This is a genomic window from Vibrio sp. L85 (assembly GCF_963871815.1).
Taxonomy (GTDB): Bacteria; Pseudomonadota; Gammaproteobacteria; order Enterobacterales; family Vibrionaceae; genus Vibrio; species Vibrio harveyi.
The window spans coordinates 346,029-396,834 of the sequence record NZ_CAWMYL010000022.1 but is presented as its reverse complement, the minus strand read 5'-3'; the positions used below and the strand labels follow the sequence as shown (position 1 = coordinate 396,834).

Below are 50,806 nucleotides of genomic sequence, written 5' to 3'. Positions count from 1 at the left end.
TTCATCGGTAGAGACCGCATCATTCACTGCTACCGGCGCGTCATTCACAGGATTAACCGTTACCGCAACTGTTGCATCGTTTGTGAGCTGACCGTCTGAGATGGTGTAGCTGATGGTTGCGTCGCCATTGAAGTTTTCAGCAGGTGTGAAGACCAACTTACCATCTATTCTCTAGATCGCTGTCATTCGCCAAAACATCGATAGTAACCGCAGTATCTTCATCTGTTGCAACAGTGTCGTTTACTGCCACTGGTGCGTCATTCACTGGATTAACCGTCACCGCAACCGTTGCATCGTCTGTTAGCTCACCATCAGATACGGTATAGCTAATCGTCGCGTCGCCATTGAAGTTTTCAGCAGGCGTGAAGACCAACTTACCATCCACGATGGTAACGGTGCCTTGTTCTGCAGGTACTGACGCATTGGTAATGGTTAATTGGTCATTCTCTGGATCGCTGTCGTTCGCCAATACATCGATAGTAACCGCAGTGTCTTCATCTGTTGTTGGTGCGTCGTTGACTGGGTTAACCGTCACCGCAACCGTTGCATCGTCAGTTAGCTGACCATCTGAGATGGTGTAGCTGATGGTTGCGTCGCCATTGAAGTTTTCAGCAGGCGTGAAGACCAACTTACCATCCACGATGGTAACGGTGCCTTGCTCTGCTGGTACTGACGCATTGGTAATAGTTAATTGGTCATTCTCTGGATCGCTGTCATTCGCCAACACATCGATAGTAACCGCAGTGTCTTCATCGGTAGAGACCGCATCATTTACTGCTACCGGCGCGTCATTCACAGGATTAACCGTCACCGCAACTGTTGCATCGTCTGTTAGCTGACCATCTGAGATGGTATAGCTGATGGTTGCATCACCATTGAAGTTTTCAGCAGGTGTGAAGACCAACTTACCATCCACGATGGTAACGGTGCCTTGCTCTGCTGGTACCGATGCCGCTGTGATAGTCAGCGTATCGTTTTCTGGATCGCTGTCGTTTGCCAAAACATCGATAGTAACCGCAGTGTCTTCATCGGTAGAGACCGCATCATTCACTGCTACCGGCGCATCATTCGCAGGATTAACCGTCACCGCAACTGTTGCATCATCGCTTAACTCACCATCTGAAATGGTGTAGCTAATCGTTGCGTCGCCATTGAAGTTTTCAGCAGGTGTGAAGACCAACTTGCCGTCAACAATCGCCACTGTACCCTGCTCTGCAGGTACTGACGCATTGGTAATGGTTAATTGGTCATTCTCTAGATCGCTGTCATTCGTCAATACATCGATAGTAACCGCGGTGTCTTCATCGGTAGAGACCGCATCGTTCACCGCTACTGGCGCATCGTTAACTGGGTTAACCGTCACCGCAACTGTTGCATCGTCTGTTAGCTGACCATCTGAGATGGTGTAGCTAATTGTTGCGTCGCCATTGAAGTTTTCAGCAGGTGTAAAGACCAACTTGCCGTCAACAATCGCCACCGTACCTTGCTCTGTTGGTACTGACGCCGCTGTGATAGTCAGCGTATCGTTTTCTGGATCGCTGTCGTTCGCAAGTACATCAATAGTAACGGCGGTATCTTCATCTGTTGTAACAGTGTCGTTTACTGCCACTGGTGCGTCGTTGATCGGGTTTACCGTTACAGTAACCGTGGCTTCATCAGTTAGTGTGCCATCTGTTACTACATAAGTAACCGTCGCTTCACCGTTAAAGTCTTCTGCAGGTGTGAATATCAACTTACCATCAATAATCTCTACTGTGCCTTGTTCTGCCGGAACAGTTGCCGATTCAATACTTAGTGAATCACTATCTGCGTCTTGGTCGTTAGCCAATACATCGATAGAAACCGAAGCGTCTTCATCGGTCAAAACGCTGTCATCTTCAGCAACCGGAGGACGAGGGTTGATTGCTGGCGATGTATTATCTGAATTTGCTGCGTTCAAAATAAGATCCGCGAGCGATAGGTTTTGAGTTTCAGACAAACCTAGTGCTGCGATACCCGTCGTTTCAAACAAAGTGCTAGCAAGTATTTCTGCTCCTGTACGCTCAACAGTCCCACTTTCTTGCAAACTGGAGCCGGCATTCTCACCCGCAGCTGGGGCAAACTCTTCATTCAGTAATGTCGGGTCTTGCCCGTCTCTAAGAGCGTCAATAATTTGAGCAACATCTTGAGTGATGTCTTGCTCGTCTTCTTCTGTTGCAACTTTAACTTGAAGTTTTTGTGGTTCATCTTCGATGACTGCAACAATCAGTTCGCCCGGTAATGGTCGCTCATTCTCGGCAAGAACCTTCAATTGCCCATTCAAATCTATTACGACTAACTGCTCACCAACTGGAACTAAGGAAGTACGATCCATATAAACCTCTGACATAAAAATACTGTCAACATTTTGACCAATGATACTTATTAGCTATATATTGCCCGAATACATTCCACAATAACAGCGCATTAACACTTAATTTCAACTTTTGAGTCACATATTACCTATAAAAGTGTATCTAAGACCTTATTGGGACTAGATCACAAAGATACGGTCATTAATTCTGTTTAAATCATTGAAAATATGATCTTTGTCCAGAAAATAATTAGAACAACAGCTCATAAAGTGTAAAACTAAATATTCAATATTAATTATAGCAACTAGTCACATAGTTGATTGTTAATAGCATTGTGCGTTAGATTATTGACGCCTATAGAGTTGTCCCTATTTATAAGAACAATTTCTCGCCTTCAGACATGACTAAATCTAGGAGAAACAAAGTGAAGTGGACTCGTGCCAACGCCATATGCTTTGGTGTGCTTGCCGTTAGCCCTGCTTTCGGACAAACACTTGAGCAAGCGGTTGAAAATACACTTATTAGCAACCCAGACATCAAAAGTGCGTTTAATGAATTCGTAAGTAAGCGGTATGTGAATGAAGCCTCGAGCGGTGCTTATCTTCCTTCTGTCGACCTAGATGCAGGCGTCGGATATGAAGGGATAAACCCAGCAGAGAGTAATCGTAAGTCTACTGATTTAACGCGAAAAGAAGCGACAATTACGCTAACCCAGCTTATTTGGGATGGTTCAGCGACGCTTAACGACATTGACCGTACTGCTGCGGATGCTGAATCCGTTCGTTACCAATTATTAGCAGATGCTCAAGATAAAGCATTAGAGGTAGCTAAAGTCTACCTGGATGCCGTTAAAGCCTATGAAGTACTGACGCTTTCTGAAAATAACCTGAAAGTGCATAAGAAAATCTATCAAGATATCAAGAAACGTGTAGATTCAGGTATTGGTTCGACAGCGGACTTAACGCAAGTAGAAGCTCGTTTAGCTAAAGCACACGGTAACTTGGTAGCTGCTCAGAACAACTTGTTTGATACGCACACGATCTTCACACGTCTTGTAGGTCAAGCTCCGCAAGGGCTTATCTTCCCTCGCGCAGATCAAAACTTCATTCCTTACACAGTAGATGATGCGATTGATTTGGCATTTAATTCTCACCCAGTGATTAAGATTTCAAAAGCGGATGTTGATTCGGCTAAGTTCCAGTACAAACAGTCTAAAGGTAACTACTACCCAACAGTTTCTGTAGAAGCTTCGCAAACATGGCGTGATGACGCAGCTGGTGTCGAAGGAAACAGTGATGAAACAACAGCGATGCTGCGTATGCGTTACAACCTATACAATGGTGGCAGTGACTCTGCAAATGCCGAAAGTTTCGCCTACCAGTTGAACAAAGCAAAAGACTTACGTGAACGCGCATATCGAAATGTAGAAGAAGGTTTACGCCTTTCTTGGAGTGCACTGGATCTGACACAACAACAGAAACAATTTTTGTCCGATCACGTAGATTCAGCTTCTGAGACAGTTATTGCGTACGAAAAACAATACCGTATTGGTAAACGTACCCTACTTGACTTATTGAACACAGAAAACGAATTGTTTGAAGCTCGCAAAGACTACTTGGACGCGAAGTACGCAGAACAATACGCCAAATACCGTGTGATGAATGCGACTGGTCAACTATTGAATGCGCTTCGCGTTGATGTTCCAACTGAGTGGAATCAGAAGGTGGAGTACTAATTATGCAAGCAGTAAAGATTCTTTTCTCGTTGGGTCTTATCGTCGCAGCAAACCAAGCATTTGCGGAAGACGAGTATGAATACATGCAAACACCAAATGCTCAGCAAATTGCAGACCTACAAGATGACGATGATGATGGTGTGATTAACGCAAGGGACCTTTGCCCTGATACGCCGGCAACGTCAGAGATCGACAATGATGGTTGCGGTGAGTACATAAAGTCGTCTGAACAAATGCAAGTCCGTGTATTGTTCGCCAACGACTCTGATGAAATTAACCCTGTATTCCATCGCCAAATTCGCCAGTTGTCTGAGTTTCTCAAAGAATACCCGACAACCTCTATCGAGCTACATGGCTATGCGAGTAAGGTAGGCGGCGCTTCTCATAACTTAGACCTATCAAAACGTCGAGCAAATAAAGTGCGCTCTGCGTTATTAGGTTACGGCATCAAACCGGATCGCGTTCGAATTGTTGGCTATGGCGATACTCACCTTGCTCAACAAGGAACAGACGAAGTGAGCCACGCACTTAACCGTCGTGTAACGGCCTCTGTTGTAGGCTACAAAGGTGAAATTAAAAAAGAGTGGACAATATTTACCACCCTTCCAGAGAACACACTTTAAGGAGCTTCGGCTCCTTTTGTTTTTCAACCTTGTTAAACCGTATTATGCTTTTGGAATCGGCACTTTAGTGTTAACCTACTCGCGTCATAACAATGAGAGTTTTGAAATGAGCAAACTTACATCAGATATCCAAGCAAACCTTGACCTTTTCGTTGCTGAAACTAAAGAAAACCAACTAGTTTGGGGTTTACGCAATGAAGAAGGTTGGCTATCTTGCGATTCAACTGAATTCGAAAACAGCGAAGTCATGCCTTTCTGGTCATCTAAAGAAGATGCGCAGGCACACAACGTTGAAGAATGGGCAGATTTCGAAGTACTAGAAATCCCACTAGATATCTTTGTTGAAGATTGGCTACTAACTCTTGCAGAAGACGGCGTTCTTGTTGGCACAAACTGGAATGCACAGCTAGAAGGTAAAGAGGTTGAACCTCAAGATCTAGCGAAACTATACGTAGGCTAATTCCCTAGGACCTCAGCACCGTGCTGGGGTCTTCTTTTCTATTACTTACCTTTTCGATGTAAAGCTCGACCGAGCGCATAGTTTTCATCACCCCACTATCTATACCCTTCGGCTTTTGTCACAATGACTCACTTCCAATTGGTATATCATACTGAACAAACAATATAGCAATAACATAAGGTTACATCACTATGCGTACGCTGCTTACTTTGCTTGCGTCTCTCCTATTAGGCAGTCAAGCAAACGCAAGTGACACTCAAAGCATCACTCAATGGCATTCTGTTTATCTAGCTACAATGAAAACAAATTCCAAATCTGCGCTCCACATGCTTCAAGACAGATACCACACTGCTGACTCTAATAGTGAGAAGCTATACGTCAGTGGTTTGATTTACGAATACATGTCGAATATCAACCAGCCTTACTTTGGTAGCAGTCAGTTTCTGGAAAATCACTTTGCAAAGTTGGAATCAAAGTACATTCAAGCACTGTTAGAACGCAAACAGGGTGACTACGACGCTGCAGTAAACTTGTTCACCTCATTACTGCAAAGTGCTAAACAGCGCGCAGATATAGAAACAAAAGCGTTAATGAACTACCAGCTTTGCTACACCCTCAATCAACAGGGTCAGTACCACAAGGCTAACTTTTTCTGCTCATCGCTTAATAACCACTTAACTAACGACCACAAAGAGAGTATTCCTGCAGATCTTGCGCTGCGTGTAATCGCAAACAACTTCGACTTCCGTGGCGAATACGATATTGCACTTAGCTTGTACCGCCGACTCATTAATGAAATGCCAGCGCAAAGCGACCCCACAGGTGTTTATAACGATGTAGGTAATTTGCTGAGTGAACTAGGTCAATTCGAACAATCTGAACAATACCTAATTCAAGCACTACTTGCTCGACAATTAGAAGCCACACCTCTTGAAGTTGCTCAAGTGGAACATAGCTTGGCATCCATGTATTACAAATCTAAAGATTACGAGAAGTCCATCAGTCACTATAAGAATGCGCTAACACTACTCGAAGAACTGAATTACCCATACGGCAAAGGACTAACTTATCTTGGGCTTGGTTCTGCCTACGTCGATTCTGGTGACTTAAAAAGCGCCGTTCCCCATATTAAAAACGCTTTAGAGTTGGGCAAAGAGTACGAAAACGAACGCTTACAAACTGAAAGTCACTTGGCGGCAGGCTTCGCTTACCTAAAATACCGCATGTTGAAAGAAGCACTAGAACACGCGAATGCCGCGTTAGAGTTGGCAAACAAGAACTCAACGACCGCGTTGCAATCAAAATCTCAATTGTTACTCTCGCAAATCTTCCAACAACAGAATGAGTATGAAACAGCTCTATCCCACTACCGCGAGTACGCAACGTTGGAGTTAGCAAACCGAGATGCCAACAATGTAAAAGCAATCGAAGCGCTAGACCTAACGAAAAGTGAATATGAATATGAGTTGCAACTCGTAAAAATTGACAACGAACGTAACTTAAAACTGCTTGAGCTTAAAAAGCTTGCCGAGCAACAGCGAGCGTACAACTTTGTAGTATTTGTGTTACTCGCTGTTTTGTTGGTCGCACTCTTTGCTCTACGAAAAATAAAGATGGAATCTCGTTTAGACAAGTTAACAGGCTCCCTGAATCGGAGTTCAATCATCGAGAAAATCCGTTCTCAATCGATCAGCGCGCCAGATGATATGCGCTACGTACTTGCACTATTCGACCTAGACAACTTTAAACTGATTAACGATAAATACGGGCATCCAGTAGGCGACTTAGTCCTAACTCAAGTCTGTAAGTCACTTCAATCTAAACTAAATAAAGGAGAATATTTGGGACGTATTGGAGGAGAAGAGTTTATCTTGTTACTAAAGAATGTGGATGAAATTGATGTGCCATTTCGTGTTCAAAGCCTTCACAAAACCATCTCAGAAAAGCAGATAAAAACAGACGACGGTCATTCGGTCAGTGTCACAGCAAGCTTGGCCTATCTCTCTACATCAAAACCACTTAGTAATTTTGATGAGCTGTATTCGATATTAGACCAAGCTTTGTATCAATCAAAAAGAAATGGGCATGATGCCGTGATTGATGCTTATAACGAGCCTATTGATCTTCCGCTTTCTGCTTTTGAATCAACGACTGCATAACAGTGTCTTTGTTATTCAGGTAATCATCTAAGCCCGCTTTGCGCAGATCGCAAGACGGGCAATCACCACAGCCATCACCAATGATTCCGTTGTAGCAAGTTAGAGTACTTTCACGGACCAGTTGCAACGCATCGTACTGATCTGCCAACGCCCATGTTTCCGCTTTATTTAGCCACATCAGCGGTGTTTTGATGTCGAACTGACGGTCCATGCCTTTTACTAAAGCACTGTTCATCGCTTTCACAAAGTCATCACGGCAATCAGGGTAACCACTAAAGTCGGTTTCACACACGCCAGTAATAACGGTTTCAGCACCAATTTGGTATGCATAAATGCCAGCTAGCGTTAGGAACAAAATATTACGACCCGGAACGAATGAATTCGGCAAACCGTTCTCTTGAAGTTCATGAGAAACTGGAATGTCATCGCGAGTCAAAGAGCTGATTGCTAGTTCGTTCAGAAGACCTACATCCATGACTTTATGAGCAGCAACACCAAGATCTTTTGCTACTTTTTCCGCAACTTCGATCTCTAACTTATGACGTTGACCATAATCAAATGTGATTGCATGTACTTCATCAAACTCTTTTAACGCTTGAACCAGACATGTTGTAGAGTCCTGTCCACCACTGAAAACAACAACTGCTTTTTTCATCTTTTTCTCCGAGCTTAAGCAATACTTAAGTATTTATGAGTTTGAACTGACAAGCGCCAGTTACGTGCCACGCAAGTATCAATACAAAGCTGTGTTGCTCTTGGCTTTTGGCTAATTGGTTGCAGAGCGATGATGGTTTTTGAGTCTATATCGGCCATCGTAAGCAAGTCATCAAGATGATCGATATCTTTTTGTGTGCCAACAGGATGCTTAATTTCATTTGCGCGCTCCAACGCACTTTTAAGTACAGGCAATTTACCTTTCATCGCGACTTTAGGTGACACGGTCACCCAAGTATTTTCTGAAGTAACGACTTCTGAAGTGCCGCTGGTTTCAATTTGGCACTGGCAACCCATATCTTCAAATGCTGCGGTTAAATCACGCAAATCATAAATGCAGGGTTCACCGCCAGTGATCACAATGTGCTGAGCATTGAAGCCTTGCTTTTTGTATTCTGCTACGATGTCTTGTGCTGAAGCGAAACACCATGTTGGGGAGTCCTCTGTTTTCACCAAGATATCGCCAATCTGGCGTTGGTCTTTCTCTTCTGCGTACCAAGTTTGCTTTGTATCGCACCAAGAGCATCCTACCGGACATTCTTGCAAACGCACGAAAACTGCTGGCACACCAGTGAAAACCCCTTCCCCTTGGATGGTTTCAAACATCTCATTTAGCTTATACAACGTAGAACTCACTCAACTCATAATACTTCGAGGCGAAGACCTTAATGGAGAGGCGCACTCAGGTCAATTTAAACCAAAAATAAATTGTTAAAATAGGTCTTTTTGTAGTTTCATACACGAGTTCCCAATTTTTAAGGTAAGTAAAGATGTACAAACTGATCGCCCTAGATATGGACGGTACGTTGCTAAACAGCGACAAAGTAATTTCAGAAGAGAACAAGCAAGCCATCACTAAGGCTCGTCAAGCAGGTGTGACCGTTGTACTTGCATCAGGTCGCCCTCTTGAAGGTATGCAAGACAAATTGGATGAGTTGAACATCAACTCTGATAAAGACTTTGTACTGTATTACAACGGTTCTATGGTGAAGAACATTGGCACCAATGAAATCATCCACCAGCAAATCATCGATGGTAAAGCAGCAAAGAAAATCGCTCGCAAAGCAAAAGAACTTGGGGCGTACGTTCATGCATTCAGTCAAGAACACGGTTTAATTACTGAAGAAAACAACCCATACACTGATATCGAGGCAAAAATTAATGGTCTTGATGTCACTGAAATGAACTTCGAGTCACTTTCTGATGATCACGCCATCATCAAAGCGATGATGGTTGCAGAGCCAAGCAAACTTACCGAAGTGATAGCAGCGCTACCGTCAGATCTAAGAGAAGAATTCACCGTAGTACAAAGCGCACCGTTCTTCTTAGAGTTTTTGAATCCATCAAGTAATAAAGGCATCGGTGTTTCAGCAATCGCAGAATACTTAGGTATCAAAGCTGAAGAAGTGATTTGTATGGGCGATGCCGAGAACGACCATCACATGCTTCAATATGCGGGTCTTGGTATTGCAATGGCGAACGCGATGGAAGAGACAAAAGAAATCGCAGACTACATCGCTGAGAGCAACGATGAACACGGCGTAGCAAAGTCTATTGAGAAATTCGTTTTGAACGCTTAACAAATCTGAAGCAAACGCCAATTAAAAAACCTCGCTATTAAGCGAGGTTTTTTATTACTCTGCGTGCTTGTTTTTACACGTTAGTTTTCTCGCTAACACAATAAATGTCAGCATCAATAGAGGATAATGGAAGGTGCTAAACACCAAAGACCAAAATCCGCTAAATGAAACCGTTGTGCTCAAGTAAAGATACAATTGCTCAACCAGCAATAACGCCAGAATCACAAACAACATCTGTTGACGGTCAAAACGTATTTCTGACTCTTTGAAGGTCATCACCAGCGCTGACGCAGTAATCAGAATCGCTAACCAGCTAGTAAATACGGGCAACGGCCAAATGACAGAAATCACTGCGGTAATCGCAGTCATCGTAAACCAAACACTTTTTGAACTCAGTAACTTGTCTACGTCCACATCGGGGTTGCCTTCGAGTCGGAGCACATGCCATGCAACCAAAGACCCCAACAAAGCACCAATCAACATATCTAGGATAAATGCAGTACCAAGGAAGAACTTACAAGCCAGTACGGTCAAAGTCACAAGGGCAACAAGCAATGTGATTCGGTTTAGACCAAAGGTATTTGTTCTTTGGAACATAAACGTCATCACACAAAACCACACCGCTACCGGCAAACTTGGAAAACTAAAGCCAAAGCTTTGAGTTAACTCTGCCATTGGTACATATACATGCGGTCTTGGTAGTGAGAACCCCTGTTGAGCCACGAGAGTCATCAACGAAGTTGCGGTAACAGCAAAGAACAGCCGATATACAAAACGACTATCGAAACGCATCATCACGAATGGAAACAAGAACAACAAAAATGTTGGATTGCTCAAACTCGTAATTAGGTCTGCGATTTCACACGCCGTATCACGACTACTCGATGAAAACGAACCTACCCAACTCTGTAGATCCATCATCCAAGACAACTCCAGTTGACGGAAATTGGGCGCTGACTCAATTAACTGTTCAACATAAACGACAGGTTGTTCAGTCGCTCTAGTGTAGAACTCGCCTACATCTTTCCACTGCTCAGGATAACGGTACAAAGAGGCTGACATGTTACTCGGGCTCACTAGCATCGCAGAAGCGACTTCAACGCCATAATGAGGAGCAAACCAGATAGGTAACTCATTACCATCAATTTTATTGGTCATCGAAAACGCAATTACGTCTGAATCCGATACACAATCAAAGAAAACAGCAGTATCTGTTCTACCTAACTCTTCACCAACAGTAACAACTAAACCGGTTTCTTCCCACGTTTCTCTCTGCGCAGCAAGTTTAGGCGATTCACCTTGAATAATGGTGCCACCAGGAAGGGAAATTTTATTCGTTAATATCTCGTGGATTAATACTAATTTGTTATCTGCGCGAACAACACAAAGCGCCCCTTTCACATCTTCTGGAAGAGGATTCGCGGCAGACAAAGGAGAAACAAACAGTGAAATGGAATACAGGATGAGAAAAAACAACTGTCTCAGCACAAAATACAACCTTTAAAAGAGGAAGAATCACACCGTCATGATGGCAGGGTTGCCAATATTTTTCGACATAAATTAAGTAACCAGTTGTACATTTGGCGAACATGTCAAAAAAGACTTAATGATACTTTTCAAAATAATTCTGACAGAAATCAGACATAACTCGAAACATTGGCTGCAATTTTGCCAGTTATATTAATTTAACGTCAGGGTAATTTATATGGATTTTACGCGTTCTCAGAAATGACACAACAAAAGAGCGCTTATGATCAATGATAAAATAACCTCTTACGCCCTGATCTTCATTACAAGGAATCTCGACTGTATTCCCATGGAGAGACACTGCGAAAAAACATATGTGGTATGCTGCTGATAACTGATTATGAGAAAACACGCAAATATTCTTTCCGCCATGACAAGGACGCAAATATGAGTTTCATGATCGAACATTGGGATTTTTCGAATGAAAGACCAACTAAAAAAGAGAACTCAACTGACACCATAGAAACTAATCATTGGTATCACTGCGAAAGAGGACACTTCGCGATCCGAGATTGGCTATCGCTCAACGCAATACCACGAGCAACAATAGACAATCTACTTGCAGACGAGAGTCGCCCCTCTTTCCATCAATTAGATGGGGAGAACTTTTTGCTCATTTTGCGCGGAGTCAATATGAATGCCAACGCTTCACCAGAAGACATGCTCAGTATCCGAATCCTTTATTACAACGGCGCATTAATCTCAACACGTAAAACCCCATCTCGAGCAATCATGGATATCAGAGAAGCCCTCGCAGAACAAAAGGGACCACAGAGTTTAGCCAGTTTGTTAAACCACGTAATCGATGGACTTAATGGAAAAATTGATACCTATTTAGACTTTATTGAAAACACGTTAAATGGGTTCGATGTAAGTGATGAATCAACTTATAATCACATATCCGCACAAAAAGCACTGATATCAATAAAGCGATTTATACGCCCACAACAATACGCAATTCGAGATTTGATAGAGTCTGACGTACCGTTAGTCGCAACAAGAACACACCAATATCGATTTGCACATAACAACATCATCCGGATCAATGAGACAATCGACTTCTTTCTTGGCGAGGTTGAATTGTTTCAAGAAGAAATCAGACATAGACGAGAACAAAAGACTAACAAGAATAGCTACCTATTCACCTTAGTAGCCACCATATTCCTACCAACCAGTTTTTTGACTGGCTTACTGGGCATCAATATCGGTGGCATGCCTGGTGTAGACTCTGCTACGGCATTCACATGGTTTTGCGTGGCTCTTGGTGTAATTTTTGGGCTAGAAGTGATTCTACTAAAGCACTTAGGCTTCACTAGCAAGCATGAGTAACAATCCAACAATCACAAAACGCTGACTATGTACAATCGGTAAAAAGCCCCTAACCGTTTGAATACAGAGGCTTGGTATCACATCAATTAAAAGATGAATGAACAAAGCCTCGTTATTTGAATATGTGACTTAAGCGCGCACGCCAATGTATATGAACCCTACCCCATGGAGCTTTCGTAATCTCTCCACGACTCGCATCCGAATTAAGATCCAATCGCTTTCGAACATCGAAACTGCAGAAACCAAATACAGCACTAAGACAGGTATCTTCGTAAAGGTTAGGATTAACACTACCAACAGTAATAGCTTCTGCACGAGCCGAACCTGTCATCAAGAAAAACAGCAACAGCGCTTTGAGCAAGTTCTTATTCATAATAATCCTGTTAGCTAATCACATGAGCCAAATGCATTCTATGAAAAAGCGTTCCAGCTTCGTTGAGTAAGATCAAAACTACTTCAGTCCAACCGTGAAAGGGGGAGAAATAAGGTACGAGCCCCTCTCTTTTACATCCTTATCGTATTGAGCCTACGAACATGAAGAACTGGTAAGCATCCAGCAGACTTTACAGATGCTTTATAACATCCCACCTTGCGGAACCTCGCAACCGATTAGAGTACGACGACTCTCAAAGAGTTCATATATATGTGTTCACGACTCTTTCCTTTTCTGGTGCATTCTGCATCTTTACGCCTAATATTAAATTGCAACAACTAAAACATTTGATCTCATTAATAGTTCATTGAACTTGAATCATATAATGACAGAAAATGGATGACTAAATCTAACCCAATGAAAGTATCGGTTAATCGAAGCAGCACTGACACTAAAAAGCTAAATGGTAGGTTCGCAATCACTACCACGCTATCCATTGGTTTCATCTTCAATACCTCTTGCCAAGCCGACTCGTTGGACAACGATATCAGTAAGCTCCTCCAACAACGCTTTTCTGTGGCTGTCTTGTTGTCCGATACCGATGCAATCGCTTTTGGTATTGGAGACTTTGACCCCAATTCGTTGTTTGATACCGCCAATTCAGAACTTGGGACCGAGGAATCAGTCAATGAACGGCGAAACAAGTCCGTTTATGTCTTACCTTACACAACCAACTTTAAGATAGAGGATAGCGAAGATTCGCACGAATTATCCTTTAAAGCCTTCGCGATAAAAACGAAGTATGATCTGAAACTATTCGATACAAGCAAAGATACCTTAAAAGAAAGCACATACGGTACATCGATCGGGTATGGCTACATACATAAAGCAAACCAGAAGATCACACTAAGCACCAGAGCTACCGCACACCTCATGCGTTATGAAAACTCCTTCTCCACCGACAATGCTCTGTCATTCATCATTGGAAAATTCCTAGACGGACGCGCTGTAAATGTTTCTGCATGGTCTGCTATTATCCAGCCGTCAGTTAAAGCCAAGTACACGCAACCAACTAACTGGGGTAAATGGCATGTGAGCTCTACATTAAATTCATTTATTGGTCGTAGTTGGGGTAGCGCAAATAACGGTAACATAGGCAATCCGAAAGGATGGTACCTGTCTAATGAAGTCACAGGTTACTACAACATCTACCACGGCAAGCAAGCTTTGTTTAGTGGGATAAAAAGAGTCGACTTATCGCGTGATTTAAACAATGAACTCGGTAGCCCTCATTATTACGAAGCCTCTATAGGATGGTTGTTTTATTCGCCAAAACCTTTTGATTGGGTAGACAACTTTGGCGTAGGTGTAAATTTAAACTTTGGTTCGAGCCTGAGAGGTGGCAGTATCCAGCTTTACTTTAATAAATAAACGCTATTATTTTACCGTTGACGGTTTGTAAAAAACGATACTGATCATAGCCTTACTTCCACCTGTGCTGAATGTATGGGTTAGCATTTCCTTAAACACCATACTTCCAAGCTTTATGCTAACGACTTTCTTAACCAATGAATATGATGCCCAAAACCTTGGTTCTCATAGAGAGAAATCGCTGTCTGGTTAAAGTCCCAAACCTCAACAAACATCTGTTTCACTCCATAATCAACGAATGTCGCCTCTATCTTTTCAATCAAAGCCTTTGCGGTACCTTGCTTACGATATTCGGGTAAGACGTATAGCTCATCAACACTTCCCATCATGACAGGTTTACTAACCGTAGAGATAAGCTCGCAGAAATGCCCAGATACAAAGCCGACGATCTCACCCTCTACTCTAGCGACATACACCAAACATTCAGGATTATCGAGATAGCGAGCAATACTCTTTTCTTGTTCGATTTCTTCTGCGGTTTTAAACAGCTCTGGAGATTGGATATGGTGCTCATCATGCAGTTCGAACATCAAATCATTGAGTTGTTCAAGATCGTCAAAAAGCGCTGGTTTGATTACAAAAGTAGACATAGGAAAAGAAGCCAAAAACAGGAATCCATATAGTGTGTGTTTAAACACGAGATTAGGCAAGCAGGAATGCAAAAGCCTCTTGCCGACAAAGCAAGAGGCTTCGATATTTACGATTGGTCGCAGCTAATCTAAGATCGTGCTTAATTAAAATCGTACTTAACTAGCCACGTTTAAGCACTCGTTCGATTTCGCCTAAACTGGATGGATCATCAATGGTTGATGGCACCACGTATTGCTCACCATCGGCTATTTGACGAATGGTTCTTCGCAAAATTTTGCCTGAGCGTGTCTTTGGCAAACGGTCCACAACCAGCGCATGTTTAAAGCAAGCCACAGCACCAATCTCGTTGCGCACTTTACCCACCAGCTCACCTTCTAGCGTTAGATCATCAATCTTCACACCATCTTTGAGAACCACAAAGCCAAGTGGTAGCTGCCCCTTTAACTCATCGTGAATACCGACTACCGCGCATTCCGCAATCGCCGGGTGACCACCCACGATTTCTTCCATTTCGCCGGTAGACAGGCGGTGGCCTGCAACGTTAATAACGTCATCAATACGACCCATGATAAACAGGTAACCTTCTTCATCTAAGTAACCACCATCTCCCGATACGTAGTAACCCGGAAATTGACTTAGATAACCGGTTTCAAAGCGGTCATGGTTGCGCCAGACAGTTGGTAGACAGCTTGGTGGTAATGGGCGTTTCAATGCCACAAAACCTTGCTGATTTGCTCCTACTGGCATGCCCATTTCGTTGAGAATCTCTACCTGATAGCCAGGAATTGGCTTGGTAGCAGAGCCTGCTTTTACTGGCATTACCTCGATACCGGTCGGATTGCCCGCGATCGCCCATCCGGTCTCCGTTTGCCACCAGTGGTCAATGACCGGCTTATCTGCTTTGCTTTCGACCCACTCTAGTGTTGGTGGGTCAAGACGTTCACCTGCCATGAAAATAGAATCAAGGTTCGACAAGTCGTATTGCTTAATGAACTCGCCTTCTGGATCTTCTTTCTTAATTGCACGGAAAGCGGTTGGCGCTGAGAAAAGCACATCCACTTTGTATTCATCACAAACACGCCAGAATGCACCCGGGTCCGGTGTTCTCACCGGTTTGCCTTCGAATAGAATTGTTGTACAGCCATGAATCAACGGTGCGTACACAATATAGGAGTGACCAACGACCCACCCTACATCCGATGCAGCCCAGAACACACCATCTTGAGGAATGTTATAAATCGACGTCATCGAATATTTCATCGCCACGGCATGACCACCATTATCACGCACCACGCCTTTTGGTTTACCTGTTGTGCCAGAGGTATACAAAATATAAAGAGGATCTGTCGCAAGCACAGGGACACACGCATGAGGCAAAGCTTGCGCGTATTCTTGCTGCCAATCTAAATCACGCTCAAGATTAAGATCTGCTTCGCACTGTGGGCGCTGAAGAACAAAGACTTTCTCTGGCTTCCAACGGCTGTCCATAATGGCTTTATCAACCATTGGTTTGTACGGGATCACCTTGTTAATTTCGATGCCACAAGACGCCGTCATGATGACTTTAGGTTCCGCATCTTCAATTCGAACGGCAAGCTCATTCGGGGCAAAACCGCCAAACACCACCGAGTGAATCGCGCCCAATCGAGCACACGCTAACATCGCCATTGCTGCTTCTGGGATCATCGGCATATAGATGACCACACGATCGCCTTTGGTTACGCCTTGATTAGAAAGCATGCCCGCGATTTTTGCCACTTGGTCGCGCAGAGCTTGATAGCTGTAAGTTTGTTTTTGACCCGTCACTGGCGAATCATAAATCAGTGCGGTTTTATCCCCCCGTCCTTGCTCGCAATGATAATCCAAGGCGAGCCATGATGTGTTCAATACGCCATCAGGAAACCAACGTTCAATCCCATGTTCGTCAGCTTGCAAGATGGTATTTGGCGCTTCAAACCAATCGATGTTTTCAGCTTGAGCACGCCAAAAGTTTTCCGGTTCATTTTGTGCCCAAAGGTATTCTTTTTGATATGCAGACATATTGCTTCCTCCAGTATGTCCTGACATTGCTTTTTAATACCAATCGCATTAATTAGATGTTCAGAAGATTGCGTAGGTAAAACCGCTTAGAACAAGGCAAAGATTGCAGCTAGCTAGTTGTTCTACCTACACCTTCTTTTACTAAGAAATAGGTTTAACGAAGTTATCAGCGGTTTTAACAAGCAAGAATCATCAAATAATTGATGTGGTTGGTATAAGTATCACTACCATGCAATTGTGTTATTCAAAGACATTGGAGGGAACACGCACAAAGCCCTCCATCAGTATTCTCGCGCTGCGGCTCATGATGGCTTTCTCAACCACCCAACCTTGTTCTGTTTGTTTGGCTTTCGCACCCACCTTAAGCGTTCCTGATGGATGCCCAAACGTGACAGATTCTTTCTCTCCGCCACCAGCCGCCAAATTGACTAGAGTACCCGGGACGCATGCCGCCGAGGCAATGGCGACTGCTGCGGTTCCCATCATCGCGTGGTGAAGTTTACCCATAGATAAAGCCCGGACGAGAATATCGACCTCACCTGCTTCTACGGTTTTACCACTCGACGATAAATAGGATTTAGGCTGGGAAACAAACGCAATCTTAGGCGTGTGTTGACGTGTTTGAGCCTCTTCGAGCGAATCAATAAGCCCCATTTTTAGCGCGCCATAAGCACGAATGGACTCAAACCTCGCAAGAGCAGATTCATCGTTATTGATGTCATCTTGAAGCTCAGTGCCTTGGTAGCCAAGTGCTTCTGCATCAATGAAGATTGTCGGTATACCTGCGTTGATGAAGGTGGCGTTAAACGTCCCAACATCTGGCACGACCAAATCGTCTACTAGATTGCCGGTTGGAAACATGCTGCCTTCACCATCAGCAGGGTCGACAAAATCAACTTGGATTTCTGCTGCAGGGAACGTCACTCCATCAAGCTCAAACTCCCCTGTTTCTTGAACGAAACCATTTACGATTGGCACATGAATCAATATGGTTTTGCCAATATTTACCTGCCATACACGAACGGTAACGATGCCGTTTGGGGGAATACGATCTTCGTCGATCAACCCTGCATGAATGGCGAAAGGTCCGACTGCGGCAGAAAGATTGCCACAGTTACCACTCCAATCGACAAACGGCTTATCTATCGATACTTGCCCGAACAGGTAATCAACGTCATGATCGGCTCGCTCACTGCGCGACACAATCACAGTTTTACTGGTGCTGGAAGTCGCGCCGCCCATGCCATCAATTTGTTTGGCATACGGGTCTGGGCTACCAATCACACGAAGTAGCAGTTTGTCTCTTGCCTCGCCTGCGACTTGCGCTGGTTGTGGCAAATCTTCAAGGTTGAAGAACACACCTTTGCTCGTACCGCCGCGCATGTAAGTCGCTGGGACTTTGATTTGGCTTTGCATCTTGCTATCCATATCTTGCTCCGTTATTGCGCTATCTATTGCGAGAGGAAATCTTGAGCAAAGCGCTGTAATACACCGCCCGCTTTGTACACGTGGACTTCATCTTCTGTATCGAGTCGACAAGTCACAGGCACATCAACCTTGTCGCCATTAGCACGGGTAATCACCAACGCCAAATCAGCACCAGGAGTGATATCTCCGATCACGTCATAAAGTTCAGTGCCATCTAATTCGAGCGTCTTTCGGTTCACGCCATCTTTAAATTGCAGAGGAAGCACGCCCATGCCAACTAAATTGGTACGGTGAATACGCTCAAAACCTTCCGCGACAATCGCTTCTACACCCGCCAAGCGAACGCCTTTCGCCGCCCAATCTCGCGACGATCCTTGACCATAATCCGCACCTGCGACCACGATAAGCGGCTGCTTGCGATTCATGTAAGTCTCAATCGCTTCCCACATGCGTGTCACTTTGCCTTCAGGTTCGACTCTCGCCAGCGATCCTTGCACGACTTCGCCATTTTCCTTGACCATTTCGTTGAACAGTTTCGGGTTAGCGAAAGTGGCACGCTGCGCGGTTAAGTGATCGCCTCGGTGAGTCGCGTATGAGTTAAAGTCTTCTTCTGGCACGCCCATCTTCGCGAGGTATTCGCCTGCGGCGCTGCTTGCCAAAATCGCGTTCGATGGTGACAAATGGTCGGTCGTAATGTTATCGCCTAAAACGGCAAGAGGACGCATTGAAGACAGAGTTCGCTCACCAGCCAGTGCACCTTCCCCCTCTTTTTGCCAGTAGGGAGGTCGACGGATATACGTACTCATCGGACGCCAATCGTAGAGCGGATTCGGGTTACGAGCCTCATCATTCAGTTTGAACATTTGAATGTAAACTTGATTAAATTGCTCTGGCTTAACGTACTCACCCACCACAGCATCAATTTCTTCATCCGTTGGCCACAAGTCATTGAGATAAACCGGCTTGCCGTCTTTATCTGTACCTAAAGAATCACGTTCGATATCAAAACGAATCGTACCAGCTAACGCGTAAGCAACGACCAAAGGTGGTGATGCTAAGAATGCTTGTTTTGCGTAAGGATGAATTCGACCATCAAAGTTGCGATTCCCAGAAAGTACCGCCGTTGAATACAGATCTCGGTCGATGATCTCTTGTTGGATTTTCGGGTCAAGTGCACCACTCATACCGTTACAGGTTGTACACGCATAAGCCACGATACCAAAACCAAGTTTCTCTAGTTCAGGGAGTAAGCCAGATTCTTCAAGGTAGAGTCGAGCAACTTTAGAACCCGGAGCAAATGAAGACTTCACCCAAGGTTTGCGCACCAAGCCAAGCTCATTCGCTTTCTTAGCGACCAGACCTGCTGCCACAACGTTTCTTGGGTTACTGGTATTGGTACAAGAAGTAATCGCCGCGATGATCACCGCGCCATCTGGAAGCTCGCCTTCCTTCTCTTGCCACTCGCCAGACACACCACGTTCAGCAAGCTCTGAGGTAGGCAAACGACGATGAGGATTAGATGGACCTGCCAAATTGCGCCCGACTTGGGACAAATCAAACTCAAGCACGCGTTCGTAAACCGCCGTGTCTAAATCATCCGCCCACAGACCGGTTTGCTTGGCGTACTTCTCTACCAAGTCGACCTGTTGATCATCGCGCCCTGTCAGTTTGAGGTAATTAATGGTCTGCTCATCAATGTAGAACATCCCAGCGGTTGCGCCGTATTCTGGCGTCATGTTTGAGATGGTCGCGCGGTCGCCGATGGTTAGGTCTCGCGCCCCTTCGCCAAAGAACTCGAGATAGGATGAAACCACACGTTCATTGCGCAGGAACTCGGTAATCGCCAACACGATATCGGTGGCGGTAATACCCGGTTGACGCTTACCAGTCAGCTTCACACCAACAATGTCTGGCAGACGCATCATCGACGGGCGACCAAGCATAACCGTCTCCGCCTCTAAGCCGCCGACACCAATCGCAATAACGCCAAGTGAATCAACGTGAGGAGTGTGACTGTCCGTACCGACACAGGTATCGGGATAAGCAATGCCTTGCTTGGCTTGCACAACCGGAGACATCTTCTCCAAGTTGATTTGGTGCATGATGCCGTTACCCGCAGGAATAACACTGACGTTCTCAAATGCCGTTTTACACCATTCAATAAAATGGAATCGGTCTTCGTTTCTGCGCTCTTCTATCGCGCGGTTTTTCTCAAACGCCTCTGGATCAAAGCCTGCATGTTCAACCGCAAGTGAATGGTCGACAATCAATTGCGTTTCAACCACAGGATTTACTTTCGCTGGGTCACCGCCTTGTTCGGCAATCGCATCACGTAGACCAGCAAGGTCGACCAATGCGGTTTGCCCAAGGATGTCATGACAAACTACGCGCGCCGGATACCAAGGGAAATCGAGGTCACGCTTGCGTTCAATCAACTGTTTTAAGCTATCAGTGAGCGTATTTGGATCGCAGCGACGAACCAACTGTTCGGCTAAAACGCGTGAGGTGTATGGGAGCTTTTCATAGGCTCCAGGAGAAATATCGTTAACTGCTTCTCGGGTGTCAAAATAATCGAGTTGGGTTCCCGGGAGCGGCTTACGATATTGAGTATTTATATTTGTGGTGATGCTCATGGGCTTGCTTCCGCTTTAGTGTACATCTTGTGCCTGAACGCACCGCGATACTGTTTTTGAAATAGATTCGCGGTGAAAGAGACGCCCCTTGTGATTGCCATCAAGACAAAACTCACAAAGAGGCGTCACGCGCTAGCGTTGTTCGATTGGCACCCAGTCTTGATGATCCGGTCCGGTATAATCCGCACTTGGACGAATGATTCGGTTGTTCGCACGTTGTTCATACACGTGCGCCGCCCAACCTGTCAGTCGACTCATCACAAAGATTGGTGTAAACAATTTGGTCGGAATATCCATGAAGTGGTAAGCCGAAGCATGGAAGAAGTCGGCATTACAGAACAGACCTTTCTCGCGCTTCATGACGGATTCCACGCGCTCAGAAACCGCGTAAAGATGCGTGTCACCCACCTCTTTCGATAACGCTTCTGACCAACGCTTGATCAATGCATTACGAGGGTCACTTTCGCGATAAATCGCATGACCAAAGCCCATGATTTTGTCTTTATTCTCTAGCATCTGCAGAATATTGGCTTCTGCTTCATCTGGCGTTTGCCAATCTTGAATCATTTCCATCGCTGCTTCGTTTGCACCGCCATGAAGTGGGCCACGCAGCGTACCGATAGCAGCCGTGATGCAAGAATGAAGATCAGAAAGCGTAGAAGCACATACGCGCGCTGCAAATGTTGAGGCATTAAACTCATGCTCTGCATAAAGAATCAAAGAACAGTGCATCACCTTTTTGTGGGTTTCGCTTGGTGCTTTATCGGTAAGCAGTTTTAGGAAGTAGCCGCCAATGCAGTCTTCGCTGTTATCGTGCGTTTTGATTCGCACGCCATCGTGGCTGAAGCGATACCAGTAACAGATGATCGCAGGGAAAAGCGCCAGCATGCGCTCAGTAGCATAGAGCTGTTGCTCAAAGTCCATTTCTTGCTCTAAGTTACCCAGCATAGAGCAACCTGTGCGCATAACATCCATTGGGTGAGCATCAGCAGGGATCAGCTCTAACGCTTGCTTAAGCTCCGCTGGTAAGCCACGCAAGCTCAGTAGATGTGTCTTGTAGGCGTCTAGTTCTTGTTGATTAGGCAAGTGACCGCGTAACAGCAAATGCGCCACTTCTTCAAATTGAGCATGATTTGCCAAGTCCGTAATATCGTAACCACGATACGTTAGACCCGTCCCCGTTTTACCGACAGTGCATAAAGCTGTGCTTCCAGCGCTTTGACCACGTAGACCTGCGCCACCTATCTCAGCTTTCTTTTCTACAGAATGAGGCATTGTTGAACTCCTTTTCTGTCTGACTTGGCTCTCTTAATGGGCTCTTTTGAATCAGACAATTTTCACGTTATTGGATTAGAGATTCTTTTCTTGGGCTTCCGTTTGTTTCTTTATTGACCTTATTTACCCTCGGAGAACAGCTTGTCTAACTTATTCTCGTAGTCGTGGTAATTAAGGTGCTCATACAGCTCTTTTCGTGTCTGCATTGAATCAAGCATCGCTTCTTGGTTGCCTACTTCAAGCAAGTGTTTGTAAACCATCTCAGCCGCTTTGTTCATCGCACGGAATGCACTCAATGGGTACAAAACCATGTCCACTTTGGATTGGGCTAGCTCTTCACAGCCGTATAATGGCGTTTGTCCAAACTCAGTAATGTTGGCAAGAATTGGAACGTGCTTCCCTGTCGCGTCTTCGAGCGCTGCCGAGAACTGTTGATATTGGTCGAGCTGATTCATTGCTTCTGGGAAGATCATATCTGCGCCCGCTTCCACACATGCAATCGCACGTTCAATCGCACTGTCCATGCCTTCAACCGCTAACGCATCAGTACGAGCCATAATGACAAAGCTCTCATCATTACGTGCATCCACCGCCGCTTTCACTCGATCAACCATTTCTTGTTGGCTAACAATCGCTTTGTTTGGACGATGACCACAGCGCTTCTGTGCTACTTGGTCTTCCATATGCACAGCCGCCGCGCCCGCTTTTTCCATCGCCTTGATAGTGCGTGCGATGTTAAAAGCGCCACCAAAGCCGGTATCGATATCGACCAATAACGGCAAATCACACGCGTTGGTGATACGGTCTACATCGACTAAAACATCGTTCAGTGTCGTAATGCCAAGATCTGGCAAGCCGTAAGACGCGTTAGCGATGCCGCCACCCGACAAATAGATAGCTTGGTGACCCAAATTTTTCGCCATCATGGCGCAGTATGGGTTAATGGTGCCGACGATCTGCAGCGGGTTGTTTTGCTCAATGGCGAGTCTGAACTTCGCCCCCGGAGATAAGCTCATGACAATTTCCTTCTAGTCTTGTTCTCTATCTTTACTTTCAGAATGTAAAATCTGTAATTCGATTAGTTTTCGGCTGCCTGAGATGTGCCTTCTCATCAGCATTTCTGCCAGTTCTTCATCACGGTTGCGAATCGCTTGCAGAATGAATTTGTGCTCGTTGAGTGCTTCATTAGGACGAGATTGCGCACGCGGTGATTGGTAACGATACATGCGCAGCAAGTGATACAGCTCGTCGCAAAGCAAAGAGATAAGCTTGCTGTTTCGACTCGCTTGAATGATTCGATAATGGAAGTCGAAGTCACCATGCTGGTGGAAGTAAGACGATCCTTCGACTTCGTCGATATGTTTGGAATGTGTCGACAATAGCATTTCCAAACTCAGTAACTCTTCTTGAGTGATATAGCGAGCCGCTAGCCTTGCCGCCATGCCCTCTAATGCTTCGCGGACGGAATACAATTCGATGAGTTTTTCTGGAGAGAAAGTGATCACACGAGCGCCAACATGCGGAATGCGCTCAATCAAGCCAAGCCCTTCAAGACGCATCATGGCTTCACGTAAAGGACCTCTACTCACTTGATATTTCTTGGCTAATTCAGGCTCTGAGATTTTACTGCCCGGTTCAATTTCACCACTCACAATCGCTTCCACTAACGATTCGGTCAGCGATTCAGATTTAGTGTGCTCCTTCTCAGAGACAGTCACTTTATGACGAGTTTTCAATTCTGTATTCATATTCAAGGCACTCGTATTTAGAAATCAAAGTGTCAACAATTTGTTAACTTGAATATAAAATAGACGATCAGATTGTCGACAATCAAGCAAATTGTCGACAATTTAGACTAAGGTATAGTGCTATTGAGTAGTTTATGAGTGGATAAATAGAAAATTTAATGAGAGTAAGTAGAAATTGTCGACAATAAAAACTCAATAAATTCAGCAAGTAAAAAGAATTAGGGAGCACAACAGCTCCCTACTTGGGTTTAATTTGCTAACGAACGGTCGGATTTGCCTAGTTGACCAGTTTGTAGGTTAAGTCTTTTTCATCCAACAAACCGGATTCAACTAGGTTTCGCTCTAGCATCATATCTTGCAGTTGTTTCAGAGAATTGATGTTGCCGTAACTACGGCGGATCTGGTCAAACGCTTCTTCCAGTTGCGGTAAGTTTTGTGCATTCATCTGGTCGGTAGTCGCTTCAGAAGCCGCCAAGAACCACTCTACATCATTGGTGATCTCTTGCACTTGAATCAGGCTTTCACGCAATTTCGCTTGGTAATGCTCGACCTCTTTGATGGCAGAAAAGAACTCCGTCCATGCTTGCATGTTGTCGATAGCAGATGTGGAAGACATGGTAGTTTTGTTGAGCTTCACACGGGACTCATTGATCGCCTCTTTCAGCTTGAATAAACGCAAACTGAGTTCATCAGAACGCTTTGGCAGTAACTTAACTTCGTACTTCACCAGTTTACGAATCGCATGAATGTGTTCATCACGCTTACGCGCCGAAAGCGCCAGGAACTCATGATCGACTTTTCCGACTGAGTTGGTTTTGAGTTGTTTACGAGCAGATTCAATTTTTTTATTAAGAAGAGATTTTACGCCTTTCTTTGAGCCCTCTTCCCATGCTTTACGAGAAGCGGCTTTTAACGCTGCGCCACCTGCAACTTCCAACAGGGCTGCACCTTCTTTCGAGCCGGGAAATGGAATCATCCCAATACCAGTCCTTACCCCTTTTTGTGCAATATCCATCGCGACCATTTTCTTGTCGCGTTTCACCCAGTTCTTGGCAGATTGGTATTTATTACCGAATTTTCTCGCCCAACTTTTGTGATATGACTTACTGTCCTTTTCTACATTTTGCAAAAATTCTTTTGCCATCTTTTTTGCATTTTGACTCGCCATAAAGAACTCCTTTTCTTTTAATAAATCGAATAGCGAATAAGATCTAATACTGCTATTTTTTGAGTAATTTGATTAATAATAGTATTTATATTTCAAATTTTTATTATTGAAAAGTTCAAGCATAAGGATATGCAATGGCTGATAAATACAGCAGTTCGGCTAGTTTGATGTCTGCAAAAGACTCAAGTAATCAAGAACATATCATAAGTAATGCAACAATAAAGCAAGCCTTGTCAGAGCCCTTCGAAATCAAAGCAATGCTGATATCCAGTGGCTTTGACATGCAAGATCAACTGGGTCAGTTCCTTACCATAAACCGTTATTTCAACGAATCTGGCAGCAATACACTCAATCGTTCCTACAATGGAGTTGTGACATTGATCCAACATTTAGGAATGGATTCTAATTTGCAGAATCACCAATATGAAATAACACTTAAACCGTGGTTTTGGTTATTAAAACACACACATTCTTTCCGGGTTTATCAAAATCAATCCACACAAGAAATTGTCAGTGATATTTTCGATAACGCTGGTTTCAAGGGTAACTATAAAATATCCAGTATGCCTTCGACCAAGCGTGAATATTGTTTGCAATATAACGAATCGGATTTTGACTTCGTTTCTCGCCTGCTCGCTGAAGAAGGCGTTCATTATTATTTTGAGCATGCGAGTGGTTCACACACTATGATTTTGCAAGATGCTCAAACCCCATTTGATAAAGCCAGCACAGCGAAATTTGATATGAAGGAAACGCCGACAGGCTCACTTCCTTTGCTTGAAGATTGGTGCCCTACCGTTGCCTTTCATGGCGCGAGTGTTGAGTTATCAAGCTACGATTATTCGCAGACGAAACTCATCACCAGCGGCAGTAAAACCTCCAGCAATACCATTGCCAACAACACTAAACTCGCCAACACGCGTTACCCGACTTTGGGCATCAGCGGGGACATGACTGATCTCTCTAGCAATCTTGCCAAACGACGAATCGAGTATGTTGAGCAGGATTACCAAAGCGTCATTGCCAGCGCAAAACACGATCTCTTCGAGCTCGGTACTTACTTCTCGCTCTCAAGCCATCTAGACAAAGATCAACTTGGTGACTTTTCTGTCATCAGTATGGAAGTGGAATACACTGAAAGTGCAGAGAGCAGTACCAGACTGAAATTGATCCCAAAAGATACCCCTCACTACCCTCAACCTCGCTCAAAACAAGTGGTTCAGGGCTTGCAGAGCGCAGTCGTTGCTGGCTCAACCGCGGGTGATATTAATCAGGATGAACAAGGTCGTGTGCGTATTCAGTTCCAATGGGATACAGACGCAACTGGCGACAAAACCAGTTGCTATGTTCGTGTCGCACAAATGCTTGCGGGAAGTGGTTACGGTGCTCAGTTTGTGCCGCGTGCCGGACAAGAAGTGCTGGTCTCTTTCATCGATGGCGATCCAGATAGACCTATCATCACGGGCAGCGTTTACAACAGCAAAAATGCCCCGCCTTATGCCGAAGCCAATACAACAAAGTCTGGCATCAAAACTCAACTTTCTGGACAGAGTAACGAGCTCTACTTCGATGATAAAAAAGACAATGAACTGCTTTACCTTCATGCAGCCAAAGACCTGACGCAAGAAGTTGAAAACAACCAAACCGAAACCATCAAGGGTGAATTAAGCCAAACAGTCACCAAAGCGGTATCCGTGTCGACAGAAGACAACTACTCGCTGAGCGTTACCAAAGCACTGAGCGAAAAAGCCAAGTCGATTTCGATTGAAGCTGACGATTCTATCGAGCTCAAAGTTGGCTCAAGCAAAATAACCCTGTCCTCATCATCCATTGCCATTGAAGCAACCAATATCGACGTCAAAGCCAGCAGCGCGCTGAATTTGGAAGGGACCAACGTCACCAGCAAAGCCACTTCAGCCAACAAAGTTTCTGGCACCACGACCGCGCTTGAAGCTACCAGTTCAAACAGCATTTCTGGCTTGAGTATTTCCATCAAAGCAGACACCACGCTCTCTGCAGAGGGCTCTTTGAGTGCCGAGTTTAAATCGGGGCTCAAAGCGACATTTGATGGCGGCGTAATGGGTGAAGTGAAAGGCGCAATTGTAAAGGTTAACTAATGAAATATAAGAAGATTCCATACCAAACGGCTGGGCAAATACTACCGAGATTTAAAGCCAGCGACGAAGCAAAGGCACTACTCGACGAGGAAACCAGCATCAGCGATGCAATTCAATCACTCACAGACAAAGAGCTCTACAACGATCTCGTGCAGTTTTTGACGCACGCTCTACCCGTACGTGAGGCAATTTGGTGGGGAGCGTTGTGTTTAAATCAACGCAATGAGGAATGGTCACCACTTCAAAAACAGAGTGTCGAAACTTGCATGGCTTGGGTGCGTTCACCCTCCGAAGAATTACGCCGTAAAGCGGAACACCTATCTCACCGACTAGAACTAAACTGCGGGCCATCTTGGCTTGCTCAAGCGGTATTTTGGAATGGTTCTGGCAGCATCGTTGCACCAGATATTCCACCCGTTATGCCTGATCCATTTTTGTATGCCAAAGCTACTGCAGGTGCGATAAATCACGCAGCTGCCCTTCCTGAATGGGACAAAACTAAACCTTATTATCAAGCCGCAATCGCGATGGCGCTTGATATCGCTGCAGGCGGTCAAGGCACTTCAGATAACCAATCACAAACTGCAGTACAAGGAGAAGTACGATGACGTTACCTGCTGCTCGTATCACTGACATGCATGTATGCCCAATGCAGACACCAGCAACCCCACCAATTCCTCATGTGGGTGGTCCGGTCACCGGCCCCGGGGCACCTACTGTGTTGATCGGTAGCTTACCGGCCGCGACAGTAAGTGACGTTTGCGTGTGCGTTGGAACCCCAGATTCTATCGCGATGGGAAGCACGACCGTGCTATTAAGCAATAAGCCTGCCGCCCGAATGGGAGACACCACTTCTCATGGTGGCAGTATTGTTGCCGGTATGCCCACAGTGCTTATAGGGGGATAAAACCTCTTTATAAATCAGGATATTATATTGATAGGTGTATTCCTCCGACCAATTTTTTGGATCGACATCTTAGTTTTTATTAAATAGTTAATTTTTATCGGCTATTTAGGAAAATCCTCACTAGACTGAAGTTTACAAACTATGAAACCAGAGGAACGGAATTATCTCTGGCTTAATAAAACAATAATTCATGGATTGAATATGGTTGATATTGATAGTCTTTTGGCACCGATCACAGATGGATCGCCGAGTGGCGTCTATCTAAAACTCGATAGAAGTGCCTATCGAGCACTGAGAAACAGTTACAATGCGGCGCAATCGTCATTTCGCCAGTTGGTGGAAACGCCCGAAGCATCCAGTGATGAATCCTTACTTGAGAGTAATGATGAAAACTGGACGCAACTGCGTACCGCGACATTTCACGCTCTCACCCAGTCAAGCAAAGACTTGGAGTTACTAGGTTGGTATATCACCAGTCAGTTGTTCACCGACGCACCCTATCGAAACCTTGCCGACGCAACGCAAGTTCTTCTAAGCACCGTGGAGCAGTTTTGGGACTCTCTCAATCCATTCCTTCCTGAAGACAAACTAAAAAGCGCTGAGGAGTCTGGCATAGCGAGAGAACGCGCTGAGTTCCGTATGAAGCCTTTGCTACAGCTTGTTGGCGAAACTCATGATACAACTGCCGTGTATATGCCTTTGCAGTTAATCGGCTTGATTGATGACATCACTTTTGCCGATTACCTACGTGCAGAGCGCAACGGTTCGCTTGGCGAAATCAAAACTAAAGCGCAAAACCTTTTCAGCGCAGACACGCAAGACATCTTAATGGATCTGGCGCAAACGTATCAGAATCTTGATGCTACAGAACAAGCCATCGCGAAGCATTGCCAACCAATTAACGCCACGCCAGTAAGTTTCAAATTCATCAAAGAAAACATCGCTGAACTGATAAATACGATTCGTTACCTCACCGAAGATAATTTTTCCAAGTGGCCGTTAGACGAAAAATTTAGGCTGTTAAAAGATGAACAGCAAACTGCTGAGTTAGAACTGCCAAGCGTAAGCGCTGTTGAGCTGACTGATAACATATTGGAGTCAGTTGCTCAAACAACGGGTCAAGCAAATAAAGAAACGAGCCAAACGTCTTCTACTCAGCAAATCGATTCTGTGCCCCCCACTTCGACCACACAGACTCAACCCCTTATCCAAGCGGCTTCCGTTAGCATCGATGCTCAAGTACAAAATCGCGACCACGCCTTTCACGAACTTAGAAAGCTCGCCGACTACTTCAAGCAAACCGAGCCACACAGCCCTGTTCCGTTTTTGCTAGAGCGCGCAATTCGTTGGGGTTATCTGAGCTTACCAGAGCTACTCCAAGAAATGACTGGTGGCAACAGCCAAGTGCTCGACCATATCAATCAACTCACCGGAATGGACAACTTAGAACAAACCATTCTGAAGAAAATTCCTGAACCACAATCAGTGCCAGAGTCGGTTCCGACCGTACCACCTGCGACTGAGGTTCAAACTGCCTCTAATGAGGAGTCTCAAAGTGCAACGTCAATTGAAGCAACAACGTCAGAGCAAAGTGACACTCCAAATACAACCAACCAACCAGAAGTAAAAACTACTCAATCGTCGAGCGGTATTACCGATTTCGAGTGGTGAAGCAAAAAATGCTAAAAAGCAAAGGAGAACCAAATGGCTTCTATTTACATGAGAATTGATGGCACCACACCAAAAGGTGCTGCAACGGTAGAAAAGATCGGTGGCAAGGATGGATTTTTTGCTATTGATACAGTGAACTGGAGTGCCGTTCGTGGCGTTGGCATCGACGTCGGTAATGCGAACAACGCAGACCAAGGCATGGTCGCGCTAGGTGAAGTGAACATCTCTCGTGGCTGTGATGGTGCGACACCGTACCTAACGACTTTCCTTTACGCGCCAGGTGGTGAAGGTAAAACTATCGAGATCGTGATGACTAAGCCAAACCGCGAAGGTTCTGGTGCAGATCCATACCTAATCCTGACACTGAGCGCAGCACGTATGTCGAGCTACAACATGGGCGCGTCGGATGGTCACCTGCCAAATGAATCATTCAGCCTGACATACACCGAGATTTCGAAAGCGTACTACATCGAAGGCGAAGGCGGCAAAATCGAGAAAGGGCCTGAAGTGGGCTTTGACGCGACGACAGCGAAAGTTACTTCGACAGCTTCTTAATGGAATAAGGAGATACCATTATGGCACTGAACTCCCAACACAAGCGAGTTAGCAAAAACCGTGTAAGTATTACTTACGATGTCGAGACGAATGGCGCAGTAGAAACCAAAGAACTCCCTTTTGTGGTGGGAGTCGTCGGTGATTATTCGGGTCACAAGCAAGACAAAGAAGACGTGGAAGATCGCACCTTCTATAACGTCGACAAAGACAACTTCGATACTGTTATGAAGCGTGTTGGCCCTGAGTTATCACTCAAAGTGGACAACGTTTTGGTTGATGACGACAGCCAAATCGAAGCGAGTCTGAAATTCTCATCAATGAAAGATTTCGAGCCTGAAGCCATCGTTGAGCAAGTTGAACCGCTCAAGAAGCTTGTTGAGACTCGTAACCAACTCAAAGTACTGCTTTCAAAAGCGGACCGTTCTCGTGATCTAGAGAAACTACTCAAGGAAGTGCTGCAAAGTGCAGACACTATCAACGCCCTTTCCGATGAGCTAGGCATCCAGAAAGAAGGAGCAGAATAATGACGACGGAAGTTGAAAACCAACCACAAGCAGAAGCGGCTGAAGCTTCGTTGAGCTTTCTGGATCGTGCAATCGAAGCGACCACACAAACGCCAGCGGACACAACAAAAGAACTGTTCTCAGTATTAGCAGAGCAAGCGCTAAGCGGTACAGTTACATGGGACAAGAACGTCACCAAAACGATTGAAAACGCCATCGTAGAGATCGACAAAAAGCTTTCTAAACAGCTATCGAAAGTCATGCAAGAAAATGACTTCCAAAAGCTAGAAGGTTCATGGCGTGGTCTGCAAAAACTGGTTAAAGAGAGCGACTTAGGACGCTCACTGAAAATCAAAATGGTCGACTACACCAAAGACGAACTGCTTGATCAATTTGAAGATGCACCAGCCATCGACCGTAGCCCTTTGTTTAACGCGGTATACCAAGGCGAATACGGCACAGCAGGTGGTGAACCATACGGTACCTTCATCGGTGACTACGAGTTCAGCGCAAAAGATGAAGACGTCGCCCTGCTTCGTTACATGGGTGAAGTAGCCGCTGCGTGTCACGCTCCGTTCGTTGCCGCAGCAAACGCTGAAATGTTTGAGTTCAATGACTTTACTACCTTCGAAGAAGGCAAACCTGTCGCGGCTGGTTTTGATTCTCCGGCTTACGCTGCATGGAACTCGTTCCGTGAAAGTGACGACGCGCGCTACGTAACTCTAACACTACCTCGCACACTGGCTCGTCTTCCTTACGGTGAGAAAGGTCTTGGCACCAAGCTGTTTAGCTACGAAGAGTTAAACACTGACCAAGATGGCAACCCGAATCCATCAAGCAATGATGAGTTGGTTTGGTCAAATGCCGCTTACGAGTTAGGTCTAAAAATGACGCAAGCGTTCACTGCGTACGGCTGGTGTACAGCGATTCGCGGTCTGGATAACGGTGGTAAAGTAGAAAACCTACCAAACCTAACGTACAAGACCGAAGCTGGCGACTTGGTTCAGCAATGTCCAACAGAAGTGAACCTAACCGACGAACGCGAGAAAGAGTTAAGTGACCTAGGCTTCTTGCCACTGGTTCACTACAAGAACTCAAACTACGGCGTGTTCATCGGTGGTCAAACAACACAGCAACCGAAGACGTACACAGATCCAGATGCAACAGCAAACGCAGCGATTTCAGCGCGCCTTCCATACATCATGGCAAGTGGTCGCATCGCTCACTACTTGAAAGTCATGGGTCGCGACAAGCTAGGGTCAAACCTAGAAGCGCCAGACATTCAACGCGAACTTCAACTGTGGATCGATCAATATACCAACGCAGGTGCAATTGGTAATGATCAACGAGCGAAAACGCCATTGGCAGAGTCTCGCATTGAAGTCGTTGAACAACCGGGTAAACCGGGCGCGTATTCAGCCGTTGCTCACCTAAGACCTTGGCTACAACTTGAAGAGCTGACTACGTCGGTTCGTATGGTAGCGAAGATCCCAGGTTAATACCGATCACAGTAAGTAAGTGGTTGGAATTAGCGCAGGAATAACGCTTGAGAACAAGGCTAAAATTTTCGGTAAGTAGTTATTCTACAATCAAAATTTTAAACGAAGTTATCGAGCGTTATAACCAGCTAGAATGACCAATTATTTACTACGATCGGTATACGCATAATAAAGCTTGGTCGAAGTAGGATGCTTCGACCAAGCCAATTCGATTTAGGTCACAAGGATAGTATGAGTAAGATTTATCACTCAGGTTGGCAGACCCAATTTACACAGCTAGACGATAAAGACAGCGACTTTTTACAAGAGGCGCTCTCTTTACTGTCTCAAGTGTCTCGCTCCGCGCTAGACAATCCCGATGCGCTTATTACTCATATTTCGCGCCTAATTGCAGAGATTGACAATAAGCTCTCGAAACAGATGGATACATTACTGCATCATCCAGAATTTGAGGCGCTACAAACCAATTGGCTAGGGCTTCAAGGCTTAGCCACCCTGCCCGTTAATTACCAACGCACTCAACTCAAGCTTCTCAATATGAGTTGGGAAGAAGTGTCTTCCGACGTCAATCAAGCCTACAGCACCAAAACGTCCGAGTTATACAACAAGATCGGCAACCAAGAGTTAAACACCTTAGGCGGACATCCATTCGGTTGCTTGCTGTTCACGCAGCCAGTAGCGGCAGATATGGATTTCGAATCTGACTACGATGATTTATTCACCGTAGAACTATTGAGCCGCTTGGGTGAAGCGACGTTATGCCCAGTGCTATTTGCTCCTAATCGCGATTTCTTTGTCGAATCCGGCGCAGACTGGCTGTCTGACATCAACCGAATCGAGAAGATCCTCGCCAGCCCTGATTACCAATCGTGGCAATCTTTACGCAGTAAGTCCTCTGCGCGTTTTGTCGGTTTAGTGATGCCAGAAATGTGCATGCGTACACGTTATCAAAACGCTAAAGTGGGATTCATCTACAACGAGAAACAAAACGGACTTTGGGGCAATGCGGGCTTTGCGTTTGTATCCACCATTATGCGAGAACATCAACGTGTGAGTTGGTTTGGCTTTTTGAAATCTCGCTGGAACGACAACAACCAAGGTGCCGTGGTCAATCAAAGCCAAAGCGATAGCCATTTTCTGATTCAACCACAAACCAAAGTGACCTTGTTTGGGCAACTGTCGACCTTCTACAGTCGAAGTGGTTTTATCCCTCTTACTAAGAGCCCTTTGAGCGATAAGTTTTACTTCAATGGTAACAATTCGATTTGGCACAACAGTGAATCTGATAACGAGAAAGTCCTCACTCAAATCCAAACCTCGTTGATGTCTTGCCGTATTGCACATTATCTCAAAGTACAAGTGCGAGAGATGATTGGCAGCTTCAAAACAGCGGCTGAGTGTGAATTATTCCTCTCTCAATGGATAGAAAAATTCTCTAGTAACGTGGCTTACGCCAACGAAGAGACCCTATCAAAATACCCATTGAGTTTTGCAAAGATCAGCGTGTGCGACTCTGACCATCATCCGGGCAATTTCGTCTGTACATTGCGTATCGTCCCGCAGTATCAATACGACCATTTCAGCGGCGAAGTGGTGCTGACAACAGAATTGGATGAGGTGGCGTAATGAGTTTTTGGCGTACCTTTGTGCAAACAGCCCCTACCACTCGTCGAGATGATATCGAGGACATCAAATATCACCTGACTCGTCTGTTCGATTCGGAGGCGTCGCTGATGAGCATTGACGATCGGTTAACCGAAGTGCAGCGCTCTAACTACCGTTTTGGCATCGAGGATGTGCACCTATTGAGCGCGAGTCTCGACCACCAGCAATTAGCCCTCAAACTAGAAAACTACATTCGACATTTCGAGCCACGCCTTAGCCAAGTCATGGTTGAACTTGTTGAGCGTAAAGCGGGAGAAAACACCATCGCTTTCAATATCGTCGCCAAAGCCAAAACGGCACAGGGCGAAAAAGAGCTGATTTTTGATTCCAAGATTTCATTAAGCGACATGACTACCGATATGAAGGAGGATTTGTATGAGTGATCCTCTACTGCGTTATTACGAACAAGAGCTGACTTTTGTTCGCCGTGCTCTCGGTCAATTTGGTTCTGAACATCCAGAACACGCACAACGCCTAAACATCCATCAGGGACAAATCGAAGATCCGAGTTTGGCTCGCTTATTGGATGGCGTGGCACTATTGAATGCCAACGTCGAAAAACGTCTATCTGAGCAAATCCCTGAAGTTGTCGAAGGATTACTTGGCGTACTCTACCCAAGTTACATTCAAACGGTACCAAGTGTAGCGTATCTAGAAATGAGCACAGACGCGCCTTCCACAGACAGCACGACGCTTCCCAAAGGCACACGATTTTCTTCCGAATCGCAAGGAAAAACATGTTTGTTCACCACAACGGATGAACTCAAAACGACACCATTTGCACTGATTGACACCAAGGCAAGCAGCGCGCCCTTTGACTTCAATCGCCCACAAGGCAGTGAACAAACTACCGCCGTTATTCAGCTCACTCTGTCTACTGGCGATGATGATGTGCACTTCAGTCAATTAGCGTTAGAAGATCTCGACTTTTTCGTTCAAGGTTTCGAAAACAATGCGGATTCCTTGGTTGAACTGCTGCTCAGTGAAGCGCGTGCAATATCGATTTCCGACATCAATGGTGAGAATCACGCTGTCTTGGCTGCCAATCAGCTAAAGAGCCGAATCAGCGATAAGCAGTTTCAGTTTCTGCCACAAAAAGGCAATCAATTTTCTGGCTACCATTTGATGAACGAATTTTTCTTCTTCAAAGAGAAACGTCAGTTTTTCCGTCTTAAAGGCTTTGGTGAAGCGTGTCAGCAACATGATTGCTCCACGGTGGTATTAAACCTGTTTATGCACTCTTTGCCGATGGAGTTTATCCGTCTATTCGACAACCAAGTGTTTAAGCTCAATGTCGTGCCTGCGGTGAACCTCTTTGAGCAAACGGGCGAACCAACCAGCTATGACCAACGTAGCCTGACCATTCCCGTTAACGCCGATGCGCATACCGATAATGAAATTCAAGTGGTCGACATTTTGGATGTGTTTGAGATTACGTCGAGCGGTCAAAAACTGCTGACACCACTGTTTAAAGACAGTTACCAGAGCGACCCACATTGTGATTACTGGCAAAGCCGAAAAGACTCCACAGGTGAACTGCGACTGGCGATTAGCCTAAACGCCAACCAAGAGCTCGAATTCAATAAACTCTATGGCACTCGCCTTCTTTGTACCAATGGCAAACAAGCATGCACCATCAACGGTGAGATGACATGTTTAGAGCCGATCGATTTACCCGGCGATTTTCATTCTCTCTACCCGCCGTCGGCTCCGATAGAACGTGAATCTGACGCCAATATGCACTGGCAATTTATCGGGCTACTGAACAGCAACTTCTCATCTCTGCTGCACTCAGAAGATCCTACTCAACAGCTTAAGCAAATGCTGCAATTGTGTAGCCGCAATCAGTTAGTAAGCGATGAAATTCAGATGATTCAGTCAGTTAAAGTGCGCTCGCAAGTTTCATCGATGCGTATTCTTGGCAAGAACGTTTTCTCTCCGGGCACAGAGATTGAAATCACTCTCGATACCTCTGGTAACTATCTGACTTTCACCGATGTGTTGAATCGCTTCTTCCAACAGTTCTGTAGTTTTGATCGCTACATTCAGCTCACAATTCGTCTTTATGGCAAAGATGGCATTGCGAGGCGTTATCCAAAAATCCACGGGAGCCAGCGCTCGATGTAGCGTGGAAGATAGATGATGTCGATGTCACTGATTAACGATTTAAAGGCGAACCCACATGAGTATGACTTTGCTCAAGCAATGCGATTGCTGATGCAAATGGCAAACCAGTCTGGGCACAAGCTGAAGTTAGAGCTCAAAGCGGAAGCCATGCCCCATGGTGATGCCGACGATATTCAATACTTTTCGTTCAGTGACCATAGCGCCAAAGTTCGTATTGCTCAGCAAGCACTATCTGGTGCACAAGGGGTTATCCCCAACTACATCTATGAGGAATTGTTGTTTGCACTGCATAACGACGATCACGCACTCAAGGACTTTTTAGACGTATTCAATCAACGCCATTTTGAACTTGCCGCGCAGTTAGAACTCGCTCCTCATCTCTTGGTGCAGAAAGAGTTGGCAAAAGAAAAAACCGATTTACTCAAACAACTGGCGAACCTGAAACACGAACACGGCGCGCTGTTCCAGTATTCGCTGTTGTTCGCTCAAGGGCATCGTAACTTAGAAACGTTAGAGCAGATTCTCAACGACTACTTCCCTTACCAAATCAATGTGTCGACTAAGAGCCATGAACGTCGGCAGTTACCCGCTAGTTCTCTTACCCGTTTAGGACAGAAAGACGACTATAACAGCGGAATCGGACAGGGTTTCCTCATTGGCAAAACGTGCATGACTTACAACCAACATTTGGTGGTGAGTATCCAGCCTGCCAACCGCAAAGAACTGCATCAAATTCATCGAGATACTCAGTTGGCGAGCCACATGCGCCAGCTCATTCAACATTATTTACGAGACGCCACGCCGATTTCTATTTATCTCAACGTTAAGCGTGCGTATCTCGAAAAACCAAGGCTGTCTGCTCAACCAGATCAAGCCGCGAAATTGGGTGAAGTGGATTGCCTCGCCCCAGAACGTAAACCTACAGAGCGGATTCGGATTCTTCTGAAATAGCTAGGTAGACACCGCGACGACAAAGAAGGTTATCGCGCAAAAGACAAGGATAAGGTTATGACACAAGTAACGCTGACAAATTTAGTCGCCAAGTTATCGCCAGAATTAAAACGTGCATTGGAAGCTTCTGCGGGTGCAGCTATGAACCAAGGCGTTGCTGCCATTGAGCCAGAACATTGGTTGCTCACGCTATTGAATCAGCAAGACGCGCACTTAAAAACTTTGATTGAAAGTCAGAAGATCAACCAAGATCAACTTGCTAGTGAACTGGCAAATCGCATCGAGCGCTTACCAAAAGTACAAGACAGCCAGCCAACGCTCAGCCATTCACTGACTGAACTTCTCAAAGACGCTTGGATGATTGCCTCCGTTAACTATGGGCATGGTGAAATTATCAGCCTGCATCTCGTTCAAGCACTGTTGCAGCAGAACGTCATGGGCGTATCGAGCAACAATCTCGAATCACTACAGAACGTGTCGACCGAGTCCCTGCAAGGTTTAATCAACAAAACGCCGGTTAAGCGAACAACACAACAAAGCACAGGTGAAGCAAGTTCAGCCGCAAATACAGCAAGCGCGAACGACGCATTAAGCAAGTACACCATCAACCTGACTCAACAAGCGATTGAAGGCAATATCGATCCAATTTCTGGGCGTAATTCTGAAGTGAGAAAAGCCATCGACATTCTTTGTCGTAAACGCCAGAACAACCCTATTTTCGTTGGTGAGCCGGGCGTGGGTAAAACCGCGGTCGTTGAAGGCTTAGCGCTGAGAATCGCAGCAGATGAAGTGCCAAGTGCGCTGCAAGGCGTTCAACTCCATTCGCTTGATTTAGGGCTATTACAAGCAGGCGCGAGCGTAAAAGGTGAATTTGAAAATCGCCTGAAAGACGTAATCAACGAAGTGAAAAACAGCGATGTGCCAATCATTGTATTTATTGACGAAGCACATACGCTTATCGGGGCTGGTGGTGCAGCAGGACAAAATGATGCTGCCAACTTATTGAAACCCGCTCTTGCGCGTGGTGAGTTCAAAACCATTGCCGCAACAACATGGGCAGAGTACAAAAAGTACTTTGAGAAAGATCCTGCTTTGACTCGCCGTTTCCAAGTCGTGACTGTAGAAGAGCCAAATGCGGAAGATGCCAAACAAATGCTGCGAGGCATTGCGGCTTCATTGCAAAAGCACCACGGCGCTTTTATTACAGAATCAGCCATTGATGCGGCGGTTAACCTATCTATTCGCTACTTACCTTCTCGCCAATTGCCAGATAAAGCGATCAGCCTACTAGACACCGCCAGTGCGCGTATTGCATTAACTCAAGGTGCAAAACCAGAAGTGATTGAAGCGTTAGAGCAAACCATTCGTTATCAACAAAACGAACAGTCTGCTTTAGAGAAAGAATTTGATTTGTTCGGCACTGGCGCAGAAGAAATTGCCGAATTGAAGCAAGACATCGCCACCAATCAATCTCAATTAGCGGACTACCAAACGCGTTGGGAGCAAGAAATCACATTGGTTGATGAGATTAAAGCGCTTCAACAAAGCATCACAGAAAGCGAAACGCCGGACGAAGCTCAACAAACCCAATTGAATGCCCTTCTCGACCAATTACGTGAGCTTCAAGGTGAAGAACCGTTAGTTAATGCGATGGTGGATGATGCGACCATTGCTCAAGTCATTTCCGGTTGGACAGGCATTCCCGTCGGCAACATGATGAGTGATGAAATCGCTCGCCTATTATCACTAGAATCAGAGCTAGATAAACGCGTTATCGGTCAAAACGTGGCGAAGCAAGAACTGGCAAAAGCGATTCGAATCTCGCGTGCTGGCTTAACCGACAATCGCAAACCAATCGGTGTGTTCTTGATGTGTGGTCCAAGTGGTGTCGGTAAAACGGAAACCGCCATGGCGCTCGCCGAGCAGCTTTACGGAGGCAGCAACGATCTCACGGTTATCAACATGACCGAGTTTAAAGAAGAACACAAAATCTCAATGTTACTTGGCTCACCTGCCGGCTATGTTGGCTTTGGTGAAGGTGGCGTGTTAACCGAGGCGATTCGCCGCAATCCTTATTCTGTCTTGCTTTTGGATGAGATGGAAAAAGCGCATCCGGGCGTTCATGACCTCTTCTATCAAATCTTCGATAAAGGACACATCAAAGACAGCGAAGGTCGCACGGTAGATTTCAAAAACACCTTAATCATCATGACTTCCAACGCCGCTGATCAAGCGATTTGCGATGTGTGTGATGAAAACGCCGAACGCATTAGCAACGATGAACTGCTTGAAGCGATTCGTCCCGATCTACAACGCTACTTCAAACCTGCGTTCTTAGGGCGTACTACCATCGTGCCTTATTACCCACTCAACGATGATGAGTTGGCGAAGATCACCGAAATCGCGCTAAATCGCATTCGCAAAAAACTGGCAGAACAGTATCAAGCGAGCTTTACGTGGGATGCAGGTTTTGTGGATTTGGTTGTCAGCAAAAACACCGACCCTACGACAGGTGGTCGCGCGGTTGAGCAAATCATTAACCGCTCTTTGATGCCGAAGCTCGCAGAAGAATGCATCGCGCGCCTGAGCGCACAACAACCGATTAGCCAAGTGACGGTCACCGCAGCGTCTACGCCACAGGGCTTTGAACTGGATATTCAGTAGTAACGAATCATGATGTTTAGAAGCGTACATTCACCCCATCTCGTCACCACCTCGATACTTGTTCAAGAGGCGGCGGTCAGCTGTGGGGTGAGCTTTTTCCGCAAAATAACCAAGCTGGTTTCATCGCTGTTTATTTTGCTTGGTGCCCTATTCTCGTTTGAAGCTTGGGCGCAAGTTTGGATTGGTCCCGACCGATTGCTACTTGCGACTCACAAATGGGCACCGTACCAAACTCACCAGAATCAAAACATGGATGGGTTTGCGCTCAATCGCGTCAAATGCGCGCTAGGCGAAATGGGACAACCTTACCAACTGACCATGACGGAATGGTCTGACGCACAGCTTCACGTGCACAGTGGTCAACAACATGGTTTTTTCGTCTCGCCGAAAACCAGAGAACACGATAGCTACGCAACGTTGTCTGCTCCTATTACCGAGCAAAAGTTGCGTTGGTATTTTGGTCCCGGTGTAGAGCCTAAGCTTGATGATTTGTCAAAGTTGAACCTTAAGTTCTCGGCAGAATTTGGCTCAAGCACATGGTTTTGGCTGAAACGTAATGGATACAACGTCGTTAAGCAGCCACGAGATGCTAAGGTTTTACTAAGGCTTTTAAAACAAAGAGAAATTGACGTCGCACTGGAAGATGAAAGAGTGTTCCACACGGAAATAAGCCAAGCCTCTCTTCCAAGCGATTACTTCTATTCTCAAGTATTCGAAACCAAGCCCATGGGCGTGTATTTCTCTAACCGCTTTTTGGACAAATATTCTGGTTTCTTAACCGCTTTCAACACAGCGTTGGCTAAATGCGAGGGATAACAAGTGGCGATCAGCATACATTTGATTTCTGTACCCTCTGAAGAGGTGGTGACTTCAAGAGTCATCTATCTGCCCGAGTCTGGCGGGCAGTTTGGGCGTTCTGCTTCTTGTGAAGTGGCATTGCCCGATCAATCAAAACGCATCTCGCGTATCCACGGACAAATTCGTCTCACTGAAACAGGTTATTTGGTGAAGAGTACCGGCAAGAACCCGGCTCGCCTCAACGATAAAGCCATGGTGAGAGATAAAGATTACCCACTCAACGATGGCGACATTTTAAAGATCGAAAGCTATTCAATGTTGGTATCAACACTCACGTCGAGCAAAGCGCCTACCGAAGAGCAACCTGATGACTTCTTTGCGACTAAGTTCGACCTGCAACTGGAAGACAAGGTCGATTTTCTCGATGAAGGTGACATCGTCGAACCAGTGAAATCGGAAGTTCATTACTCTCACCAAAATGTAATGAGCGATGACCCCTTCTCCTCTGACCCGTTTGAAGACATCGACGATGACGAACTGGCGGACCACTTTGAAGTGGATGAAGTGTCGAAACAGCAGCAAGCAATGGAGCGGTCTACGGAGATTGAGTATCTTCCGGGCGACCATCTTCCAACGTCAGAGCTGGAAGCCTCCATCGAAAAGCTGATCACGATTACCGAGAAGAATCAGCAATACCTTCGCAACCCACCGCTTGCACATGATGCTTTGTTTGATGCGTTGGACAAAACGCTCGAGCAGTTCCTCAATGAATTCGCTCCGAACCAACTAGAGAATCAATTTAGCGAATTTGTGTCTGTCGGACTGTTCAGTAGCAAAGACAAGAAGTACTGGAAAATCTATCGCAAACATTTCCAACATCGACAAGACAACGGTGATTTTCGTCGCCAGTTCAAAGCGATGTTTATGGAAAACATGCAAAAGCAAAGCGAGGAAAGCTGATGAAGATTTGGCTTAGTTTACTCGCTTTCGCTTTGGTGGGATGTTCATCTGACCCAACACCGGTTGTGACGCAGTATCAATTGGCGGTAAGCGCAGAGAAGACGATTAACCCAAGTGTTAACAACAGTACTAATCCCGTAGTAGTACGCTTGTATCAACTGACCGATGCACAGCAGTTTAAGCAATTGCCGTTTATCGATTTGTACAACGATGACGTGAGCCTATTGGGCGCAAACTTGGTGTCGAAACAAGTTCTGCCCGTGGTGATGCCAGACAGCAATAGCAAACAAACCTTAGACATCAACAAGACCACTCAATACATCGGCGTATTGGTGGAATTTGCCGAATATGATGCAAGCACGGCGACGGTAGTGACAACCACGCCTCAGGAAGAAGAACAATATATCCAGTTAAAGATCAGCGGTAACAAAGCAGCATTACAAACCGTGACACCAGATTCACCTTGGTGGGATATCTTTTAACTCGATTCAGTAGATAGGGAAATCTCGTGGACGCATATAAAAAAGTCGTTTGGCAAGAAGGCATGTTCATTGCCCCACAACACTTTCAACAACAAGACAGATACACACAAAACTACGTCAGACAAAACGTCGAAACGCTTGCTGGTTATGCCCCTTACTATGGTGTGACCGACTTGGTGATCAATCACGATCTACTTAAAATTGGCAAGCTTTCCGTCTCTTCAAGCGCGGGTTTGTTCCCAGATGGCACGCATTTCGAACTGAAACGCGAAGTCGCCAGAGATGTGCCGCACGGTACGATTGAGAAAATGGCTTACTTAGCGCTGCCTGTTTCTCTGCAAGGCAATAATGATTACGCCAATGATGAATCGGAACAAAGCCGCTATCTCACACGCACTATCAATGTGTTTGATACTTCAACCTCTGAGAATGCCAGCGTTGAGGTAGACGTCGCACAGCTCAATATAGCGATAAAACTCGAAGGCGAAGACACTTCGGGCTTTACCCTGATTCCTTTCGCCAAAGTATTGGAATGCAGCGAAACGGGCGAAGTGATGCTAGACCGTTCCTTTATTCCTGCGTGTTTGCATTATGGTGCATCACAGTTATTGGTTGAGCGTTTGAAAGAGATCCATGCCCTCACCTCTAACCGTGCCACCAGCTTGCTCAAACGTATTCAAGCCGGACAAGGACAAAAGAGTCCACAGTCGATGATGCAAGATTACCTGTGGCTGCAAACACTCAACACTTGGCTTCCGTGGTTTGATTTATCTTTGTCGAATCCAAAGTTTCAAACCCATCAGCTTTATTTGGAGCTACGCAAGTTTGAAGCGCAAGTCATGGCATCCACACCCGCAATTCCAGAACCGTGTCAGCCGTTAGATTTCCATCGTCTGTACGATTGCTTTAATCCGCTTTTTTCGAATCTGCGCAATATGCTCACGCTGGTTCAACAAGACTCGGTGATCGAGTTTGCGTTCGACACTTCGTTGTTTGAACGACGCCGCTTGCTTCGCACGTTGGTGAAAGATGGTCACAACCTGTCCGATCGCCGATTCGTTCTTAGTGTCCGTTCCAACGTCAGCAGCACCGAGCTCAACGAATTGTTCCCTGCGGCTGCCAAACTCAGCAGCAATAACAAGATTGTCGAGATTGTGCGTAATGCCCTTTCCGGCGTGCAACTGACGCCGCTTCCTGTTGCGCCAAGCGAACTGAAACCGATGCAAGGCACAGCGTATTTTGAAGTGGATACGTCAGACCGCAATTGGTTAGAAATGATTGAAAACCGCGATGCACTGGCGCTGCACGTCGATACGCGTGTTGGCGACCTAGAAGTGATGCTGTACGCACTGAGGTAGTAAGTTATGAAATATTTGGATGAAGATACCTTAGTTTGGGACAGCAGCGAAAACGACTTCGTAAGTAAAGACACCGACATGCCAGACGTAAAATGGCATTCGGTCAACGCTGCTCAAGCCAACATAGGGTTCTTACATCATTTCGATAAAGCCGAGAATCAGCTGATCAACATCAGTTCTGAGTTACTGGCTGTCACGCTCAAGATCAACACCTTGCCGGAGCCCGAAGACATCACTACGCTCAGGCATCAACTGGTGGCTTCTATTAATGAGATCAAAACCAAAGGCGCCGAGCTGACCTACCCAGTCGCCGTGATCGACAAGCTCTGTTTCCTGTATGCCGTGGTTTTGGATGAGTTGATTGTCTACACCGATTGGGGTGAAAAACGCGGATGGGAGAACAAAACCTTACTCAGTGAACTGTTTGGTATGCGCAACGGTGGTGAGCTTTTCTTTACTGTGGCAGAGAAAGCAGCGCGCCAACCGCACAAGCTGATCGACTTATTAGAAGTGGTTTACCTGTTCCTCAATATCGGGTTTAAAGGTCAGTACCGTGAAACGGGCAGCGAACAGCTAAAGAGTTTTACCTACCGCTTAGAGCAGATTTTAAGTCAGTACCGACAAGCCGGTGGAATCTATTGTCATACTAAGGTTTCGGTGCCTAAAACACGTAAACCAACGCGCAAGAAACGTTACCTTGTCACCACGTTATTTTTTCTAACTATCATTGGTTTGAGCGTTGCTCTGACCTATTTCTGGTACAACAAAACCAAACCACAGCGGACACGTGATTTTGTTCAGCTCGGTGAGTACAGCCAACGCTATATTGAATCTGGTCGTGCGGAAGACATCGTGTATGTCAGCACTGACGACGATTTAAAAGGCAATAAAGTCGCGGTAAATACCACTCAACCACCTCGTCCAGTTCCGAGCCAACCAAAAGCCGTGACGCCACAAGCGAAAACTTCGGCGCCAGGGACGAAGAGCGCTCCAGTCACGAGCCCTACAGCAAACACTGATTGGCTGGTGCAACTTGCAACCTTCTCTAACCTTAAAAACGCCGAGAAGTTTATCGCCCAACTGCCGACATCCAACTATCAACCTGTTGCGGATAACATCAATTCATACGTTCGCGTCATCGTTCGATGTGATAACGCAGACCAAGCTAAAATCATCAATAACTGGTATCGAGAGAATGCCAACGTCAACGGCTTAGTGGTGCATAACAAAAACAAACAAAGCGAGGTTGAGTCACGATGACGCAAGACAACCCAAACACACCAACAAGAAAAAAGGCAATCATTTGGAGCCTTGTTACCCTCCTGCTTCTGGCAATCTTAGGTGGCTTACTGACTTGGTTTGTCGCGTATCCTGATTTCTTATGGACAGGCGTCATCACGACAACCATTGTGGCACTGCTGTCTGCTGGGCTTTGCTTTTGGTTAATCAATCGCAAGGTGAAAAAGAGTCTTGAGCAAGACCAAGAACGTGCACTAATCATCAAACGCTCCAAGTTACTCGCCTTCCACTTCAAGAAAATGCTCGGCGTACAAAAACGTAAAAAGCGCTTAACCAGCCGTTACGATCAGCCGATTTACCTATTACTCAGTGATAACCCAAGCAAAGACAAAAGCATCATCACACAGATGGGCTACGAAGCTTATAAGGTGGATGACTTTGGCAACGACATTGAGTTTCCAATTCTGTTTTGGCTCAGTGAACACTCAATTCTGATTTCCGTCAGCATGGGCGAAGATCAACAACCGCTTTACTTAAAAACGCTGTGCCAGTGCCTAAATAAATGGCGTCCGAGACAAGCGATTAATGGCTTGTTGCTCAACACAGAAATTGAAAAGTTAGTCGGCAATAGTGAAACCCTTTCACAAAAAGCCGACCAATTGAAGTCACAAATCAAAGCATTCAATCGTTCATTTGGTTTGAACCTGCCTGTCTACAATGTCCTAACTAACATGGGTCAAGTGAGCGATTTCTGTCAGTTCTTTTCTGCGTTTGATGAAGCGAGACGCAATGAAGTATTCGGCGCCACCAGCCCAGTGCAAAAACATGGTGGCATTGATGCCGATTGGTTCAATGACGAATACGATCATCTCATTGGTCAGTTAATTTCGAACATGAGCAATGCGTTGGGAGCGCAACTTAACCAAGATTTCCGCAATGCCATTTGTGGTGCGCCATACCAATTTGGTCTGCTTAAACAGAATTTGTGGCACTTCTTACAGCGTTTGCATCGAGGTGACCAATACACAGATGGGCTCAACTTCCGCGGCTTCTACTTTACCCACAGTGGCAGTGATTTCGCACAGCATGATTTACTGGCTAACGTAGTCAATCAATCCCTCGGCAATGAGCAATATCAACAACACCAACAAATGCCCGTTCAACAAACCTTGTTTGCTCAGCATTTGATGTCTCATGTCGTGCTAAATGAAAACACTTTAGTCGGAGTTAACCGCCATAAAGAGAATTGGTTATGGTTCAGCCAAACCGCCTACACCCTAATTTGGCTCGGTTTATTGATTGGTACACTGACGATTCTCAAGCTCGACTTCGATTATCAAACCAATCGTGAAGCCAAAGCTGATGGCATGTTAGAGCGTTACAAAGAAGCGATCGCAGCACAGCCATACAGCAAAGAAGACCTTGTGGGTAACATTCCAAACTTGTACACCATGCATCGCATTTACGCGCTGTATCAAGCCCCTGAACCTTGGTATACATTGCCATTCCTACCGAATGCGACCATCAAACCAGAAGTTGAAGCGGCTTATACCAAAGAGCTACAACAAGTTTTGCTCCCTTCTATGACACACACCATTGAGAATGACCTTTATGTGTATGTGAACTTGGAAGACCAAGCCAGAACGCTTGAGTTGTTGAATGACTATCGACTGTTGTTTGATAAAAATCGTACCAACATTGAAGAGTTGAAGAGCTACTTCTTGGCGAACTTAGAGCATCAAGGCGAAGCGGACAAAACCAACGTTGCTCAGCTTAAAGTGCTGCTCGACGATGTGTTTAACCAGCACTTAGTGGCGACCACTGCCAATCAAGAGCTTGAAGGGCTGGCAAAGCAAGTCATCAATCAATCCAATATCGAGACGCTGCTCTACCAACACATTCTGAATGATCATGCGTACGAGAAGCGCATCGACGTGCGTAAAGAACTTGGTTCCAACTTCAATCAGATATACCAATTCAAGCCTGGCTACGTGGGTTATTTCGTTCCTTACTTGTACACACCGACTGGCTTTAACGAGCTGGATCTTTCTGTGGAATCCCCTCTTCTTATCGAAGCGTTATCCGCTTATGAAGGCATCGCAGGACAAGCCCCAAGCGCACTAGAGATGCACCGAATCAGCCACGATTTGAAACGCATGTACCAGAACGATTACATCAATTACTGGCGCGATTTTATTAACAGCATCGAGGTGAAAACCATTTCTGGTTCTGAGCAGTTGAATGCCAGCTTGAACGTGCTAAACAATGCCTCAAACAATCCAATGTCTAAGCTGTTTACTACCATCAGCAACTACACTTCGGTTCTTCTACCAGAGCCAAAAGATGCGAAGAAGAAAACCGATGAGGAGATTGCCGATGCTGCGCAAGACAATGAGAAAAAGGAATCCGCTCGACAAATCACCCTGACGTTTAATGATTTCCACAAACAAGTGACGCCAGACGACCAGGGTAAGAAACCGATAGATTCCGTTCTTGAAGGTTTCGCTAACACGGCAAAATGGCTCGATCAGTTCTACAAATCCAATACGCCAGACAAAGTGGCTTACGAAACGTTATCTGCAGGTTTAAAGGCGCAAAATCCGGTCGCACAGTTAGCGTCATTGACCGATTCCCAGCCACCACTATCCGGAGAAGTGATTGACTATGTGACAGTGCAAACCAATGAGTTGGTAATGAACTTAGCTCACCAATACCTTAATAGTATGTGGAACAGCGAAGTCTACCAACCTTATGAAAACACCATCGCGGCTTTCTACCCGTTTAAGAAAAGTGCCAACAGCGACGCAAGCACAGCGGATGTCGCTGCCTTCTTTAAAACCGATGGCACATTGGACACCTTCTATCAAACCATGTTGAAAGGCTTCTCAACAGAGCAACGTGCGCCGTTTATGTCCGGCTTACTGCCAAATACCGGCTTTGCGTTAGATCCTGCAATTTGGCTGATGTTTGATAAAGCCAAAGACATTCGCTCTGCCCTGTTTTTAGCTGACCCGAAAAACGTCGCGATTCAATTCCAGATGAAACCAACAGAGATGAGCTCAGCTCTGACTGAGTTTTCCATTCGGGCTGAAAAACCGATTTTCACCTATCAACACGGTCCGATGTTGTGGACACAACAAAGCTGGAAAGGTGATTCTGTCGCGCAAGATGCACTAACGGTGCGTCTACAAAAACAAGCAACGCCGATTGCCAATGAGCAGTTTAAAGGCAGTTGGGCATGGTTCCGCCTGATTGAGCCGCGTGTCACTTTAACCTCTTCGCAAAGTACCCAACTTGAGTTTGATTACAATGGCGATAAGGTTCGCTTAACGATTAAAACTCAAGGTCAGAATAATCCGTTCGTACCGAACTTCTTTGCGGGCTTTGTGTTACCTGCGAGCATTTAGTGATGAACACGTTCGCCAATCAAACCCTGTTTAGAGCTTGTGGCGTTACATATGTAGCGCCTTTGAGCGAAAACGTGTTTCAGTGCGAGCACAAGCTTTATGGCACGGTGGTCATCAAGGTAGCGCGCAGCTTAGCGGAGAAGCGAGCTTTGATGGCGGAAGCGGATTTTCTATCTAAATACGCATCGGATTACTGGGCAAACTTCCATGGTTACGGCTCACAAAACCACGCTGACTGGTTAATGAGCCAGTATCTGGAAGGCAACACACTTAACGCAATAGAACCTGATTTATTACCTCAAGACATAATAACCAAGCTTGAATTCGCTTTGCTCAATCTACACAAAACCGGTTATCTGCATGGCGATATCAAACCACACAACATCGTCGTGACGCCAAACAACCAAGTTCGGCTTATTGACTTTGGCAGTGTGATTCGAGTTGCTGCTAAATACCGAGAGCATTCACATACAACCGTTAGCCGAGCCTATAGTGCGACACGCCCTTGTCTGCGTATCGGTCAGGCAAGTAGGAACGATGACTTCTATGCTTTGGCAATGACCTTACTCAGCTGTCACGATCAACATCCCTTTGCCGGTCTCTCGTTACAAGAGGCGGCAGAACTGCTACCTACCCCAAATAACGTTGATCTACCAACGCGATACCAAATTCTGATACAAAAAGAGTGGCAACGAATGCGCCACTCTTTGAAGTTGTAGGGTTTAAACGCTCTAAGGTCTCTGGCTTACGCGTCTGATGATTTAGACTTCAGATACTTCTCAATATCCACCTCATCAACCTGTTCGGCTGGCATAAACTTGTTGGCATATTCACGGTAAACCCCGCTTTCTAAGAACAACAAGAACAAATCCATATCCAAATGCTCGTCCAGTGCCATCTTGTACATGATGTCGACCGCAACACTCACTGGCTTGGCTTTCTTGTAAGGTCGATCACCTGCGGTTAACGCTTCAAAAATATCCGCAATCACTAAGATGCGTTCTGGGGTTGATAAATCTTCTGCACTCAACCGACGCGGATAGCCTGTGCCTTTCAACGTCTCATGGTGGGTCGAAGCGTAACGCGGCACGTTGCTTAACTCCGGAGGGAATGGCAGTGCCCCCAGCATTTTGATCCCACTGATCATGTGCTCGTTAATTTTGAAGCGGTCTTCTGGCGTTAACGTTCCGCGGGAAATGGTCAGGTTGTACACTTCACCCAAGTTATATTGATGCTCTGGCACTTGCACCTTAATGCCATGCTCCGGTGCAAATTCCATTGGGCGAACGCGCTCGATAATATGGTCAGGCTTATCCGCTAAAAGGTTTTCGACCACTGGCAGCGTCACGTCAGATTTTGGCTTAATCATTTCTTCAAATGGAGAAAGACCAAGATGATCATCATAGTGACGCAACCAAGTTTGTTGGGCGATCTGTTTAATGCGCTCAATCTTATCGTCGCTCATAAACTCGCCACCCACGTTGGCGTTGGCAACAAACCGGAAGTCTTCGTCCAACTGAGCAACTCGCTGGTCGAACTTGGCTCGCGCCTCTTCTTTTGACAGTTCACCAGTAGATATCGACTTCCACATTTCCACTTCAGCGTCTCGCCTTAGTACCTCGAAACGAGTGCGAATTTCATTGATGCGGTTGTAGTTGGCTTCTAACTTAGTGCCTTTATCAACGATATGTTCTGGCGTGGTGATCTTGCCGCAGTCGTGTAACCAAGCCGCGATACGGAATTCACGTCGTTCATCGTCATTGTTGAACTTAAAGTCTTTGAACTTACCGGTGTCGCACTTCTCTACTGCCTCTGCCAGCATCAAGCCAATTTCTGGAACACGATTACAGTGCCCCGCAGTATAAGGAGACTTGTCATCGATCGCTTGCGCGATAAGGCGAATAAAGGCCTCAACAAACTCTTCTTGCTGTTGCTCGTGATGCTGAATCTCTTGCGTCATTTCGGTAACTGAGTCAGACAAGTCAGAAACTTCTTTGATACGCGTTTCTACCGGAGCTAATTGGTCAAATTCACGATTTTTGATTTTGATGGTTTCTTTTCGAAGCGCCAGAATCGGATGCACAATAGGTGATCCAACCTTCCATGCTAATGGAAACAAGATAACCATCACGATAGAGGTAAACGCAATAGCCTTGGATAATCGACTGGTGACAGCATCAGTAACGACTTGCTCGGAAACTAACACCGCAAAGTAGTCACTTGTTCCACGAGTAGATTGCAACTTAGTGATATAGAGAAATCGATGCTCTCCCTCAATGGTCACTTTGTTCATCGTGTCGTGTTTGTCTTTTTGGGTTGCTAGCTCATAGACTTCTGGATAAGGCGCAAAACTGCCTCGCCATTGATGGGGTTTAAACCACTTCTCTTCCAACGCGGATTGTTGTTCTGGTGTAATACTGTCGATTGCCTGATTGACAACTTGCATCAATCCACTGTTTTCATCTTGCATGAACACAGAAAATTCCAGAGGTGATTCCGTCAATTTTGTCACATGGATATTGGTAATTTTCACTAGTCGCTTCATCTCGACCATGGTTAGGTAACTGTCTACAAGGTATTCAATATCCCCCATGTGCAGCGCTCGTTTTGCTAAATCGAGATTAGGTTGTTCAACAATATTGAGTGTCGGATAACGTTCGAGTAACCACTCCTTCATTCCAAAGCCAGCGACGACGCCCACTTTTTGGTTCGTGAGTTCAGTTAGAGAAACGGGCATCGGAATATCGATTTTGGCT

The 50,806-nt window shown here is 45.6% G+C and carries 40 protein-coding genes (1 of these 40 running past the window's edge); 26 read left to right on the top strand and 14 right to left on the bottom strand.

The window, feature by feature from the left end; all coding sequences use genetic code 11:
- Positions 1 to 156 (bottom strand): cadherin-like domain-containing protein (locus AACR11_RS29845; protein WP_416316090.1); only part of this gene is annotated, 156 nt, incomplete at its 3' end.
- Between the two features lies 1 nt (position 157).
- Entirely contained in the window at positions 158 to 2,353 is a 2,196-nt protein-coding gene (locus AACR11_RS06380; protein WP_189338787.1) for a tandem-95 repeat protein, read from the bottom strand.
- Between the two features lie 404 nt (positions 2,354 to 2,757).
- On the opposite strand from AACR11_RS06380, the gene AACR11_RS06375 reads away from it, so the two are divergent.
- The 4 genes from AACR11_RS06375 to AACR11_RS06360 all read left to right on the top strand — a co-directional run bounded on the left by AACR11_RS06375 (position 2,758) and on the right by AACR11_RS06360 (position 7,310).
- Positions 2,758 to 4,068, top strand: a complete 1,311-nt coding sequence (locus AACR11_RS06375; RefSeq protein WP_009696936.1) for a TolC family outer membrane protein — start codon at positions 2,758 to 2,760, stop codon at positions 4,066 to 4,068.
- A gap of 2 nt (positions 4,069 to 4,070) precedes the next feature.
- Positions 4,071 to 4,691, top strand: a complete 621-nt coding sequence (locus AACR11_RS06370) for an OmpA family protein (RefSeq protein WP_005451972.1) — start codon at positions 4,071 to 4,073, stop codon at positions 4,689 to 4,691.
- A gap of 106 nt (positions 4,692 to 4,797) precedes the next feature.
- Positions 4,798 to 5,151, top strand: a complete 354-nt coding sequence (locus tag AACR11_RS06365; protein WP_005451971.1) for a DUF2750 domain-containing protein — start codon at positions 4,798 to 4,800, stop codon at positions 5,149 to 5,151.
- A gap of 191 nt (positions 5,152 to 5,342) precedes the next feature.
- Positions 5,343 to 7,310, top strand: a complete 1,968-nt coding sequence (locus AACR11_RS06360) for a tetratricopeptide repeat-containing diguanylate cyclase (RefSeq protein ID WP_029789724.1) — start codon at positions 5,343 to 5,345, stop codon at positions 7,308 to 7,310.
- Here the strand turns inward: AACR11_RS06360 and queC are convergent.
- Together queC and queE are read right to left on the bottom strand one after the other, a co-directional pair.
- Positions 7,267 to 7,965, bottom strand: coding sequence for a 7-cyano-7-deazaguanine synthase QueC (gene queC, locus AACR11_RS06355; protein ID WP_029789726.1), 699 nt, complete (start codon positions 7,963 to 7,965; stop codon positions 7,267 to 7,269). The genes AACR11_RS06360 and queC overlap by 44 nt on opposite strands.
- A gap of 14 nt (positions 7,966 to 7,979) precedes the next feature.
- Complete coding sequence (gene queE, locus AACR11_RS06350) at positions 7,980 to 8,630, bottom strand: 7-carboxy-7-deazaguanine synthase QueE (RefSeq protein WP_029789727.1); 651 nt, start codon at positions 8,628 to 8,630, stop codon at positions 7,980 to 7,982.
- A 164-nt stretch (positions 8,631 to 8,794) separates the two neighbouring features.
- On the opposite strand from queE, the gene AACR11_RS06345 reads away from it, so the two are divergent.
- A complete protein-coding gene (locus AACR11_RS06345; RefSeq protein WP_005451965.1) occupies positions 8,795 to 9,604 on the top strand; it encodes a Cof-type HAD-IIB family hydrolase in 810 nt (269 codons plus the stop codon).
- Between the two features lie 54 nt (positions 9,605 to 9,658).
- Here AACR11_RS06345 and AACR11_RS06340 read toward each other — a convergent pair whose 3' ends face one another.
- Positions 9,659 to 11,092 carry a bifunctional NUDIX hydrolase/phosphatase PAP2 family protein gene (locus AACR11_RS06340; RefSeq protein WP_029789728.1) on the bottom strand — a complete coding sequence of 478 codons (1,434 nt, stop codon included), beginning with the start codon at positions 11,090 to 11,092 and terminating at the stop codon, positions 9,659 to 9,661.
- 426 nt (positions 11,093 to 11,518) lie between these two features.
- Between AACR11_RS06340 and AACR11_RS06335 the strand changes: the two genes are divergently transcribed.
- On the top strand, positions 11,519 to 12,460 hold the full coding sequence (locus AACR11_RS06335; protein ID WP_029789729.1) for a CorA family divalent cation transporter: 942 nt from the start codon (positions 11,519 to 11,521) through the stop codon (positions 12,458 to 12,460).
- Between the two features lie 772 nt (positions 12,461 to 13,232).
- Positions 13,233 to 14,264, top strand: a complete 1,032-nt coding sequence (locus tag AACR11_RS06330; RefSeq protein WP_029789731.1) for a Solitary outer membrane autotransporter beta-barrel domain — start codon at positions 13,233 to 13,235, stop codon at positions 14,262 to 14,264.
- Positions 14,265 to 14,377: 113 nt separating this feature from the next.
- On the opposite strand, the gene AACR11_RS06325 is transcribed toward AACR11_RS06330, so the two are convergent.
- The 8 genes from AACR11_RS06325 to AACR11_RS06290 all read right to left on the bottom strand — a co-directional run bounded on the left by AACR11_RS06325 (position 14,378) and on the right by AACR11_RS06290 (position 25,147).
- Positions 14,378 to 14,854, bottom strand: a complete 477-nt coding sequence (locus AACR11_RS06325) for a GNAT family N-acetyltransferase (protein WP_005451956.1) — start codon at positions 14,852 to 14,854, stop codon at positions 14,378 to 14,380.
- A 160-nt stretch (positions 14,855 to 15,014) separates the two neighbouring features.
- The gene (locus tag AACR11_RS06320) at positions 15,015 to 16,895 is read right to left on the bottom strand and encodes a propionyl-CoA synthetase (RefSeq protein WP_029789732.1); all 1,881 of its coding nucleotides are present in this window, start codon (positions 16,893 to 16,895) and stop codon (positions 15,015 to 15,017) included.
- A 240-nt stretch (positions 16,896 to 17,135) separates the two neighbouring features.
- On the bottom strand, positions 17,136 to 18,323 hold the full coding sequence (prpF, locus tag AACR11_RS06315) for a 2-methylaconitate cis-trans isomerase PrpF (protein ID WP_029789733.1): 1,188 nt from the start codon (positions 18,321 to 18,323) through the stop codon (positions 17,136 to 17,138).
- A gap of 23 nt (positions 18,324 to 18,346) precedes the next feature.
- Positions 18,347 to 20,956 (bottom strand): Fe/S-dependent 2-methylisocitrate dehydratase AcnD, encoded by a 2,610-nt coding sequence (gene acnD, locus AACR11_RS06310; protein ID WP_029789734.1) that lies wholly within the window; start codon positions 20,954 to 20,956, stop codon positions 18,347 to 18,349.
- A 132-nt stretch (positions 20,957 to 21,088) separates the two neighbouring features.
- Entirely contained in the window at positions 21,089 to 22,231 is a 1,143-nt protein-coding gene (gene prpC, locus AACR11_RS06305) for a bifunctional 2-methylcitrate synthase/citrate synthase (RefSeq protein ID WP_029789735.1), read from the bottom strand.
- A gap of 119 nt (positions 22,232 to 22,350) precedes the next feature.
- The gene (gene prpB, locus AACR11_RS06300; protein WP_009702732.1) at positions 22,351 to 23,247 is read right to left on the bottom strand and encodes a methylisocitrate lyase; all 897 of its coding nucleotides are present in this window, start codon (positions 23,245 to 23,247) and stop codon (positions 22,351 to 22,353) included.
- Between the two features lie 12 nt (positions 23,248 to 23,259).
- Positions 23,260 to 23,979 (bottom strand): GntR family transcriptional regulator, encoded by a 720-nt coding sequence (locus tag AACR11_RS06295; RefSeq protein ID WP_029789736.1) that lies wholly within the window; start codon positions 23,977 to 23,979, stop codon positions 23,260 to 23,262.
- Between the two features lie 277 nt (positions 23,980 to 24,256).
- Positions 24,257 to 25,147, bottom strand: a complete 891-nt coding sequence (locus tag AACR11_RS06290) for a hypothetical protein (RefSeq protein WP_029789737.1) — start codon at positions 25,145 to 25,147, stop codon at positions 24,257 to 24,259.
- Between the two features lie 134 nt (positions 25,148 to 25,281).
- Here AACR11_RS06290 and AACR11_RS06285 point away from each other — a divergent pair, with 134 nt between their 5' ends.
- From AACR11_RS06285 to AACR11_RS06195, 19 genes are all read left to right on the top strand, one after another.
- On the top strand, positions 25,282 to 27,264 hold the full coding sequence (locus tag AACR11_RS06285) for a type VI secretion system Vgr family protein (protein WP_079325608.1): 1,983 nt from the start codon (positions 25,282 to 25,284) through the stop codon (positions 27,262 to 27,264).
- Positions 27,264 to 27,872, top strand: a complete 609-nt coding sequence (locus tag AACR11_RS06280; protein ID WP_029789739.1) for a DUF6931 family protein — start codon at positions 27,264 to 27,266, stop codon at positions 27,870 to 27,872. Before AACR11_RS06285 ends, AACR11_RS06280 begins: the two co-directional genes overlap by 1 nt.
- A complete protein-coding gene (locus tag AACR11_RS06275) occupies positions 27,869 to 28,171 on the top strand; it encodes a PAAR domain-containing protein (protein ID WP_005426629.1) in 303 nt (100 codons plus the stop codon). The genes AACR11_RS06280 and AACR11_RS06275 overlap by 4 nt, the downstream gene beginning before the upstream one ends.
- A 201-nt stretch (positions 28,172 to 28,372) precedes the next feature.
- Positions 28,373 to 29,842, top strand: a complete 1,470-nt coding sequence (locus tag AACR11_RS06270) for a type VI secretion system protein TssA (RefSeq protein WP_029789741.1) — start codon at positions 28,373 to 28,375, stop codon at positions 29,840 to 29,842.
- Positions 29,843 to 29,875: 33 nt separating this feature from the next.
- Positions 29,876 to 30,397 carry an Hcp family type VI secretion system effector gene (locus AACR11_RS06265; protein ID WP_005426582.1) on the top strand — a complete coding sequence of 174 codons (522 nt, stop codon included), beginning with the start codon at positions 29,876 to 29,878 and terminating at the stop codon, positions 30,395 to 30,397.
- A 20-nt stretch (positions 30,398 to 30,417) separates the two neighbouring features.
- Positions 30,418 to 30,921, top strand: coding sequence for a type VI secretion system contractile sheath small subunit (gene tssB, locus AACR11_RS06260; protein WP_005443648.1), 504 nt, complete (start codon positions 30,418 to 30,420; stop codon positions 30,919 to 30,921).
- Positions 30,921 to 32,399, top strand: coding sequence for a type VI secretion system contractile sheath large subunit (gene tssC, locus AACR11_RS06255; protein ID WP_005451931.1), 1,479 nt, complete (start codon positions 30,921 to 30,923; stop codon positions 32,397 to 32,399). The genes tssB and tssC overlap by 1 nt, the downstream gene beginning before the upstream one ends.
- A 231-nt stretch (positions 32,400 to 32,630) precedes the next feature.
- The gene (locus AACR11_RS06250; protein WP_029789744.1) at positions 32,631 to 34,025 is read left to right on the top strand and encodes a type VI secretion system contractile sheath domain-containing protein; all 1,395 of its coding nucleotides are present in this window, start codon (positions 32,631 to 32,633) and stop codon (positions 34,023 to 34,025) included.
- Positions 34,025 to 34,447, top strand: coding sequence for a type VI secretion system baseplate subunit TssE (gene tssE, locus AACR11_RS06245; RefSeq protein ID WP_005451929.1), 423 nt, complete (start codon positions 34,025 to 34,027; stop codon positions 34,445 to 34,447). The genes AACR11_RS06250 and tssE overlap by 1 nt, the downstream gene beginning before the upstream one ends.
- Positions 34,440 to 36,191, top strand: a complete 1,752-nt coding sequence (tssF, locus tag AACR11_RS06240) for a type VI secretion system baseplate subunit TssF (protein ID WP_045452243.1) — start codon at positions 34,440 to 34,442, stop codon at positions 36,189 to 36,191. The genes tssE and tssF overlap by 8 nt, the downstream gene beginning before the upstream one ends.
- A gap of 12 nt (positions 36,192 to 36,203) precedes the next feature.
- Positions 36,204 to 37,142, top strand: coding sequence for a type VI secretion system baseplate subunit TssG (locus AACR11_RS06235; protein ID WP_173401595.1), 939 nt, complete (start codon positions 36,204 to 36,206; stop codon positions 37,140 to 37,142).
- Positions 37,143 to 37,199: 57 nt separating this feature from the next.
- Positions 37,200 to 39,806, top strand: a complete 2,607-nt coding sequence (tssH, locus tag AACR11_RS06230; protein ID WP_079325606.1) for a type VI secretion system ATPase TssH — start codon at positions 37,200 to 37,202, stop codon at positions 39,804 to 39,806.
- A 12-nt stretch (positions 39,807 to 39,818) separates the two neighbouring features.
- Positions 39,819 to 40,622, top strand: coding sequence for an ABC transporter substrate-binding protein (locus AACR11_RS06225; RefSeq protein WP_041060152.1), 804 nt, complete (start codon positions 39,819 to 39,821; stop codon positions 40,620 to 40,622).
- A gap of 3 nt (positions 40,623 to 40,625) precedes the next feature.
- A complete protein-coding gene (locus tag AACR11_RS06220) occupies positions 40,626 to 41,564 on the top strand; it encodes an FHA domain-containing protein (RefSeq protein ID WP_029789749.1) in 939 nt (312 codons plus the stop codon).
- On the top strand, positions 41,564 to 42,046 hold the full coding sequence (tssJ, locus tag AACR11_RS06215; RefSeq protein WP_029789750.1) for a type VI secretion system lipoprotein TssJ: 483 nt from the start codon (positions 41,564 to 41,566) through the stop codon (positions 42,044 to 42,046). Before AACR11_RS06220 ends, tssJ begins: the two co-directional genes overlap by 1 nt.
- Before the next feature lie 26 nt (positions 42,047 to 42,072).
- Entirely contained in the window at positions 42,073 to 43,404 is a 1,332-nt protein-coding gene (gene tssK / locus AACR11_RS06210; protein ID WP_009703380.1) for a type VI secretion system baseplate subunit TssK, read from the top strand.
- A 6-nt stretch (positions 43,405 to 43,410) separates the two neighbouring features.
- A complete protein-coding gene (icmH, locus tag AACR11_RS06205) occupies positions 43,411 to 44,664 on the top strand; it encodes a type IVB secretion system protein IcmH/DotU (RefSeq protein WP_029789751.1) in 1,254 nt (417 codons plus the stop codon).
- Complete coding sequence (gene tssM / locus AACR11_RS06200) at positions 44,661 to 48,050, top strand: type VI secretion system membrane subunit TssM (RefSeq protein ID WP_029789752.1); 3,390 nt, start codon at positions 44,661 to 44,663, stop codon at positions 48,048 to 48,050. The genes icmH and tssM overlap by 4 nt, the downstream gene beginning before the upstream one ends.
- A gap of 2 nt (positions 48,051 to 48,052) precedes the next feature.
- Positions 48,053 to 48,769: a protein kinase domain-containing protein gene (locus AACR11_RS06195; RefSeq protein ID WP_029789754.1), complete on the top strand. Its 717-nt coding sequence runs from the start codon at positions 48,053 to 48,055 to the stop codon at positions 48,767 to 48,769.
- Positions 48,770 to 48,795: 26 nt separating this feature from the next.
- Here the strand turns inward: AACR11_RS06195 and AACR11_RS06190 are convergent, their stop codons facing one another.
- Positions 48,796 to 50,806 carry the 3' portion of an HD domain-containing phosphohydrolase gene (locus AACR11_RS06190; protein ID WP_029789755.1) on the bottom strand. 1,136 nt of this gene lie beyond the right edge of the window, so the window shows 2,011 of its 3,147 coding nt (coding positions 1,137–3,147); the start codon falls outside the window, past its right edge — the gene reads right to left on this strand; the stop codon is at positions 48,796 to 48,798.

Excerpts from the sequence above, each read along its gene's own strand:
- AACR11_RS06265 (WP_005426582.1), top strand. The coding sequence starts at position 29,876 with ATGGCTTCTATTTACATGAGAATTGATGGCACCACACCAAAAGGTGCT.
- AACR11_RS06275 (WP_005426629.1), top strand. The coding sequence starts at position 27,869 with ATGACGTTACCTGCTGCTCGTATCACTGACATGCATGTATGCCCAATG.
- AACR11_RS06370 (WP_005451972.1), top strand. The coding sequence starts at position 4,071 with ATGCAAGCAGTAAAGATTCTTTTCTCGTTGGGTCTTATCGTCGCAGCA.
- acnD (WP_029789734.1), bottom strand. The coding sequence starts at position 20,956 with ATGAGCATCACCACAAATATAAATACTCAATATCGTAAGCCGCTCCCG.
- prpB (WP_009702732.1), bottom strand. The coding sequence starts at position 23,247 with ATGAGCTTATCTCCGGGGGCGAAGTTCAGACTCGCCATTGAGCAAAAC.
- AACR11_RS06280 (WP_029789739.1), top strand. The coding sequence starts at position 27,264 with ATGAAATATAAGAAGATTCCATACCAAACGGCTGGGCAAATACTACCG.
- AACR11_RS06320 (WP_029789732.1), bottom strand. The coding sequence starts at position 16,895 with ATGTCTGCATATCAAAAAGAATACCTTTGGGCACAAAATGAACCGGAA.
- tssM (WP_029789752.1), top strand. The coding sequence starts at position 44,661 with ATGACGCAAGACAACCCAAACACACCAACAAGAAAAAAGGCAATCATT.
- AACR11_RS06380 (WP_189338787.1), bottom strand. The coding sequence starts at position 2,353 with ATGGATCGTACTTCCTTAGTTCCAGTTGGTGAGCAGTTAGTCGTAATA.
- tssH (WP_079325606.1), top strand. The coding sequence starts at position 37,200 with ATGACACAAGTAACGCTGACAAATTTAGTCGCCAAGTTATCGCCAGAA.
- tssC (WP_005451931.1), top strand. The coding sequence starts at position 30,921 with ATGACGACGGAAGTTGAAAACCAACCACAAGCAGAAGCGGCTGAAGCT.
- AACR11_RS06250 (WP_029789744.1), top strand. The coding sequence starts at position 32,631 with ATGAGTAAGATTTATCACTCAGGTTGGCAGACCCAATTTACACAGCTA.
- queE (WP_029789727.1), bottom strand. The coding sequence starts at position 8,630 with ATGTTTGAAACCATCCAAGGGGAAGGGGTTTTCACTGGTGTGCCAGCA.
- tssB (WP_005443648.1), top strand. The coding sequence starts at position 30,418 with ATGGCACTGAACTCCCAACACAAGCGAGTTAGCAAAAACCGTGTAAGT.
- tssE (WP_005451929.1), top strand. The coding sequence starts at position 34,025 with ATGAGTTTTTGGCGTACCTTTGTGCAAACAGCCCCTACCACTCGTCGA.
- AACR11_RS06295 (WP_029789736.1), bottom strand. The coding sequence starts at position 23,979 with ATGAATACAGAATTGAAAACTCGTCATAAAGTGACTGTCTCTGAGAAG.
- AACR11_RS06225 (WP_041060152.1), top strand. The coding sequence starts at position 39,819 with ATGTTTAGAAGCGTACATTCACCCCATCTCGTCACCACCTCGATACTT.
- queC (WP_029789726.1), bottom strand. The coding sequence starts at position 7,965 with ATGAAAAAAGCAGTTGTTGTTTTCAGTGGTGGACAGGACTCTACAACA.
- AACR11_RS06330 (WP_029789731.1), top strand. The coding sequence starts at position 13,233 with ATGACTAAATCTAACCCAATGAAAGTATCGGTTAATCGAAGCAGCACT.
- tssJ (WP_029789750.1), top strand. The coding sequence starts at position 41,564 with ATGAAGATTTGGCTTAGTTTACTCGCTTTCGCTTTGGTGGGATGTTCA.
- AACR11_RS06345 (WP_005451965.1), top strand. The coding sequence starts at position 8,795 with ATGTACAAACTGATCGCCCTAGATATGGACGGTACGTTGCTAAACAGC.
- AACR11_RS06365 (WP_005451971.1), top strand. The coding sequence starts at position 4,798 with ATGAGCAAACTTACATCAGATATCCAAGCAAACCTTGACCTTTTCGTT.
- icmH (WP_029789751.1), top strand. The coding sequence starts at position 43,411 with ATGAAATATTTGGATGAAGATACCTTAGTTTGGGACAGCAGCGAAAAC.
- AACR11_RS06285 (WP_079325608.1), top strand. The coding sequence starts at position 25,282 with ATGGCTGATAAATACAGCAGTTCGGCTAGTTTGATGTCTGCAAAAGAC.
- AACR11_RS06270 (WP_029789741.1), top strand. The coding sequence starts at position 28,373 with ATGGTTGATATTGATAGTCTTTTGGCACCGATCACAGATGGATCGCCG.
- AACR11_RS06325 (WP_005451956.1), bottom strand. The coding sequence starts at position 14,854 with ATGTCTACTTTTGTAATCAAACCAGCGCTTTTTGACGATCTTGAACAA.
- AACR11_RS06195 (WP_029789754.1), top strand. The coding sequence starts at position 48,053 with ATGAACACGTTCGCCAATCAAACCCTGTTTAGAGCTTGTGGCGTTACA.
- AACR11_RS06290 (WP_029789737.1), bottom strand. The coding sequence starts at position 25,147 with ATGGCGAGTCAAAATGCAAAAAAGATGGCAAAAGAATTTTTGCAAAAT.
- AACR11_RS06235 (WP_173401595.1), top strand. The coding sequence starts at position 36,204 with ATGATGTCGATGTCACTGATTAACGATTTAAAGGCGAACCCACATGAG.
- prpF (WP_029789733.1), bottom strand. The coding sequence starts at position 18,323 with ATGGATAGCAAGATGCAAAGCCAAATCAAAGTCCCAGCGACTTACATG.
- tssF (WP_045452243.1), top strand. The coding sequence starts at position 34,440 with ATGAGTGATCCTCTACTGCGTTATTACGAACAAGAGCTGACTTTTGTT.
- AACR11_RS06360 (WP_029789724.1), top strand. The coding sequence starts at position 5,343 with ATGCGTACGCTGCTTACTTTGCTTGCGTCTCTCCTATTAGGCAGTCAA.
- AACR11_RS06335 (WP_029789729.1), top strand. The coding sequence starts at position 11,519 with ATGAGTTTCATGATCGAACATTGGGATTTTTCGAATGAAAGACCAACT.
- prpC (WP_029789735.1), bottom strand. The coding sequence starts at position 22,231 with ATGCCTCATTCTGTAGAAAAGAAAGCTGAGATAGGTGGCGCAGGTCTA.